This is a genomic window from Amycolatopsis sp. NPDC034160, from assembly GCF_055575355.1.
Map to the genome: position 1 here is coordinate 28,394 of NZ_JBVISU010000027.1, position 56,446 is coordinate 84,839.

Here is a 56,446-nt window from a genome sequence, read left to right on the forward strand (position 1 = left end):
GGTGGCCACAACCGACTGAGTGTGGGAGGGAGAAAACCGGGGGTGGGGGGGTGTTGGTAGGGGTGGTGGGGGGTGGCGATTCGGGTTAGAACCCGAATCGCCACCCACGACCACCTGTACCGAAGCCTCACCGGTCACGCAGCTCACGACCGGCGCCCCTGAGCTGGGAATGCCCGCCGGTCCTCGGTGCGTTGAGCCGAGAGTGATCACGCTTTCGGTATTGGACCGGTCCCCGACCCGTCGCGGCGGCGACGCGCCCCGCGCCCTTCGGGACACCGTCGCCTTCGCGCGCGAGATCGAAGCGCTGGGGTATCACCGGTTCTGGGTCTCCGAGCATCACAGCGTGCCCGGTGTCGCCGGTTCGGCGCCCACGGTGCTGGCGGCCGCGGTCGCTTCGGCGACCGAGCGGATCCGGGTCGGCACCGGTGGCGTGATGCTGCCGAACCACCGTCCCCTGGTGGTGGCGGAACAGTTCGGGGTGCTCGAATCGCTGTTCCCCGGCCGCATCGACATGGGGCTGGGCCGGTCGGTGGGCTTCACCGGCGGGGTCCGCCAGGCGCTCGGGCACGAGAAGGACGACGCCGACCGCTTCGGTGACCAGGTCCGGGAACTGCTGGGTTTCCTCGCGGGCGACCAGACGGCGTATCCGGGCGTGCACGCCGTTCCGGCGGAGGGCCTGCGCGTTCCCGCGTTCCTGCTGGCCACGGGCGCGGGGGCGCGGTTGGCCGCGGAACTGGGGTTGCCGCTGGTGATCGCGCCGGTGCGGGGTGAGGGGCCGCTGCTCGAAGCGATCGAGGGGTATCGCGCCGGCTTCCGGCCCTCCGCGCAGTCCTCGCGGCCGTATGTCGTGGTGTCCACGGCGATCGCGGTCGCCGAGACGGCCCAGCGGGCACGGCGGTTGCTGATCCCCGAAGCGTGGTCGACGGTCTACTCGCGGACGCACGGCGTCTTCCCGCCGCTGTCGCCGGCGGAGGAGATCCTCGCCGCGCCGCTGTCCGAACGCGATCGCGAGCGGCTCGACCGGGCGCTCGACGGTCAGATCGCCGGTACCCCGGACGAGGTGGGCGACCGGCTGGCCGACCTCGTCGCCAAGACCGGCGCCGACGAGATCCTCGCGACGACCAGCACCTTCGACCAGGCCGAGCGCCTGGATTCCTATCGCGCGCTCGCCGAGGTCGCCGACCATGCGTTTAGTCCTCTGAATGCGGTAGTTCAGGTCGCGAACTAGCGCGTTTAGAGGACGAAACGCGTTCTAGAGGCGCAGCAGAAGCTGGGCCAGGACGCGCTGCGCGGGGTCGGTCAGGTCGATCCCGGACACCTCGGCCGCGCGCCGCACCCGGTACCGGACGGTGTTCGGATGGATGTTCAGCTCGCGTGCCGCGCGCCGGACGTCGCCGAACGCGTCGAGGTAGGCGAGTACCGCGGGGACCAGGATGCCGCCGTGCTCGGCGTCGTGCGCGATGAGTTCCGTCAGCCTCGGGTCGCGGATTCTCGGTTGCTCGCCGAGGAAGGCGAGCACTTCCGACAGCAGGACCTCGGCACGGACGTCGGCCAGCGAGGCGACGTCCGCGGTCCCGTGGCCGCGGGCCATCGTCGCCAGCACGCGGTCCGCGTCGCCCCGCGAGGCCGCCGCGTCGGAGAGCCGGGGCACGACACCGCCCAGCGCGGCGCGCACGCGGACGTCGAGATGCCGTTGCGCGGTGCCGACGATTTCCTTGGCCAGCGCCAAGATCCGCGTCTCGGCGTGCTCGGGCAGATCGGGAAGGAGCGCGTAGACTCGGCCGCCGATCACGCTCACCAGCGCGCTCCGCCGGTACGCGGCGGTGTGCACGGTGATCAGGTGCACCAGTTCGGCGCGCCGCAGCTGCCGATCGCTCGCCGCCCGGTCGCGGGGGAGCGAGAAGGCCAGCACCATGGCCGGTTTCCCGGGATCCGCGCCGATGTCGTCGGCCACGGACTCGGCGTCGAGGCGGCCGTCGAGCAGCCCGGCCAGCAGGTCCTCACGCAGCCGGAGTTCCGGGCTGGGCAGCGTGCGATGCCGGATCAGCTGGGGTGCGAGCGCTCGGCTCGCGCCGAGCAGCGCGACCTCCGCGCTTTCGGTGAGCGGATGCGCCCCCTCCTGGACCCAGATCGTGCCCAGCGCCTGTGACCCGGCGTGGATGCCGGCCGCGATCCGCCGCCGGATGCCGAGATCGGGCCGCTCCTCGATGCGGACGATCCCTTCCCCGGCGCGAAGCCGCTGGTAGACACCCCATTCGCGCAGCATCGCGAGGTAGCGCTCCGGACCCTCGCGGCCGAGGATCGAGAGCCTGCGCAGCTCGTCCACCTCGTCGCCCGCGCGCGAGTAGGCCAGTACCCGGCTCGCGGTGTCCTCGATGCTGACCAGGCCGCCGGTCAGCGTCGCGATCGTCTGCGCGAGCGCGAACAGATCGCCCAGCACCTCGCCGCTGTCGGCCTCGCCACCCGCGCGGGCCGCGTCGACGACGCCTCTGGCCAGCGCCTCGACCTGCTCCCAGCGTGCCTCGTGGCCGACCTCGATCAGCGCGATCCCGGCGTCGGCCGCCACGTTCACCACCGCCGAGCCGTTCTTGACCGCCACGGCGGCCGCGCCGGAGCGGCTCGCCGCCCGGATCGCCCCCGCCGCCGACCGGCCACGCGCCCCGATCACCAGCACGAGGTCACCCGGATGGGCGTCCGGCGGGTCTTCCGGGTCGTGGATGACGACGTCCTCCACCGCGACGCCGAGGCCGCCCGGCGCCGCGAGCACCCTGACCAGCGGTTCTCCGAGCGTGGCCAGGATGTGCCGGAGCGAGGCGCCGGTGGTCGGTTGCGTAGTCGCTGTCATCACCGGTTAAGTCGATCGGACAAGACGGTCACCCTGATTCTAGCCAGTCGAACAAGCCGTTGCGGAGTCGTCCGGTCTACCGTTCGAGGAGAGACCTCTAACCGGCGAAGTGAAGTCAGGAGCAGTCAGTGGACGCCGTGACCCAGACCCCCGCCCCGAAGAACGAACCGGTGCTGAACTACGCACCGGGCAGCGCCGAGCGCGCTGAGCTCGAGGGCGCGCTCAAGTCGCTGGGCGGCGCCGACCCCATCGACATCACCGCCACCATCGGTGGTGAGCAGCGTAAGGGCGGCGGCGAGAAGATCGACGTCGTCCAGCCGCACAACCACCGCTCGGTGCTGGGCGTCATCCACAGCGCGACCGCGCAGGACACCCACGACGCGATCGCCGCCGCGAAGGCCGCCGCACCCGGGTGGCGCGCGCTGTCCTTCGACGACCGCGCCGCGGTCATCCTGCGTGCCGCCGATCTGCTGGCGGGCCCGTGGCGCGCCAAGCTGAACGCCGCCACCATGCTCGGCCAGTCGAAGACCGCCTTTCAGGCCGAGATCGACTCCGCCTGCGAGCTGATCGACTTCTGGCGCTTCAACGTCGCCTTCGGCCGTCAGATTCTCGCCGAGCAGCCGACCAGCTCGCCCGGGATCTGGAACCGCATGGAGCACCGCCCGCTCGAGGGCTTCGTGTACGCCATCACGCCGTTCAACTTCACCGCGATCTCCGGCAACCTGCCGACCGCGCCCGCGCTGATGGGCAACGTCGTGCTGTGGAAGCCTTCGCCGACGCAGAGCTACGCCGCGCACATGCTCATGCGGCTGCTCGAAGAGGCCGGGATGCCCCCGGGCGTCATCAACCTCCTTCCGGGTGACGGCAAGGCCGTCTCCGAGGTCGCCCTGACCCACCGTGACCTGGCCGGGATCCACTTCACCGGATCCACCGCGACCTTCCAGCACCTGTGGGGCACCGTCGGCGCCAACATCGGCGGCTACCGCACGTACCCGCGCCTGGTCGGCGAGACCGGCGGCAAGGACTTCGTGCTCGCGCACGCCTCCGCCGACGTCGACATCCTGCGCACCGCCCTGATCCGCGGCGCCTTCGAGTACCAGGGCCAGAAGTGTTCGGCCGCGTCCCGCGCCTACGTCCCGCGTTCGGTCTGGACGCGCCTGAAGGACGACCTGGTCTCCGAGACCGAGGCCATCACCTACGGCGACGTCAATGACTTCAGCAACTTCGGCGGTGCCGTGATCGACCGCCGCGCCTTCGACAAGCACGCCGCCGTGCTGGCCAGCGCCGCGGAAGACGCGGAGGTCGAGGTCATCGCCGGTGGCACCGCGGACGACAGCGTCGGCTACTTCGTTCGCCCGACGATCCTCGTCTCGGACAACCCGAACCACGAGATCTTCCGCACCGAGTACTTCGGCCCGATCCTCGCGATCCACGTCTACGACGACAGCACCGACGACGCGTTCGACACCGTGTTGAAGCTGGTCGACGAGACCGCCGACTACGCGCTCACCGGCGCGGTCATCGCCAACGACCGCACGGCCGTCGCGAAGGCGTCCGAGGCGCTGCGCTTCGCCGCCGGCAACTTCTACGTCAACGACAAGCCGACCGGCGCGGTCGTCGGCCAGCAGCCCTTCGGCGGCGGTCGCGCGTCCGGCACCAACGACAAGGCCGGTTCGGTGTTCAACCTGCTCCGCTGGACGAGCCCGCGCTCGATCAAGGAGACGTTCGTTCCGCCGACCAGCGTCCGCTACCCCCACCAGGGCTGAGATCTCCAGGAGTCCGTGATGTTGCGTGCCCCGCTGCTCGCCGCCGCCCGATCCCGGCGGATGCGGAAGCTGGTCGAGGTCGTCCCCGCCACCCGATCGGTGGTGAGCCGGTTCGTCGCCGGTGCCGGGACGTCCGACGCCGCCCGGGTGGTTCGCGAACTGGCCGATGACGGCCTTCGGGTGACCCTCGACCACCTCGGTGAGGACACCACCGATGCCGAACAGGCCGCGACGACCGTCCGCGCCTACGAAGAACTGCTGTCCGCGCTGGCGGCCGACGGCCTCGCGTTCGGTGCCGACGTCTCGGTGAAGCTGTCCGCGGTCGGCCAGTTCCTGCCCGCCGACGGCGAGAAGGTCGCGCTGGAGAACGCCCGCAAGATCTGCGCGGCGGCCGAAGCGGTTGGTGCCACGGTCACCCTCGACATGGAGGACCACACCACCACCGACTCGACGCTGGGCATCCTGCGGGAGCTGCGCGCCGAGTACCCGTGGGTGGGCGCGGTGCTGCAGGCCTACCTGCGGCGGACCGAACAGGACTGCCGCGACCTCGCCGGTGAAGGCTCCCGCGTCCGGCTGTGCAAGGGCGCGTACGCCGAACCCGAGGAGGTCGCGTTCCAGGACAAGTCCGAAGTGGACAAGTCCTACGTCCGCTGCTTGAAGGTCCTCATGCAGGGCAAGGGATATCCGATGGTCGCCTCGCACGACCCGCGGATGATCGCGATCGCCGAGAAGCTCGCCATGGACGCGGGCCGCCAGGCGGACGACCACGAATTCCAGATGCTGTACGGGATCCGTCCCGAGGAGCAGCGCCGGATCGCGGGCGAAGGCAAGACGATGCGCGTCTACGTCCCCTACGGCGACGAATGGTACGGCTATTTCATGCGCAGGCTGGCGGAACGCCCGGCGAACCTGGCGTTCTTCCTGCGCGGACTCGCCACCCGGGGCTGACCCGGCCCCCGGTGGCACTGTTCCGCTGAAAGACAAAGGCCCCTTTCCGGCGAAACCCGCCGGAAAGGGGCCCTTCTCCATGCTCGTCAGGCCTCTTGGGCCTCTTCCTTGAGCTTGTCCAGGTCGATGTCGCGTGCCTGCTGGATCAGGTCTTCGAGCGTCTTCTCCGGCAGCGCGCCGGGCTGCGAGTAGATGACCGTCTTGTCGCGGATCACCGCGAGGGTGGGGATCGAGCGCACGTCGAAGGCGGCGGCCAGCTGCTGCTCGGCTTCGGTGTCGACGCTGGCGAAGACGATGTCGTCGTGGTTGCCCGACACCTTCTCGTAGGTCGGCGCGAACTGGCGGCACGGCATGCACCAGCCCGCCCAGAAGTCGATGATCACGAAGTCGTTCTCGGACACGACCTGATCGAAGTTGGCGGCGGTCAGCTCCACTGTGCTCATGCCGGGCGTAACGAAACAGGCGTGGCGCACATTCCCGTGGTTGCGCGTAGCGTCTCGGATGGAGCAACCAGGTATCGCAGGAGGCGCAGATGGCCGACGGTGACATCCTCAACCGCATCGACGAGCTGGTCAGCGAGGAGCACGAACTCCGCGGGCGGGCGATCGGGACCGGGCTGAGCTCGGAGGACCGGGCCCGGCTCGCCGACGTCGAGCAGCAGCTGGACCAGTGCTGGGACCTGCTGCGGCAGCGGCGGGCGCGCGTCGAGTTCGACGAAGACCCGGATCAGGCCGCGGCGCGGCCGGTCTCCGAGGTGGAGTCCTACCGGCAGTAGCGGAGTTTCGCGCCGCCGGACACGTCACGCGCGCGCTATGAAAGGTCCTTTCCTTGCAAAATTTGCAAGGAAAGGACCTTTCATAGCGCGCGTAAGGACTGGGAACGTCGCGCTCCGTGGGGGCGAACCGGAGTGGTTCAGGCCGGGCAGAGCGTTCCGTCGACGGGGATCTTCCCGTCGATCAGGAAGGCACGCGTCGCATCGGTGACGCAGGGCGACAGCGGCAGTGCCCCGTGTCCGGCGCCCTGCCAGGTGATGGTCACCGCGCTCGGCATCTGGTCGGCGGCCCGGCCGGTGCCCTGCTCCGGGGTGACCGGGTCGGTCGCGGTGCCCGCCACGAGGATCGGCGGAGCGCCGGGTCCGCCGGCGGGCGGGAGCGGTTCGCGGCGGACGGGCCACGGGCTGCACCACGCCAGCTGCTGCGCGGCGAAGACGCCGAACTGCGGGTATTTGTCGCGCAGGGTCGTGGTCACGCGGGTGAGTTCTTCGGCCGAGAGCCGGGTCGCGCTGTCGTTGCATTTGGTCGCGAGCGTGCCGTCCAGCCGGGACGGCCGGGTCCGGGTGTCCTTCAGTACCGGTTCGGCGAACGCGGCCAGCGGAGTGATGTCGCCGGTCTGCGCGGTCTTGAGCGCCTCGGCGAGTTCCACCCAGCGCGAGCGCTGGGCGAGTCCGGCGTAGATGGCGTAGATCGCGATGCCGGGGGTGATCTCCACGCCGTCGGTGGTCGTCGCGGGAGCGCCGCGGAGCCGGTCCGCGACGGCGGTCACGGCTGAGCGGGCGTCGCCGATCGGGCAGCCCCTGGCGATGCAGTCGGCGCCGAAAGCGTCGAGGGTGGCCTGCGCGCTCGCGGCGACGGACTCCTGGACGGCGGCCGCGTCCGCGGCCGGGTCGGGCAGCCCGTCGAGCATGACGCGGCCGACCTGAGCCGGGAACCGCACGGCGTACTCGGCGAGGACCTTCGACCCGTCACCGCGTCCCAGCGCGTGCAGTTTGTCCAGCCCCAGCTGTTCCCGCAGTTCTTCGAGGTCGCCTGCCGCCCGCCAACTGTCCATCGCGACCTGCGAGTCGTCCATTTCGATCGCGCACTGCTGGCCCGCCTTGCGCGCCGCGTCGACCACCGGTTCGAGGTCACCGGCGATCGGATCGGCGCCGAGGAGGTCGGAGCGGATCTCTCCCGGGACGCACTTCACCGGCGTGGACGCGCCCGTCCCGCGCCGGTCGACGCCGATCAGGGAGAACTTCTGCAGGTACTCGGGTGGCAGCGTCGCGGCCAGCCGCGCGGCGTAGAGCGAGCCGGGTTCTCCGTCGACGTCGTTGACCACGACCAGCGGGATGGGCCCGTCCCCGGTCTTGACCACCGACAGCCGCGAGAGCCCGCGCCCCGGCAGGTCCGGCGCGTCGAGCGTGGTGGGCACCCTGGCGCAGGAGAACTTCAGCGTGTCCGGCACGGACGGCTGGCCCAGCCGCTGCCGGGTCGCCTCGTCACAGTCGTCCCATTTGATCGACGGCGACCGCGGTTCGGACAGCGGCGGCAGCGGCACCTGCTGCGGCGCCGTCGAGGAGCCGGGAGTGGTCTTGCCGTCGTTGTCGATCACGGCCGGGCGCACCGACGGCCCGGCCGTGCAGCCCGCGAGCACGGCCGCGACGGCCGTCATGAGGATCAGCCGTGGCCTGCGGCGGACGGTGCTGGCGGGGCGCACGGGCTGGTCCTCACTTTCCGGGCATGACAAAAGCTCGTAGGTGAGCTTCGCAGGTGGTGTGTCAGGCGCCGGTTAACGGGTGCGTTTGACCTCGCCGCGGAACACCGCGTCCAGGTCGTACCGGGCGACCTCGTCGAGCTGGGCGTAGGTGCAGGACCCGGGTTCGCGGTCGGGGCGCCAGCGTTTGAACTGCGCGGTGTGGCGGAACCGCGACGGGTAGCCGCCTTCCGTGTGCTCGTAGCCGACCTCGACCACCTTTTCCAGCCTCAGCGGCACCCAGGGAGCCTCCTTGGCCTTCCACCGGGTGACGCCGCCGGGGATCCGCTGCTTCTCCCGGACGTTGTCACCCAGCCAGGGGTGCTCGGCCCCGTCGGTGATGAGCGGCGCCAGTTCCTCGGCCAGTTCACGCCGCCGGGTGACCGGGAACGACCCGACGACGCCGGGGTGGTGCAGCACGCCGTCCTCGTCGTACAGCCCGAGCAGGAACGAGCCGACCATCTCGCCCGGTTCGCCGTCGACGTGCCAGCGCAGTCCCGCCAGCACGCAGTCGGCGGTACGCGAGTGCTTGTACTTCAGCAGCACCCGTTTGCCGGGGCTGTACGGCTCGTCGAGCGGTTTGCCGATGACGCCGTCGAGGCCCGCGCCTTCGAACAGCTCGAACCAGTGCCGCGCGATCGCCGGATCCGACGTCGCCGGGGTCAGGTGGACGCCGTCCGAGGCCAGTTTCTCCAGTCGTTCCCGCCGTTTCGACGTCGGATCGTCCAGATAGGACTCGTCGCCGAGCGCCAGCAGGTCGAACGCGACGAACTCCGCCGGCGTCTGGTCCGCCAGCAGCTTGATCCGGCTCTCGGCGGGATGGATCCGGTCGGTGAGCGCGTCGAAGTCCAGCTTCCCGTCCCGGCCGACCACCAGCTCGCCGTCGAGCACGATCCGTTCCGGCAGTGTCGCTTTCAGTCGCTCGACGACCTCGGGGAAGTACCGGTTGAGCGGCTTCTCCGACCGCGACTGCAGGGTCAGCTCGTCGCCGTCGCGGAACACCAGGCAGCGGTAGCCGTCCCACTTCGGCTCGAACAGCAGACCGCCGGAATCGGGGATGGCCTTCGCCGGTTTGGCGAGCATCGGTTTGAGCGGCGGCGTCAAGGGCAGCGACATGACGGCCATTCTTGCCGCATCGACGTGGTCAGCGCACCCGTTGCGGTGTTCCCGTGTCGAGTTCGAACCGGACGGCGGTGGGCAGCACGCCGACCCCGAGCGATTCCCGCGCGCGGGCCAGCACGGTGCGGTCGAGCTCCTCCCAGACCCGTTTCAGGTCGGTGCCCTCGTTCAGCCAGAGCGTGATCCGCAGCGCCGGGTTCTCGCTGTCGCCGACCGCGCGGACCCGGGCCCGCGCGACGCCGTCGACCGTTTCGGCGTCGGCGCGGACGGCTTCGGAGATGGCGGAGGAGATCACCACGAGGTCGTCGTCGAGTTCGAGGTCCGGACGGCCTTCCGAGCGCAGTGACCGGAAGAACCACCACAGTCCCAGCCACAGCAGGAGCACCCCGAGCACGATGGCGCCGATCCGGGAGGCGAGCGCGTGTCCCGACAGCCAGTCGAGCGCGATCGGATCCACGAGCGGACGGCGGGCGCGATACGTGCCGAGCCACCCCGCGCCGACCGCGATCACCGCCGCGCCGCCGAGCAGCGCGAGGAGTCCGATGAGGACGGTCAGGGTCCGTTCCGTGCCGGTGGACCGGCCGAGTGCCTTGGCGGAGACCGAACGGCTCATCGGCGGTCCTTCGGGGAGTCGACGACGACGGACACCTTCGGCCGCCGCACCAGTGGGACTTCGTCGAGCAGACCGGAAACCGTTTCCAACAGGCGCGGCCGCAGCTCGCCCTCGGTCTCCAGCCTGCTGGTCGCGCGGACGCGGATCTTCTTGGCGGTGGCGGTGACCTTCGCGCCGGCGACGTTGTCCTGCGCGCGCACGGTCAGCCCCACCAGCCTCGCGAGTGAACGCGGCGAGGTGGTCACGCTGACCTCGTTCGCCGGATCGGTCAGCCGGATGGCCCGCCGCCCGGCCGAAGCCGCCGCGATGATCAGCAGGAGCCCCACCACCGCGACGACGATCGCGGTGAGGCGCACCGGGGAACTGCCCCAGGACAGTTCCGCGAGCCGGTCGCGCCAGTCGTCCCACGGTACGAACAGCGGTCCCCGCCCCGGCCGCCACCAGCCCCAGCCGACCTCCAACGCCAGCAGGACCCCGGCGGCGGCCAGCGCCAGCCCGATCAGGGCGGACAGCAGCCGGACGAACAAACGCATGCCTTTGGCTCCTTCTAGCGGACGCGGGGCGCGATGTCGGGCAGGAGCGCGGAGACCGTCACGGAGATGTCGCGGACCCGGTACGAGGTGATCCGCTCGACCTCCTCGGAGACCCGGGCGCGCAGATCGCCGACGACGCGCCGCACCGGCGCCGGGTAGTTCAGCGCCACGTCGAGGACGAGATCGACGTCGTTGCCCTCACCGCCGACCTTGGCGCTCGCACCGTGCGTGCCCAGCCCGAGTCCGGCGATCCGCCGTTCCGCCCGCGTGGTCCCGTCGACCTGGTCCGCGGCGTGCTGCGCGATCTTGCGGACCACGGCGGGCGCGATGGTGAGGGTGCCGCGATCCTCGGGTTCGGCCGGGACGGTCATTTGTCGCGGCCCCGGCCGAAGAGATCGCCGAGGTCGAGTTCGCCGTCGAGGACGCGGCCGAGGACGAGGCCGATGACGCCGACGGCCAGTGTCACCAGGAACGCGGTGAAGCCCTGTGTCGCGGCGAGGCCGAGGATGAGCCCGGCGAGCAGGCCGGTCTGGGTGCCGTTCATCATTCGACCCGCGAGGTCTCGGTCTCGCCGCCGTTCTCGTCGGGCAGATGGATGTCGTTGACCGCGATGTTGACCTCGATCACCTCGAGGCCGGTGATCTGCTCGACCTGGCCGATCACGTTGCGGCGCACCGCCCGCGCCACGTCCACGATGCGCGCGCCGTACTCGACGACGACGTCGAGGTCGATCGCCGCCTGCTTCTCGCCGACCTCGACCGAGACACCGGAGGTGGTGACCGTGCCGGAGCCGGGGATGCGTTCGCGGATCGCGCCGAAGGCCCGCGAAACCCCGCCGCCCAGCGCGTGGATCCCGGTGACCTCGCGGGTGGCGAGTCCGGCCACCTTCTGGACCACCACCGACGAGATGGTGGTCTTGCCGGCGGCTCCTTCCTCGTTGAGGGACGACCCCGTGACCAGGGTGTCGGGCTTGCTCGCGCTCGGCTGCGCCATGGAAGTTCGCTCCTTCTCGCACCTGCGCCGTGCGACCTGCGCGCGCGGCGTTCCCTACGCTCTCACCGACCAGGACACGCGCGCATGCCGAGTCGTCCCGCGGTGTCACCCGGATGGGGTAATCAGAACCAGGGTTCGTCCGTCCGCGCCAGTACTCGCCGGAAGGTACGGCTCAGTCGGGATGCACGTCGACGACGTGGATGTTGACCGTGGGCGGAGCCGAGCCGAGCTGGCCGGTCAGCGCGTCGGTGACCCGGTGACGCAACAGATCCGCGGCCGCCGCTTCGACGCCGAACCGGACTGTCACCAGTACCTGGAGCACGTCGTCTTCGAGCGCGACGGCCGAGACGTGCACCCCGCCGAGGTCACGCCCGATCTCCGCGGCGAGTTTCCTGGTCAGCAGCACCAGTGCCCGCTCCGACACCTGGGTCTTCCCGCCCGCGGACGGCAGGTCGAGCGGCGGGGTGGTCCGGCCGCCGCGGACGCCGCCGACCGAGCGGAGCACCCGTTCGACGAGTCCTGGCGGCGTCGGCACCGGACGGCTCGCGACGGCGCGCACCTGCTCCCACCGGGGGTCGTCGCGCGGATCCTCGCTCATCACCGTTCCCCGGATCGGAAGTTGTCGCCGAGTTTCGCCAGCAGCGCCACCCTGGCGCGGTGCAAACGGGCGCGCAAGGCGGGCACGCCGACCTCGAGGACCTCGGCGACCTCCTCGTAGGTCAACCCCTCGAATTCTCGCAGAATCAGCGGGATCCGCTGACCGACGTCGAGTTCGGCGATCGCGCGCAGCACCGCGCCGACCTGTTCGACGCTCACCACATGACCCTCCGGGCCTGGTACGACACCCGCGTCGCCCTCGTCGAGCGGCACGGTCGGTTTCCGGCGCCGGACCTGGCCGAGCGCGCCGTTCGTGGTCACCCGGTAGAGCCAGGTGGACACCGCGGATTCGTGCCGGAAGCCGGGCAGCGCGCGCCACGCGGAAAGCCAGGCTTCCTGGACGACGTCTTCGGCCTCCGCCGAGCTGCCGGTGATCCGCAGCGCCACCCGGTACATCCTGGCCGTGTGCCGCCGCACCAAGGTGTCGAAGGCACCGTGGTCCCCGGCGGCGGCCCTGGCCGCCAGTTCCTTGTCCGGAACCGGCGCGGGCTCGCTCACCCGCCCTCCCGGCGGCGGTAACGCAGCATGGTGAAACCGTCCTCGAACAGCACCGACGCGAGGTCCATCCGGCGTGGTTCCGGGCTGGGCCCGCCGGCGGAGATCCGGCGCGCGCCCCCGCCCGTCAGCAGCGGAGCGACGGTGAGACACAACTGGTCGACGAGATCGGCCGCGATCAGATCGCCGAACAGCGCAGGCCCGCCTTCGCAGTCGACGCGGTGCAGCCCGCGTTCCCCGAGGAGTTCGAGCGCCCGGTGGAGGTCGACGTCCTCGACTCCCGCGACGAGCACCTCGGCCCCCGCCCGCTCCAGCGCGGCGCGCGGCGCCTTCTCGGTGGTGAGGACGATCGGCGGCACCTTCGTGTCGGTGAACAACGGGCCCTCGGGGTCGAGTTCACCGGAACGGGTCACCACCGCGATCGGCGGGACTTCGGACAGCCCGAGCGAAACCCGGCGGGCGGCCCGTTCGGCGTTGATCCGCGCGCCGCGGTAACCCTCGGCGCGCACCGTGCCCGCGCCGACCAGGATCACGTCGGAAAGCAGCCTCCCCAGCAGGAAGACGCGCTTGTCGGCGGGGTGCGAAAGCCCTTCGGACAGCTCGTCGACCGCGGCCGCGCCGTCGGCGGAGCTGACGAAGTTGACCTGGACCCAGGGACAGGTCAGGTTCTCGGGATACCCGTAGAGCCGCTCCAGGTCGGCGTCGGAGACGGGTCCCGCCGGTGTCGTTGGCCACAAAAGCTGCACACGGCTATCCCAACACGCGTTCCACGGCACCGCTGAGCGGGGGATACGCCCGTTCAGGGAGGGTGAACGGCCGCCGCCGGTGCCGTTACTCTCGGCGCATGCCCGCCCGTCTGATCGATCGCCGTCCGGAGCTGTCCGCCGACGAGCTGATCACCGCGCTCGTCCCCCCGCCGCGGTTCGACGCGGTCCGGTTCTCCACCTACGTGCCCAATCCGGACGAGCCGAGCCAGGCCGAGGCCGTCGTCACCTGTGGCGCGTTCGCGAAGCGCGTGGCGGAGGCCTCGAAGCGGAAGCCGAAGTCGAAGCTGCGCGCGTTGTTCGGCGGCGGGGACGAGGAGCCGTCCGGGCCGAGGGGGCTCTACCTCGACGGCGGCTTCGGTGTCGGCAAGACTCACCTGCTCGCCTCGACGTGGCACGAGACTCCGTCACCAAAAGCGTACGGGACCTTCGTGGAGCTGACTCACCTCGTCGGCGCCCTGGGGTTCGCCGAGGCGGTGCGACGGCTGTCCGAACACCGGTTCCTGGCGATCGACGAGTTCGAACTCGACGACCCGGGCGACACCATGCTCGTCACGCGGCTCTTGCAGGAGCTGATCTCGGCCGGCGTCTTCGTGGCGGCGACCTCGAACACGCTGCCGGACAAACTCGGCGAGGGCCGGTTCGCCGCGGCGGACTTCCTGCGCGAGATCCAGTCGCTGTCCGCCCGGTTCGGCGTCTGCCGGGTCGACGGCCCGGACTACCGCCATCGCGGACTGCCGGACGCGCCGCCGCCCGCGACCCCGGAGGAACTGGAGTCGTCCGCCGCCGCCCATCCCGAGTCCACTGTGGATGATTTCGACGCGCTGTGCGAACACCTCGCCGGGTTGCATCCTTCGCGGTACGGCAGGCTTCTCGACGGCGTGACCCGCGTGCACCTGCGCGGCATCCACCCGGTTCCCGACCAGAACGTCGGATTGCGGCTGGTCGCCTTCGCCGACCGGCTCTACGACCGCGCGATCCCGCTGGTCGTCTCGGGTGAACCGGTGCCGGACCTGTTCACCGAGGAGATGGTGAACGGCGGGTACCGCAAGAAGTACCTGCGCGCCGTCAGCCGTCTGACGGCACTGGCGCGCGACGCCGTGCAGCCCAGGTGAGCAGCACCCACGTCGCGCAGACGGTCGCGATGGCGAACAGCGTGCCGCCCACGACGTCGGTCAGGTAGTGGTAGCCGAGGCCGATCATGCCGATCGTGACCCCGCCGAGCACCACCGCGCCCATCATCGAGATGACGGCCGTCGCGACCCCTGGCCGGGCGAGCAGCACGAGCGCGGTCAGCACCGCGACCAGCGCGACGGTGTGCCCGCTGGGATAGGCGAGATAGGTGTTCTTCCACCGGTCGAAGAGCGGTTTGAGCACCCAGGTGTTGGCGGCGATGGCGACGAGGGGGCCCACGATGATCAGCGCCGCTTCGGGCTTGCGCCGTCCGAACAAACACAGGACGGCGGCGAGGAGCGCGACCGGGAGCAGGACGTAGGCCTCGGTCGGCAGCACGAGTAGCCGCAGAAGGCCGGTGTCGGCGCCGAAGGTGCGCTCCACCCACTTGACGGCGAGGTCGTCCGGACCGGAAAGGCCTTCGCCGGACACCAGGAAGCCGAGTACGGCCATGATCGCGGCGCAAGTCACCGCGATGAGCCCGTACGGCGCTCTTCCGCTCATCCGGCGAGATTACGTGACGGGCGATCAGTCACCATGCAGGGACGGCTCGCGAGACGAAGGGGGTTTCGATGCGGATCAGTGTGGTCGGCGGCGGCGTGATCGGGCTGAGCTGCGCGCACCGGCTGGCCGGGGCCGGGCACGACGTCACGGTGATCACCGACGCCGGACCGGGGGAGACGACGTCGGCGGTCGCCGGTGGTGTGCTTTTTCCGCCGCTGGCGGCGAACTCCGGCCGGGTCGATCGCTGGACCGTGGGGAGCGTGCGGGAATACCGCTCGCTCGGCGCCCCCGGTGTCCGCGCGATCCGGGGGACCTATTTCGTCCCGCGCGAGGCGCCGGTGCCGTCGTGGGCGTACTCCATGCCGGACCTCGACCACGAACCCGGACGGCTCACCTTCACGACCGCGGTGATCGACACCCCGGTGTACCTGGCCTGGCTCGCCGGACAGGTCGCCGCGCTGGGCGCGCGCACCGAATACCGCACCGTCTCGCGGCTCGACGACCTCGACGCGGACCTGGTGGTGAACGCGGCCGGGCTCGGCGGCGGGCGGCTGGCGGGGGACAGCACTGTGGTGCCGGTCGGCGGCCACGTCGTCCACCTCGCCGATCCGGGGTTGACCGAGTGGATCGTCGACAGCTCCTCTCCGGTGCTTCGGCACGTGATCCCGCACGGACGGCACGTCGTCTGCGGCGGCACGCAGGAACCCGGACGCGCCGACGTCACGCCGGATCCCGGGGTCACCGCGGACATCGTGCGGCGGTGCCGGGAACTCGTGCCCGAACTGGCGGACGCGCCGGTGCTGGGCGCGAAGGTGGGTTTGCGGCCGTTCCGGCCCGAGGTCCGGCTGGACCGCGAAGGCGACGTCATCCACTGCTACGGGCACGGGGGCGCCGGGATCACGCTGGCTTGGGGCTGCGCCGACGACGTCTTGGGCCTGGTGTGACCCGCATTGAGAGGACTAAACGCGCGGGGTGGTCGTGAGTGGCGATTCGGGTTAGAACCCGAATCGCCACTCACGACCACCCCGACCGACCACGGACCACGGACTGGGATGGGTGTCATGTCAGCGGGGTAGTGAGGGGCTCCTTCACTACCCTCAGGGTAGGAAAGGAGGCCTTCACGGCGAGGTGAGCTGGTGCGGGGAGATCACTGCGAACGCGGGACTCAGAGGGCGGCGAAGGCGGCGAAGTCCGCTTCGGTCTGATCCGCGTACCGCACCGCGTAAGCCCCGATCGCCTCGTCGAGGTCGTCGTCGTCCTCGAAGTACCCCGCCAGCAGTTGCGGATGCAGTGACCGCGCGTGCGCCCGGGCCAGCAACGCGCCCGCCAGCCGGCCGTAGTCGTCGAGGTGGTCCTTCTTCAACTCCGCGGGATCGATGTCGCCCTTGAGGTTACGGAACTGCCGCACGATGTACGGCACGCCGTCGATGGTCGTCCAGCCGAGCAGGATGTCGGTTTCGGCCTGCACGAGCCGCGCTCCCTCGACGATCCGGCGGCCCTCGTGGTCCGGTGAAGTCAGCCCGAGATAGGGCGACAGCGCCGACGGCTTGGCCTGTTTCACTTGCAGCACAAGGTCTTCACCGGAGTTTCCGTGCAGCAGCGCGACGTAGCTCCGCAACCCGACGCTACCGGTGCCGACCACCCGGAAGGCCACATCGGACACCCGATACCGCGAGATCAGCGTCCGCCGCGACTCACGCACGGTGTCCACATAGGACACCAATCCGGTGATCACGGCCTCCGCCGTCGCGTCGTCGACGTGCGTGAGGACCGGCGGGTCTTCGACGAACCGGTGCCGTTCGAGGCCGGTCCGGTGGTCGTCGATGCGCCGGGTCCACTTCGCGGTGACCTTCGCGCTGGTGTTCTTCCGTGCCTTCTCGGCCGCTTCTTCGAAGTCGTCGATCAGGTCGTGCGCCTTGACCGTGCTCAGCACCGACGCGTCCGGCAGCGCGTTCCACGATCGCAGGAACGGCAGTTCCGCGAGCCCTCGGATGGTGCGCCGGTAGGATTTCACCGCGTCCTCGGCGGCTTCGCGGCAGCCCGACTCGCCGATGCCGCCCTCGCGCCCGGCCAGCACGAGACTCGCGGCGAGCCGCTTGAGGTCCCATTCCCACGGGCCGGGCACGGACTCGTCGAAATCGTTGATGTCCATCACGATCTGGCCCTCGGGCGTGCCGTAGAGCCCGAAGTTCGCCGCGTGCGCGTCCCCGCAGAGCTGCGCCGTCAGTCCGGACGTGGGCGTTCCCGCCAGATCCGCGGCCATCAGCCCGGCCGCTCCCCGGTAGAAGGTGAACGGCGACGCGAGCATGCGCTCGCGCCGCAGTTCCACCAGTTCCGGCAGACGGCCTTCATTGCTCCGCGCGAAGAACTCCGCCACGTCGGGCCGGTCGGCGCTCGCCGCGGCGTGGTCGTGCGCGGACGTCGGCGCCTTGTCCCGCAGCGCCTTACCCCTCGCGAACCAGTCCTCCGGCGACACCGTCTCGGTGCCGACCAGCGGCCGCTCCACCCACTCCCGCTCGTCTCCCATGGACAGGCAACGTACAGCCCGTCCGAAAGGTTCACCGGGTCCCGACGACCTCCGTGATCGCGTCGATACCGCGGTCGAGTTCCTCGCGGGTGATCACCAGCGGCGGCGCGATCCGCAGCGTGTGGTCGTGCGTCTCCTTGCACAGCACGCCGCGTTCGGCCAGCGCCGTGGACGCCTCCCGGCCGGTCGGGCCGCCGGGCGCGATGTCGACGCCCGCCCACAGCCCGCGCCCGCGGACCTCGGCCAGCCCGTCGCCGACCAGTTCGCCGAGCCGCGCGTGCAGGTGGGCGCCCAGTTCCCGCGAGCGCTCCTGGAACTCGCCGGTCTTCAGCAGCCCGACCACGGCCCGCCCGATCGCGCAGGCGACCGGGTTCCCACCGAAGGTGGAGCCGTGCTCGCCCGGCCGCAGCACCCCCAGCACGTCCTTGCCGCCGACGACGGCCGACACCGGCATGATCCCGCCGCCGAGCGCCTTGCCGAGGGTGTAGACGTCGGCGCGCACGCCTTCGTGGTCGAGCGCGAGGACGGTGCCGGTGCGCGCGAGGCCGGACTGGATCTCGTCGGCGATCAGCAGGACGTCGTGCTCGTCGCAGAGCCGCCGCGCTTCGGCGAAGTAGCCGGCGGGTGGCACGATCACGCCCGCCTCACCCTGCACTGGCTCCAGCAGGATCGCGGCGGTGCGCTCGGTGATGGCGTCGCGCAGCGCGTTGGCGTCGCCGTACTTGACGGTGACGAAGCCCGGGGTGAACGGGCCGAAGTCGGCGCGCGCGGTCTCGTCGGTGGAGAAGGACACGATGGTCGTCGTGCGGCCGTGGAAGTTCGACCCGGCGACGATGATTTCGGCGGTCCCGTCGGGGACGCCCTTGACCCGGTAGGCCCACTTGCGGGCGATCTTCACCGCGGACTCGACGGCTTCCGCGCCGGAGTTCATCGGCAGCGTCATCTCGGTGCCGGTCAGCTCCGCGAGTTCCCGGCAGAAGAGCCCGAGCTGGTCGTGGTGGAAGGCGCGCGAGGTCAGCGTGACCCGGCCGAACTGCTCGATCGCGGCGGCGATGAGCCCGGGGTGGCGGTGGCCGAAGTTCAGCGCGGAGTAGCCGGAAAGGAAGTCGAGGTAGGTCTTCCCCTCGACGTCGGTGACCGAAGCGCCCTCGGCGGTGGCGATCACCACGGGCAGGGGGTGGTAGTTGTGCGTGCTCCACTGCTCGTCGAGCGCGATGAAGTCGGCGGTCGTCATGCGTTCAGGTTAGATGGCCATCCGTCCCCTTTCATCCGGGAAACGTTGCTTTGACCCGTTGTTCGTTGCGTATCGACTCCTTTCTGTGGCGAAATCGTGCGAGCGAGTACTCGATCATCGCAGGCGCGGGGTGCGAACCGCGGTTATCGTCGCCAGATGGCGAAAAAGGATCACGTCTCCGTCCGGGACGCGCTGAGGATCGGCAAGGGGACCGAGCGGCACGATCCGGGCTCGTTCCCGATCGGGCCGCACAAGAAGCCGAAGGCGCTGAAGGACCTCCTCGGCTCCGGCGACAAGCTCGCCAAACTGCAGGAGGCCCTTTACGCGGAGGGCGTCGGCGGAGGGAACCGCAGCGTCCTGCTGGTCCTGCAGGGGATGGACACCTCCGGCAAGGGCGGCACGGTGGGCCACGTCCTCGGCCTGGTCAACCCGATGGGCGTGCGGTACGTGAGCTTCAAGAAGCCGACCGCGACCGAGCGGCGCCACCCCTACCTGTGGCGGGTCCGCAAACAGCTCCCCGGGCCGGGGCAGGTCGGCGTCTTCGACCGCTCGCACTACGAGGACATCCTGGTCCCGCGCGTGCAGAAGCTGGTCCCCGCCGAGGAGTGGCGCAAGCGCTACGCCGAGATCAACGAGTTCGAGCGGGAACTGACCGACGCGGGCACGACGATCGTGAAGGTGTTCCTCGACATCTCTCCCGAGGAGCAGTTGCGGCGGCTCAAGGCGAGGCTGGAGAACCCGGCGAAGTGGTGGAAGTACAACTCCGCCGACCTCGACGCGCGCGCCCAGTGGAACGACTACCAGAAGGCCTACGCCGACATCTTCGCCAAGACCTCCACCCAGGCGGCGCCCTGGTACGCCGTCCCCGCCGACCACAAGTGGTACCGCAACTGGCTGGTCGCGCGGCTCCTGATCGAGACGATCGAGGAGATGGACCCGAAGTTCCCGCAGGCGGCTTTCGATCCCGAGACGGAACTGAAGAAGCTGGAAGGCGTTGGCGTACCGGGATGAGTGTCTGAGAGAGTGCGGACGTGACCGACACCAGCCTCGAAGATCTTCCGTTCCTCCGCCGCCAGGCCCGCACCCAGCGCTTCACCCTCGGCGCGCCGAAAGAGTTCAAGGTCGCCCCGGACGCTTCCCGCATCCTGTTCCTGCGGACCGAGTCCGGCACCGACCCGCGGCACAGCCTGTGGTCGTTCGACGTCGCTTCGGGCGAGGAGACGAAGCTGGTCGACGCGGCCGACTTGCTGCCCGGTGAAGAGGACCTGCCCGCCGAGGAGCGCGCCCGCCGCGAGCGCAGCCGGGAGACCGGCGGCGGCGTGGTCGGCTACGCGGTCGACGACGCCTTCACCGTCGCCGCGTTCTCCCTGTCGGGCAAGCTGCACACCCTCGACCTGACGACCGGCGCGGTGTCCGTGCTGGTGGAGGGTTCGGTCGTGGATCCGCGGCCCAGTCCGGACGGCAGCCGCGTGGCCTACGTCCGCGACCGGCGCCTGCGGGTGATCGACCGCGCCACCGGCGAGGACCGCCTGGTAGTCGAGGAAGAGGGCGAGGACATCGCCTGGGGGCTCGCGGAGTTCATCGCGGCCGAGGAGATGGGCCGCACCCGCGGCTATTGGTGGTCGCCGGACGGGAAGAGCCTGCTGGTGGAGCGGTCCGACCGGGCGGCCGTGCCGCGCTGGACGATCGCCGACCCGGCCAACCCGCAGTCGGCGGCCAACGTCGTCGCCTACCCGGCGGCGGGGACGAAGAACGCCGACGTGACGCTGGCGATCATCGGGCTCGACGGCTCGCGGGTCGACGTGGCGAAGACGGACTGGGAATACCTGGCGGCGGTGCACTGGTCGGCGGCGGGCAAGCCGCTGCTGTCGGTCCAGTCGCGAGACCAGCGCCGGCTCGAGATCCAGGCCGTCGACCCGGCGGACGGTTCGGTCGAGGTCCTGCACACCGAGACCGACGAGCACTGGGTCGAGCTCGTCGCTGGTGTCCCGGCGTGGACGACCGACGGCCGCCTGGTACGCGAGAGCGCCGCCGACGGTGACCACCGGCTGATCGTCGACGGGGTCGCCCTCACCCCACCGGGACTGCAGGTGCGCCAGATCCTGCACGTCGGCGACGAGGTGCTGTTCAGCGCATCCGAGGCCGATCCGACACAGATCCACGTTTTCCGCACCGAAGGCGGGGAACTCCGTTGTCTGTCCACTGAGGACGGCGTGCACGTCGGCGCCGGAACCGCTTCGCTGGCTGTGCTGTCCTCGTGGAGCCTGGAGCGCAGCGGGCCGGTGGTGACCGTCGTGTCCGGAGAGAAGACGGTGGCGCGGATCGGTTCCTACACCGTGGATCCCGATGTCGCGCCGAATCTGACCTGGCTGACGCTGGGAGAGCTGGGCCTGCGCGCCGCGCTGGTGCTGCCGACCGGATACGAGGAGAGCGAAGGCAAGCTGCCGGTGCTGCTCGACCCGTACGGCGGCCCGCACGCCCAGCGTGTCCTGCAGACCCGCAACGCCTTCCTGACCCCGCAATGGCTGGCGGACCAGGGCTTCGCGGTGCTGGTCGCCGACGGGCGGGGCACGCCCGGCCGGGGCGCGGCGTGGGAGAAGGAGATCGCGGGCAAACTCGCCGACGTCACCCTCGCCGACCAGGTCGACGCCCTGCGAGCGGCGGCCGCGCTCCATCCGGAACTGGACACCGAGCGGGTCGCGATCCGCGGCTGGTCCTACGGCGGCTACCTGTCCGCATTGGCCGTCCTGCGCCGCCCCGACGTCTTCCACGCCGGTGTCGCGGGCGCCCCGGTGACCGACTGGTCGCTGTACGACACGCACTACACCGAGCGCTACCTCGGGCTGCCGCAGGAGGAAACGGCGTCGTACGAGCACAACTCGCTGATCGCCGACGCCGGTGACCTGTCCAGGGCGCTGCTGATCGTGCACGGCCTCGCCGACGACAACGTTTTCGTCGCCCACTCGTTGCGCCTGTCGTCGGCACTGCTGGCCAAGGGACGCCCGCACGTGTTCCTGCCGCTGGCCGGGGCGACGCATATGACGCCGCAAGCCGAAGAGGTGGCGGAAAACCTGATGCGCACGCAGGTGGACTGGATCGTGCGCGAGCTGTCCGGTGACGCGGCGAAGAGCGAGGAGAACGCATGAAACGGTGGGGCATCACCATTCCGCTGACCGGGGTGCCGCTCGCGGCGCACAAGGAGCTGGTCGAGCAGCTGCCCGACCTCGGCTACACCGACGCGTGGTCGGCCGAGACAGCGGGCAACGACGCCTTCACCCCGCTGGTGCTGGCTTCGCAGTGGGCGCCCCAGCTGCGGCTCGGCACCGCGATCGTGCCGGTGTACACCCGAGGGCCCGGCCTGCTGGCGATGAGCGCGGCCACCGTCGCGGAACTGGCGCCCGGCCGGTTCGTCCTCGGTATCGGGGCTTCGTCGCCGGTGATCGTGAAGAACTGGAACGCCGCCGAGTTCGAGGCCCCGTTCGCGCGGTCGCGGGACACCCTGCGTTTCCTGCGGTCGGCACTGGCGGGGGAGAAGGTCACCGAGGAGTACGAGTCCTTCTCCGTCAGCAAGTTCCGGCTGGAGCGCCCCGCCGACCCGCCCCCGTCGATCATGCTCGCCGCGCTGCGGCCCGGCATGCTGCGGCTGGCCGCGCGGGAGGCCGACGGTGCCATCACCAACTGGCTCGCGGCCTCCGACGTGCCCAAGGTGCGCGAGGAGATCGGGCCGGACACCGAACTGGCCGCCCGGATCTTCGTCTGCCCCACCGAGGACAAGGCCGCCGCGCGCGGGCTCGGCCGGATGCTCATCTCGAGCTACCTGACCGTGCCGGTGTACGCGGCGTTCCACGACTGGCTCGGCCGGGGTGAGGCGCTCGCGCCGATGCACGAGGCGTGGGCCGCCGGCGACCGGCAGAAGGCCAACCAGGTCATCCCGGACGAGGTCGTCGACGACCTGATCGTCCACGGCAGCCTCGATTCCTGCCGCGAGCAGGTGCAGTCCTATGTGGACAACGGGCTGACGACGCCGATCATCGCGCTGCTGCCGACGGGTGAGGATCCGTTCGCGCAGGTGCGGGGTCTGGCGCCTCGGTCCTGACTTGGGTCCCGAACGCTATGAAAGGACCTTTCCTTGCAAATTTTGCAAGGAAAGGTCCTTTCATAGCGCGCGCGGGCACTCAGGTGACGTTGAAAAGCTCCTCGTACCGCGAAGCCATCATGTGCGAACCCTTGATCTCCGACGTCGTCGCCGCGTCCAGGATCCCCACCTCCTCCGCGTAGGTCGCGCCACCGGAAGGCCCCAGCGGCAGCGAGATCATCGGCCCGCCGGGCGTGTGGGTCCGCAGTTCGCCGCCCTCGATCAGGGCCCGGATGTTGGCGACGACGACCTCGGCGTGGTCACCGGCCACCTTCGCCAGTTTCCCTTCCGGCAGCGCGGTGATGTCCCCGAGCGCGAACACCCGTTCCTGCCCGGGAAGCCGCAGCTCGGCGGTCACGGCCACCTGTCCGTTCGGCTGCCGGGCGGCGGCGAGGTCACCGTCGAGGTACGCCGTGTGCGGGGCGCCTCCGAAGCACTGGAACCACAGGTCGGCGGTCACCTCACCGCCGGAGGTCAGTGCCGCGGTGAATGTCTTGGCCTGTCCCGGTTCCGAGACCGGTGACTCGGTCAGCGAAGTGCCCAGCAGGAGTTCGACGCCCAGTTCGTCGAGCTGACGGCGGATTTCGGCGCGGAAGTCGGCCGGGAAGCCCGGCAGGATTTCCTCCGCCGGGTCGACGATCGTCACGGCCTTCTCCGGCCACACTGCTTTGATCTCGCCGGCCAGTTCGAGGCCCACCGGGCCCGCGCCGAGCAGCAGGACCTTCTCCGCGCCCGCGAGTTCTTCCCGCGTGGCATGGATTTTCGCCTTCGCCGAAGCGCTGTCCCGGAAATCGATCTTCGCCGGGAACGGGTACGCCGAACCGGTCGCCAGCACGAGGTAGTCGGGGGTGAGCCGTTCGCCCGACGCGAGCGTGACGCCGTCCTGGTCCACGCTCGCCGCGCGGTCGCGCACCACCCGTCCGCGTTCGAGGAGCCGGTCGTAGGAGTAGAAAAGCCGGTCTGTCCACTCGGGATCGACGAGCCCACGCAACGCGGCGACGTGATGGACGAAGTCCTCGCGCGGCTCGACGAGGACGACGTCGGTGAACGAGTCCAGTTCCTTGGCGACGGTGGTTCCGCCGTATCCCCCGCCGATGACGGCCACGGTCGTGGTCATGAGATCCCCTAGTTCGTAGTACGGAATGTTGGTACTGCGAACTACAGTAGTTCGTACTCCGAACGATCGTCAAGTAGTCTTAGGTCATGACCACGGCCGAAGACCTCGGATTCGCGACAGCGCTGGTCCGCCTCTCGCATCTGGTGCAGCGGGCCTTCATCGACGTCGGCCGCTCGCACGACCTCACTCCGCAGCAGGCGCAGCTGCTCTGTGTGCTGGCGCAGCGGGAGACGGGCGTCGGGATGACCGAGCTAGGCCGGATGCTGAACCTGGAGAAGTCCAGCGTCACCGGCCTGGTGGACCGGGTGCAGCGGCGGGCCCTCGTCGAGCGGGTCGCGGACGCCGGCGACCGCCGCGCGCTGAAGATCAGGCTCACCGAGGAGGGCCTCCGGCTCGCGAACGCCGCGCACGAAGGCGTCGTCGAGAAGCTGGAGCAGATGGCTTCCGAACTGCCGGTCGAACAGCGGGAAGCGGTCGCCGCGGCCGCGTGGCGGATGGCGTCCGAAGACTGAATCAGTGCCAGAGAGCGGCGGCCAGCGCCAGCCCGGCCGTCGCGGCACCGATCCCGGCGACCACCGTGACGCCGACGTTCAGCACCGCGCGCAGCCGCGCCTTTTCGGTGAACAGGCGCAGTGTTTCGTACCCGAAGGTCGAAAAGGTGGTGAGCCCGCCGCAGAATCCGACGGCCAGTAGCGAGCGGACCGCGTCCGGCTGGCCGCCGTGCAGTGCCCAGCCGGTGAGGAAACCGAGGACCGCCGAGCCCGCGACGTTGACCGCGAGCGTGCCCCACGGGAACGCGCCGCCCAGCCACGCTCGCGTCCGCAGATCGGTCAGGTAACGCAGGATCGCGCCGGTGCCACCACCGAGCGCGACGAAAAGAACGGTCATTTCACCACCGCACGGGTGATCTCGTGCCCGGCGTAGACCACGATCAGTGCGGCGGCCACGGTGCCGAGCGCGTAGGCCAACCCGGTGAACGGATGCCCCGTCGTCACAAGATCGAGTGTCTCCGTCGCATAGGTCGAAAACGTGGTGTAACCGCCCAGGATCCCGACTCCGAGGAACGGGCGCAGCAACCGGTGCGGGTCGGTCTTCGCGGTCAGCAGTGCCATCAGGACGCCGATCAGCAGACAGCCGGAAACGTTGATGGCGAAGGTCGAAAGCGCGAAGTGACCCCGGGAATGGGGGAGTGCGACCGACAGGCCGTAGCGCGCCAGACTGCCCAGCGCGCCGCCCGCGCCGATGGCCGCGAGCACGTCCCAGCGCGGGCGCGGGACGGATGCCGGATCAGCCATGGATGGCAGCTTAGAACCGCTGTCCGGGTGAACCGGCGTCACGGTGTCGAAGATCGCTCACAAGGCCGTTTTTCCCTGCTGAGCGGTGATTTTTCGCTGGACGTGTCGTAGGCTGGGCGGCGCTCCAGGCCGATTTTCGGTCCGTCCGCTCGTCTAGGTGAAGGTGGCAGGATGGCACAGGAACAGTCAGGTACGCAGGCTCCCGACAGCGGTTTGCTGATCGAGGTGGAGAAGATCCCGACAGCGGTGGATCGCGGGAAGGCCAACGGCGCCGCCGCGGACAACGACGGTAACGACGGCTGAGTGCCCGAAACGCCGACGCTGGCTGACCTCGTGGCTCCGCTCGGGGTCAGCCAGTTCTTCCGCGAAGTCCAGGGCGAGACCTACCGCCGTTTCGAAGGCCGCGCGGGCCGGTTCGCCGACCTGCTGCCGTGGCCGGCGCTGAACGCGATCCTCCGGCAGCACCGCCTGGAGTTCCCGCGGCTGCGCCTGGCGCTCGACGGGACGCCGGTCCCCATGGAGAGCTACACCGATCTCGTCCCCACCCGCCGCAATGGCACCGTCCCCCGCCTGCGGGCCGCTCCGTTCACCGAGCATCTCCGCGGCGGCGCGACGATGGTGCTCGACGCCATCCAGGAACTCAGTGACCCGATCGGCGACTTCGCCAGGAGTCTCGAACACGACCTCCGCGAAAGCGTCCAGGTCAACCTGTACGCCGGCTGGGGCGTGACCCACGGCTTCGACGTGCACTGGGACGACCACGACGCGTTCATCATCCAGGTCGCCGGCCGCAAACGCTGGCGGATGCACGGTCCGACCAGGCCGGCCCCGTTGCATCGCGACGTCGAACAGCCGGAGCGGCCAGGCGAGCCGATCGACGACTTCATCCTCGAAGACGGCGACGTCCTCTATGTCCCGCGCGGGCACTGGCACGACGTCACCGCGGTGGGGGAGATGTCGCTGCATCTCACGCTCGGTTTCAATCCGGCCACCGGGATCGACCTGGTCTCCTGGCTCGCCGACAAACTGCGGGCGAGCACCGTGTTCCGCCAGGACCTCCCGAGGTTCGGGACGGCGGAGGACCGGGCCGCCCGCGCCGCCGCACTGCGCGAAGAGCTGGAAGCCGCGCTGACCGATGGCGTCGTCGACCGGTTCCTCGCCGATCGCGACGCGTCGGCCCCGGCGCATCCGCGGGTGGGGCTCCCCTGGGCGGCGACCACCGGCCTGCTGCCCGACGGCGACGAGACCGAGGTCCGGTTCCTCGTCCCGAGGGCGGTCCTCGAAGAAGGCGACGGCCGGGTGACGCTGCTGGCGGACGGTAAACGGTTCGTCTTCGCCCTCGCCGCCGCTCCGGTGCTGAAGGCCCTGCTCGACGGCACCCCCCAGGCGGTCAAACGACTCGCCGAACTGTCGGAACTCGATCGGGGGACCGTGCGGGCCCTCCTCGGCGAGCTGACGGCGCAGGGACTCCTCTCGGTCAGTTGAAAGTCACAAGGGACGAGAAGTGTGAAGGGAGAGTGGACGGGGTAAGCTAAGGCATGCCTAAGGTCAAGTCCGGAGGGGTCAGCCGATGACCGCTCAGCTCTCGGACACCGAAGCGCCGCCCGCCGCTTTGCCGGGCTGCGCGACCGTCGCGCGCATGCTCGGCGCGAATCCCGCCGGCACCGCCGCCGACATGCGCTGCTGGCTGCTGATCGAGCAGCCGGGCCCGTGGACGGCGGACGCGCTGGAAAATCTCCTCGACGAGGCATTTCCCACCGAGCGGCGTGAGCTGCTCGAGAACTTGAGACGTTCGCACGGCCTCCGTCCGCTGCTGATCCGCCGTCCCGGCAAGCATCGGCGCGATCCGGATCGCCCTCGTTCGGTGTACGTCGGCGGTGGCGAACCGGGCAACCGCTGGCTGGAGCGGCTGGAGATCCGCGACCTGAGCGAACTGGCCGAACTGGACCTCCAAGCGGTCGCGGACGGCGTCGGCGGCCTCGGCACGCGGGTGCGCGGGCCGCTGTTCCTGGTCTGCACGCACGGCACCAAGGACATGTGCTGCGCCGTGCTCGGCCGCCCGCTGGCCTCGACGCTCAACATCAATCACCCCGGCCGGGCCTGGGAGGTCAGCCACGTAGGCGGTGACCGCTGGGCGGGTAACCTGCTCGTGGTCCCCGACGGTTTCCTGCACGGCCAGCTCAATCCGGCCGAAGCGGCGCTGGTCGCCAAATCCGCGCTGCGCGGGCAGGTCGAACCGGAGCAGCTGCGCGGCCGGACGTCCGCGCCCACGGCGTGGTCGCAGTTCGCGGAGATCGCGATCCGGCGGCAGACGAATCTGTCCGGTTTGGACGACGTGATCGCCGTCCAGGAGGAGCCGCTGCTCGAAGCCGACGCGCGAGTGGTCACCGTGCGCGGCGGCGACGACTTCTACTCGGTGACGGTGCGCCGCCGGTCGGCGACACCGCGCGGCGAGAGCCGGTGTGCCGGGCTCATCCAGCCCGCCGGGTATGTCACGGAGAACATCGCGCAGCTCTGACCCCGCGTTTAGTCCTCTGAACGCGGTACTTGCACGCGCAACTACCGCGTTCAGAGGACCGGGACGACTAACCCTCATTAACACTCACGACCCCACGCGGAACCGGGCATAAAAGCACCAACCGTCCTTTGTGGACCCTGCCGCCACGTCGGCGTCCAGAAGCGGGCCTGTCTCGACTTCGCCGGGATCCTGGCCAAGCGGGAAAGATCACCCTCGCTCGAACACCTGTTTGACAGCTGTCTAGAACATGTGTTCGACTGGCCGGGTGCGATGGGATCGACAGCGGGCGGACGGCGGCGAGCCGGTCCTGCCCGGCATGGGCGGGCTGGGACGGCCGGTGCGCTCGCCCGAATTCGACGGCGTCACCTTTCACGAGGTGCACGCCAAATCCGTGCTGAACAAGGTGCCAGCGGGGTCGGGTGTCCCGTTCGGCTGGACGGTGAACCCGTACCGCGGCTGCTCTCACGCGTGCACGTACTGCCTTGAAGGCGGGACGCCGGTCCTGATGGCCGACGGCCGGGCGAAACCGCTGGCGGAGCTGGCGCCCGGTGACGAGATCTACGGAACACGCGGACGCGGCGCGGGGCGGCGGCTGGTGCCGACGACTGTCCTCGCGCACTGGTCGACGCTCAAACCGGCCTATCGCCTGACCCTCGACGACGGCACGTCCATCGTGGCCAGTGGCGACCACCGGTTCCTCACCGGACGCGGGTGGAAGCACGTCACGGGCACAAGGTGGGGCGCGGCGCAGCGACCGCATCTGATCGGGGGCACGGAACTGGTCGGGGTCGGAAAGCTCGCCCGCACCCCGGACGACACCATCGGATACCGCGCCGGGTATCTCTGCGGGATGCTGCGGTCCGGCGGTTTCTCGGCCGAAAAGGACGCCGCCGACCGCGCGCTCAAGTACCTGCCCGATTTCGGGGCGTCGGTCGGTTTCGTCCAGGTGCCGCCGTCGCCGGATTCCCATTGGCAGCGCGGATTTCTGGCCGGGCTGTTCGACCTCGCCGGCGGATACCGGCACGGCGCGCTGCGGGTCACCCACGATGAACAGGACATCGTCTCGACCTTCTGTGCCGCTCTCGGCAACTTCGGTTTCCGTTACGTGAAGACCGAAAACGTCAAGTTCAGTCCGTTGTGGACGGTTCAGCTGCTCGGCGGGCCGTCGGAGGAGATGCGTTTCTTCCACCTCACCGATCCCGCCGTCGGCTGGAAACGGTCGCTCGACGGCCTCGCGATCGGCCGGACCAGGCGGAAGGTGTCGTCCATCGAGGCGCTCGGCATCGAGCTGCCGCTGTTCGACATCACCACCGGCACCGGTGACTTCATCGCCGACGGCATGGTCACGCACAACTGCTTCGCCCGGAACACCCACACGTACCTGGATCTCGACGCCGGACGCGATTTCGACACCCAGGTGATCGTCAAGGTCAACGCGCCCGAAGTGCTGGCCGCGCAGCTACGGCGCCCGAGCTGGACACGCGAGCACGTCGCCATGGGCACCAACACCGATCCCTATCAGCGTGCCGAAGGCCGGTATCGGCTGATGCCGCGCATCATCACCGCCCTCGCGGATTCGGGCACGCCACTGTCCATCCTGACCAAGGGGACCGTGCTGGCCAGGGATCTGCCGTTGCTGGAATCGGTGTCGAAGGACGTGCCCACCGGGCTGGCGATCTCGCTCGCGCTGCTGGACGAGGAGCTGCAACACCGCCTCGAACCGGGGACACCGAGCCCGCGAGCGCGGCTCGACCTGATCCGCAAGGCGCGGGACGCCGGGCTCCCGTGTTCGGTGCTGGTCGCCCCCGTGCTGCCTTATCTGACCGACTCGGTGGAGGCGCTCGACGCCTTGTTCGCGCGGCTGGCCGACGCCGGCGCCACCCGGGTCAGCGTCCTCCCGTTGCATCTGCGGCCGGGCGCGCGGGAATGGTTCGCGCGCTGGCTGGGCCGGGAACATCCGGAGCTCGTGCCGAAATATCGCGAGCTGTACGCGCGCGGTGCTTACCTCCCGAAGTCCTATCTGGAGCGGCTGGGGACGCGGGTCGGCCCGTTGCTGCGCCGTCACGGCTTCGGTTCCCGCGTGGACGACGCCGCACGCGGTCCGGTGACGGTGCCCGTGCAGCGCGTCGAGGAGGCCGCCGTACCGGAGGCGGAGCAACTCAAACTCCTGTGAAAGGCAAAGGTGGCCTTCACGGACTTCCGTGCTTGAGGGTTTCGGTGAGGGGTGGGTCAAGTTGGTCGTGAGTGGCGATTCGGGTTCTCACCCGAATCGCCACTCACGACCACCCCGGCCGACATCCGACACGCAATGTGAAAATTCTTACGCAGCAACGGATTCGGCCGTTCGGCCCAGCCGCTTGGCGGAAAACCTTTTCGTGCTTAATCTCGGAGGGAGGAAGGCGAGGAGGTGTCTGTTGACCACCCGGACGGATCGCACCGCCGCTGTTCGCATCGCCTGGGCCGCGACCAAGCTGACCAGGGCGGGCAGGCACCCCATCGCCATCGGCAGACTCGCCGCGACCGTCGGCTTCGAGCCCGGTGAGGCGCACCGGCTGATGGAGCTGATGGGGTTCGACATCCGCGACGGCCTGGTCATCATGGACCGCGGCTCGCGTCCCGGTACGGCGGATCGCGCGGGTTCGGATCGCTACCGCGTCGACCTGTTCCTGCTGGCCACCGCGACGGGGGAACCCGTGCACGCGGACGCGACCTGCCCGGCGACGGGCGCGCGCGTGCGGGTCCACTTCACCCGGGACAGGGTGCTGAGCGTCGATCCACCGCATGCCGTCGTCGCCGCGTCGAGGCTGCCCGGAATCGATCTCACCCTCGGCCCGGACTATGTCGAGGCGCTGGTCTGCACCCAGTTCTTCGCCTCGAAGGAGGCTGCCGCGGGCTGGCTGCTGGAGAACATCGACGGCCGGGTCCTGTCCGTGCCCGACTACCTGGCGCATACGCGGCGGATGGTCGCCGCGCTGGAGGCCTGGCCGACGCTCTAGCGGGGACGCTTGTACCTGGTCGCGAGGCATCGGGGGCGATTCGTTAGCCTTTGACGTCGGCGAAAAGCCGTCGAATCGCAGAAACGTGATGCCGAAGGAGAGCACCCGCAGTGCTTCGCACCCACAAAGCCGGCACCTTGCGTGCCGAGCACGCCGGTCAGACGGTCACCCTCACCGGATGGGTGGCTCGGCGGCGCGATCACGGCGGCGTCATCTTCATCGATCTGCGTGACGCCAGCGGCGTGAGCCAGGTCGTCTTCCGCGAGGGCGAGATGGCCGAGCGCGCGCACCAGCTGCGCTCCGAGTACTGCGTCCGCATCACCGGCGAGGTGTCGAAGCGCCCCGAGGGCAACGCCAACACCGAAATCCCCACCGGGGAGATCGAGGTGCTGGCCACCGAGCTCGAGGTGCTGTCCGAGGCCGCCGTGCTGCCGTTCCCGATCGACGACCGGGTCGACGTCGGCGAGGAGGTGCGCCTCAAGCACCGCTACCTCGACCTGCGCCGCAGCGGCCCCGCCGCCGCCATGCGGCTGCGCAGCGAGGTCAACCGGGCCGCCCGCGAGGTGCTGCACGCGCAGGACTTCGTCGAGGTCGAGACCCCGACCATGACCCGCTCCACCCCCGAGGGCGCCCGCGACTTCCTGGTCCCGGCCCGGCTCAAGCCCGGCTCCTGGTACGCGCTCCCGCAGTCGCCGCAGCTGTTCAAGCAGCTGCTCATGGTCGGCGGGCTCGAGCGGTACTACCAGATCGCGCGCTGCTACCGGGACGAGGACTTCCGCGCCGACCGGCAGCCGGAGTTCACCCAGCTCGACATCGAGATGAGCTTCGTCGAGCAGGACGACGTCATCACGCTCGGCGAGGACATCGTGACAGCGCTGTGGAAGCTGGTCGGTGCCGAGATCCCTCGCCCGTTCCAGCGCATCACCTACGCCGAGGCGATGGAGAAGTACGGTTCGGACAAGCCGGACCTGCGCTTCGACCTCCAGCTCACCGACATGACGGCGTTCTTCGCCGACACCCCGTTCCGCGTGTTCCAGGCGCCGTACGTCGGTGCCGTCGTGATGGCGGGCGGGGCCGACCAGCCGCGCCGCACCCTCGACGCCTGGCAGGACTTCGCCAAGCAGCGCGGGCACCGCGGGCTCGCCTACATCCTCGTGAACGAGGACGGCACGCTCGGCGGACCGGTCGCGAAGAACCTGTCGGAGAAGGAGCGCGAGACCGTCGCCGAGGCCGCCGGCGCCAAGCCCGGCGACTGCGTCTTCTTCGCCGCAGGCAAGGCCGCCGACGCGCGTTCGTTGCTCGGCGCCACGCGCCTGGAGATCGGCAACCGCCTCGGCCTGATCGACGAGAACGCCTGGTCGTTCGTGTGGGTCGTCGATTTCCCGATGTTCATCTCCGCCGAGGAATCCGACGACGTCGCCGTCGGCAGCGGCAAGTGGAAGGCCCTGCACCACGCCTTCACCTCGCCGACCCCGGAGTGGATCGGCAAGCTCGCCGACGACCCCGGCGGCGCGCTGGCCTACGCCTACGACATCGTCTGCAACGGCAACGAGATCGGCGGCGGCTCGATCCGTATCCACCAGCAGGAACTGCAGAAGCAGGTCTTCGAGCTGATGGGCCTGACCGAGGAGGAGGCGCAGGAGAAGTTCGGCTTCCTGCTCGACGCCTTCGCCTTCGGCCCACCGCCGCACGGCGGTATCGCGTTCGGCTGGGACCGGATCGTCATGCTGCTGGCCAAGGCCGAATCGCTGCGTGAGGTGATCGCGTTCCCGAAGACCGGCGGCGGGTTCGACCCGCTGACCGCCGCACCGGCACCCATCACGCCGGAGCAGCGCAAGGAGGCGGGCATCGACGCCAAGCCCGCGCCGCCCGCGAAGAACTGATGCTCCATCTCAGGGCCGTGTGCCCGCCGGACCGGACCGAAGAAGCGATCCGGATCCTGCGGGCGCACACCGGGACCGCGCACCTCGTCGTGCATCACGGGGTGGCGGTCGCTCCCGAGGGTGACCTGATCGAGGCGGACATCGCCCGCGAGGCGACCGACGAGATCATCGAATCGCTGTGCGGGCTCGACCTCGACCACACCGGCGGGATCACGCTCGAAGCGCTGGACACCGCGGTGTCCGACGCCGCGGACCGGGCCGAGGAAGCCGCGCCGGGTGAGGCGGCGGACGCGGTGGTGTGGCAGGAACTCGTCGGCCGCACCGGCGAGGAGTCCCGGCTCACCTGGACCTTCCAGGCGTTCCTGACCATCGCGTGCCTGCTGGCCGCGGTGGGGGTGATCACCAACTCGTCGGTCACCATCGTCGGCGCCATGGTCGTGGGGCCGGAATTCGGCCCGCTCGCGGCGATCGCGGTCGGGCTGGTGCTGCGCCGGGCAGATCTGGTGAAACAGGGCGGGATCGCGTTGCTCGGTGGGTTCCCGATCGCCATGGCGGTCACGCTGGGCGTCGTCGTCGTCGGGAATCTGACCGGTGTGCTCGACGTGGACAAGCTCGCGAGCAACCACGAGGTGGATTTCGTTTACCAGGTGGGAATCGCGTCGCTCATCATCGCGCTGCTGGCGGGCGCGGCGGGGATGCTTTCCATGACGTCGGCCAAATCCGCCGCGCTGGTCGGCGTGTTCATCTCGGTGACCACCGTCCCGGCGGCCGGGTACGCGGTCGTCGCCGCGGTTGCCGGTCAGTGGGAACGGTGTCTTTATTCGGCCGGTCAACTGCTGGTCAATCTCATCGGAATCGTTGCAGCTGCGGCCATTGTGCTGACATTGCGCCGTCGAGGGCAACGCTCGAGGGTAACGGAACGTCCGCTTTCACGCGGATGAGTCCCAGATCGCGTCAATGCGCGCGATTGCCCGGATCTCAGTGGTCATGGTTGCTCAGTCACGAGTAGGGTCGGTGGCAATGACAGTCGATACCTCCTCTGCCGATGATTCGACAGTCGGAGCCGAAACTCTCGCCGTCGCGGCGGCGGTCGCCGCCGGCGAGTCGGTTCTTTCACGCCGGTTCGGCAGTGCGATCACCCTCGTCGCCCCGGAGGACCTCGCCGGCAGCGGTCCGGCGACGGTGGTGCGGGCGCGGGTGGCGACGTCACCGTTCGCGCTGCCGCGCACCTTGGTCATCAAGCACTACCCCGATCCGCCCGAACCCGGCCGTCCCGATCCGTTCGCGCAGGAGGCGGTCAGCTACCAGCTGTTCACCGCGCTCGCGCCGGAGGACCGGATGTGCCCGGAACTGCTGGCACACGACGGCCGCGATCGCGTGCTGGTGCTCGAAGATCTCGGCGGCCTCCCCACGCTGCACGACAGGCTTCACGCCCGTGACGCTCGCGCCGCCGAACGCGCGCTGCTGTCCTGGGCCCGGTCGCTGGGCAGGCTCCACGCGAGCACCGCGAGCCGTGAGGCCGATTTCAACGCGCTGCTGCGCCGTCTCGGCGGTCCGGCGAAGAACGAGGACGTGCCGCTGCCCGCGGTCTGCGCGCAACTGCCGGATCTGCTGGAGGAACTGCTCGACGTCGAGACACCGGAGCCGGTGCAGCGGCGGGTCATGGAGGTCGCCGAGCGGGCCGGTTCGCCGTCCTACCGCGCGTTCAGCCCGGTCGACCTCAGCCCGGACAACAACCTCGTGACCAGCGACGGGGTGCGTTTCCTCGATTTCGAACGCGGCCGGGTGCGCAGCACGCTGATGGACGCGGCGTACCTGCGGCTGCCGTTCGCGTCCTGCGCGGACGCGCTGGCGCTGCCGCCGGGCATGAGCGAGGCGATGATCGCCGCCTGGCGGTCCGAGGTCGTCGCGGTCTGGCCATCCCTCGCGGACGAGGACGCGCTGGCCGAGCACCTGATGGACGGTCAGCTGCTGCTGTTGTGGTTCGTCACCTGGGAGATCCTCCCGGAACTCGACCTGAGCAGGCACGCGACGCCGATCAGCCGGGAGGCCGCGCTGGTGACCTGGTGGCGGGAGCTGGCCAAGCATTCGCTGCGTGCCCGCCTGACGGACATCTCCGAGCACGCCACCCGGGTCGCCGCGGCGCTCGGGGCCCGGTTGGGGCCGCACGCGGACCTCGCCTTCTACCCGGCGTTCCGGTAACCGCCGCACGGACTTTTCGCTCGGCCGTCCTCGTCGCGTTACCCAGGCATCACCGCCGGTGAGTCTGCGTGGCCGATGGTGGCTACCGTGACCGTGATCAGTGTCGAAGTCACTCCGAGTCCCGAACCTCTCCTTCCTCCCGCACCGGCCGTCCCGCGGTCCGCTCGCAGGCTGGTCGTGCTCGGTGATTCCACCGCGGTGGGCCTGGGTGACCCGCTGCCGAACCGAGGTGGCTGGCGCGGGGTCGGCCCGCTCGTCGCCGAGGCGCTGGGCGTCGAACCGGACGGCTATCTGAACCCCTCCTTCACCGGAGCGCGCATGGGATGCGTGCTGACGAAGCAGCTTCCCCCGGCCGTGGCACATCGTCCGGACGTCGCGCTGGTGGTGGCGGGGATGAACGACACGCTGCGGCCCGATTTCAGCGCCGGGAAGATCGCCGCGGACCTCACCGAGGTGATCCGCACGCTGGCCGCCGTCGGCACCACCGTGGTCCCGGTGCGCTACCACGACCACGGCAAGGTGTTCCGGCTCCCGCGGTCACTGCGGCGGGCGCTGAGCGAGCGGGTGGCCGAACTGAACGCCGCCATCGCCGGTGTCGTCGAGCGCGAAGGGGTGCCCTGTCTCGACCTCGAACTCCTGCCCGGCGCCTACGATCTCGCCGCGTGGAGCGTCGACCGGCTGCACCCATCGGAACTCGGGCACCGGATGCTGGCGACCGGATTCACCGAACGGCTCGCCGATGCCGGGTTCGCGGTGCCGCGTCCGGTCAGCCTGACCTGCTCGGGAGGCGTGGAGCCGAGCACCGCCGGCCACGTCGGCTGGTTGGTGCTGAAGGGCGTGCCGTGGGTGTGGCGGCGGGGCCGCGAGTTCGTCCCGTACGCGGCCGTCATCATGTGGCATGCGTTCCGGGAGCGGCTGCGCTGACCTGTGCCGGACAATGTCGGTGGCAACGGCTACCGTCGACACCGTGGCACAGGACGAACTTTTCACCGTGAACCCCGACCTCGGGCCGCCTCCGGAGCAGGCCGAGCCGAGGGAGGTCATGGGGGGTGGGCCCCTCGGAGAGGGGGGCGGGAGAAACGCCGTACCGGCCAGTGCGCCGCTGGCCGTGCGGATGCGGCCGCGGTCGCTCGGTGAGGTCGTCGGCCAGCAGCACCTGCTGCGCGAAGGCGCGCCGCTGCGGCGGCTCGTCGAAGGCGCCGCTCCGGCTTCCGTGTTGCTCTACGGCCCGCCGGGAACCGGCAAGACCACGCTGGCGAACCTCGTGTCGGCGGCGACCGGGCGCCGGTTCGTGGCGATGTCGGCGCTCTCGGCGGGGGTGAAGGAGGTACGCGGGGTCATCGAAGAGGCCCGGCGCCGCCGGAACTACAACGCCGAGAACACCGTCTTGTTCATCGACGAGGTCCACCGGTTCTCCAAGACGCAGCAGGACGCCCTGCTCGGCGCCGTCGAAGACCGGACGGTGCTGCTGGTGGCGGCCACGACGGAGAACCCGTCGTTCTCGGTGGTTTCCCCGCTGCTCTCGCGATCGCTGGTCCTGCAGCTGCGGCCGCTGACCGAGGACGACATCATCGCGCTGATCGAGCGCGCGCTGGTCGACGAACGCGGCCTCGGCGGTGAGCTCACGCTGACCGAAGACGCGCGGGCGCATCTGGTGCGGCTGGCCTCCGGGGACGCGCGGCGCGCACTGACCGCGCTGGAGGCCGCCGCGGACGCGGCGAGCGCGACCGAGGCCAAGACGATCGACCTCGCCATCGTCGAGTCCACAGTGGACAAGGCGGCGGTGCGCTACGACCGCGACGGCGATCAGCACTACGACGTCATCAGCGCGTTCATCAAATCGATCCGCGGGTCCGATGTGGACGCCGCGTTGCACTACCTGGCGCGGATGATCGAAGCGGGGGAGGACCCGAGGTTCCTGGCCCGGCGGCTGGTGGTGCACGCGAGCGAGGACATCGGGATGGCCGATCCGACGGCACTGCAATCGGCCATCGCCGCGGCGCACGCGGTGCAGTTCATCGGGATGCCGGAAGGCCGTCTCGCGCTGGCGCAGGCGACCGTACACCTGGCGACGGCACCGAAGTCGAACGCGGTGATCACCGGGATCGACGCCGCGCTCAGCGACGTCCGGTCCGGGCGGATCGGGACGGTACCGCCGCATCTGCGCGACGGGCACTACGCGGGCGCGGAGAAACTCGGCAACGCGAAGGGCTACCGGCATCCGCAAAAAGTGCCGGAAGGCGTTCTCGCACAACAGTATCCGCCGGACGAACTGGTCGGGCGGGACTACTACGAACCGACACAGCGAGGCGCGGAACGGACCCTGTACGAGCGGGTGCCGAAGCTGCGGCGCACTGTCCGGGGTGAGCGCTGACCTCCCGGCCTCGTGAGTGGTAATGACGGTTAGAACCGTCATTACCACTCACGAGACCGAAACGGTAAAGGGCGCTTGGGGTCCCCTTGAGCGCGCCCTGGGCAACTCGACGGCCGCCGTTCGCTTCACCGTCGCGAGCCGGGCACATCCGTGCGCGAGTATCGCGCGCATGGAAACCCCCAGGGTCGGTGTCCCCGACGCGCTGGCCTCGCGGATGTCGATGGCCGAACAACATGAATACCTGAGCCGCCGCTCGATGCTCAAGGGCGCCGCCGCCGGTGGCGCGCTGCTCGCGACCGGTCCGCTTCTCCTGCAGGGCACCGCGTACGCCGACGGCGACAAGGTCGTCCCGGCGGGGCGGCATCTCGCGTTCGGCCGGAACCCGAGGACGTCGATGCGGATCGCGTGGCAGGTGCCGGCGCCGGTGCGGAAGCCGTTCCTGCGCATCGCCGACCGGCACGGCGGCTGGAGCCACCGGATCCCGGCCGAGGTCCGCGTGCTGCATTCCGAGGTCGCCGGCGTCATCGCGCCCTACGACCAGTACTACCTGCACGCCGAGGCCGATCACCTGTGGCCCGGCCGCACCTATCGGTACGCCGTCGGGCACGAGGGTTTCGACCCGGCTTCGGGGGACGGCGGGCCCGCCGCGATCTCGACCTTCACCACCGCGCCCGCCCGGGGTGTCCCGGCGGACAAGTTCACCTTCACCGCCTTCGGTGACCAGGGCGTGTCGACGACGGCGCTCGCGCAGGACGGCGCCGTCGCGCGCCAGAACCCGCGGTTCCACCTGCTGGCGGGCGACATCGCCTACGCCGACCCGAGCGGCGCGGGCAAACCGCCGGGGTCCGAACCGGACGCGGACCACGACCTGTTCGATCCGCAGGTCTGGGACGCCTACTACCGCCAGATCGAGGGCGTCGCGGCGTCGGTGCCTTGGATGGTCACCACCGGCAATCACGACATGGAGGCCCTCTACTCGCCGGACGGCTACGGCGGCCAGCTCAAGCGCTGGGACTTCCCCGGCGGCGGCCCGCACGACTGCCCAAGCGTGTATTCGTTCATCTACGGCAACGTCGGGGTGATCTCGCTCGACGCCAACGACGTCTCCTACGAGATCCCCGCGAATCTCGGCTACTCGCACGGATCCCAGACCGCATGGCTCAAGCGGCGCCTGCGCTACCTGCGTTCGCAGCCGGACGTCGACTTCGTCGTGGTGTTCTTCCACCACTGCGCCTACTCGACGACTAATCAGCACGCGTCCGAGGGCGGCGTCCGCGAGCAGTGGGTCCCGCTGTTCGACGAGTACCAGGTCGACCTCGTCATCAACGGGCACAACCACATCTACGAACGCACCGACGCGCTTCGCGGCGGCAAGGTGACTCGCGAGGTCAAGATCGGCGACACCGTCGAGCCGGACCGCGACGGCACGGTCTACGCGACCTGCGGCGGAGGCGGGAAGAGTCTCTACAGCTTCCCGGTACCCGACACCTACGCGGGGGAGTTCCAGTCGTACCACTGGGTCAAGGGCGGCGAGAAGGTGACCGAAACGGTGCCCTGGTCACGCGTGCGCTACACCGGCTACTCGTTCCTCGCGATCGACGTCGAGCCCGCCTGGTTCGGCAGGCGGACGACCTTGACCGTACGGACCCTGCGCAACGACGGCGCGGAGATCGACCGGTTCACCCTCCGCCGCACCGCCGGACTCCACCGCTCGCGGTACGCGGCCGCCTCGGCTCTCGGCGCCGATCCAGGTGATGCCTGACGTATAACGGCCTATACTTTTCCGCATGGTGGGAGTCCATGTCATATCGTGGACGCGAGCCTAGGGTTCGGACCCGGCGGAGAAGAGGGAGTGCGATGACCCTGCTGACGGTGTGGCCGGACGACCGGCCCGGTGAGATCGCGCTCAGGACCGAGGACACGGCCGTGATCGTCGCGGAACTCGGTCGCCTCGGCGTCCGGTTCGAGCGGTGGGAGCTCGTCGAGGACCTGCCGCGTGACGTGACCCCGGAGCAGGTGCTGGCCGCCTACGAGGAGCCGATCGCCAAGATCTCGGCGGCCGCGGGGTACACGTTCGTCGACGCCGTCCGCATGACGCCGTCCGACGACCCCGGCTGGGCCGCCGAAGCCGCCGAGGCCCGGCAGAAGGTCCTCGCCGAGCACACCCACGACGATGACGAGGACCGCTTCTTCGCGCGCGGGTCCGCCGTGTTCTATCTGCACGTCGGCGGGCGGGTGTACGCCGTGCTCTGCGAGGCGGGGGACCTGCTGAGCGTGCCCGCCGGCACGACGCACTGGTTCGACATGGGGACGCGGCCCGACTACGTGTCGATCCGGTTCTTCCAGGACGACGGCGGCTGGGCGGGCACCTTCACCGGCGCCACGCCCGCGAAGGACTTCCCGGACTTCGACGCCCTGACCGCCGGCCGCCGCTGACTCGTGCGTGACAACGACCTCGTGAGTGGTAATGACGGTTAGAACCGTCATTACCACTCACGACCGCGCTGTCGGGGTCTGTCAGGCCGGTGCCCAGAGCGCGGGCACGTTCGGCGGTTCCCAGCCGGGCAGGGACCGGTGGCCCTGGCGGCAGACGTAGGACGCGCCGTTGTGGGTCACCTTGGCGCCGGTGGCGTAATCGACGTTCGGTGCCCAAGCACCCGACGGGACCGAGGTGGTCGTCGTCGGGGTGGTGGTGGTCGTTCGTGTCGTCGTGGTCGGACTGGTCGTCGTCGTGGGTGTCGTGGTGGTGGTGCCGGTGGTGGGTGTCGTGGTCGTCGTCGGCGGAGCGCCGCCGCCACGCGGGTGGTCCGACGTGATGGCGTACGTCGTCCCGCCGAAGGTGAAGGTGAAGTTCGACGGCGACGCGATCGGCATGTAGTAGTTCAGCCGGATCTCGACCGTGGCGCCCGGCGCGATGGTCTGCCAGCTCGGCACGGTCACCGCGACATGCTGGAAGTCCCCTTTCAGGCCGCCGACGTTGGGCCCGCTGTGGCCCTTGCTCGTGACGGCGAGGCCGAAGCCGGATTGGTCGGACATGCTGCCGGGCGCGCTCGTGCCGTAATCGAACTCGATCTTCGTGCCACCGGGGATGGTGGTGGTCGAATTGTTGGTCACGCGCATCCGTGGGGTGATCGGGTAGTTCGCGTCGCCCAGTGCGAACCCGGTCAGGTTGACGTTCACGTCGAGCACCGACGACGGAGCCGGGCGCGAGGACTTGCTGTTGCCGTAGGGAGCCGCACCGCGCAGGCCGTCGTTGATCTTCGTGATCAGCGTGTCGCCCATGAAGTACTGACCCTTGGCGTTGTCGAAGGCGTAGTCGCCGGCCAGTTCCCAGATCATGATGCCGCCGATGCCCTTGTCGGCGACGTACTTGGCCTTCGTGGCGAGCGAGGCTTCGTCCTCAGTGGACAGGAACACCTTCTTGTCGTTGTTCCACAGCCATGGCGTCACCATCGTGTTGTCATAGAACCTGTTGTAGGAGCCCGAGATCCGGTCGGTCGGGTCGGTCTTGGGAGTGAGCCCGTACGCCTCCAGGTAGTCCGGGGTGATCTCGTTCTCGAGGTTCTTGGCGTGCCACATGGGGTTCGCGCCCGCCGGTACCTCGCCACCCGCCAGGCCGAGGTCGTGCCAGAGGTTGTCGATGCCGACCGCGCCGTTTCCGCACGGAACTGTCGAGCCGACCTGGGATCCGGTGCCCGGTGGACATTGTTTCTGATCCGGCAGTGGTGCCTTGCCCCACAAGCCGTTCGTCCCGCCGGACACGCCTTGCCAGCCACGGGTGTAGAACCCGACCCCGATGTTGATCCGGCCCGCTTGCATCGCGCCCCGGAAATAGTGATACGCCCAGTCGGTGTTGAGATACCCCTGTCCGTCGTACTGCGGTGTGGTGTACACCTGCCAGTGCGCGAGTTCGGCGTCGTTCCCCGCGTCGTAGAGCGCGGCGTTCGGCCCGGCGAACTGGTTCCACGCGCCGTGCAGGTCGTAGCTCATCATGTTGGCGTAGTCGAGATACCGCGTGACGCCGTAGACCTCCTGGCCGCGCAGCAGCCAGCCGGACGCGGGCACGGCCGCGGTCAGCAGGTAGTGCTTGCCGTCGGCGGCACTGGCCCTGTCGAGCTTCTCGCGCAGCGTGCGCATCAGGTTTTCGTATCCGGCCCACAGGGTCCCGCGGTTGGACTGCGCGATCCAGTAGTCGTCGGGGTTTCCGGCGTAACTCGCCGAGGTCGCGTACTCGTAGTCGATGTCGGCGCCGTTGAATCCGTACGTGCGCAGGAACTGCACGACGGAATCCGCGAAGACGTCGATGCCCGCTTGGGTCTGCGTCATCTTGTAGAACCCGCCCGAGGCGTTGCGTGTGCCGTCCGGGTTCAGGAAGCCGCCGGTCTCGGCCCAGCCGCCGATCGAGATCAGCGTCTTCACGTTCGGGTTCTGCTTCTTGTACTTGTTCAGCAGATTGAAATGTCCCTTGTAGGGCAGCGACGGATCCATCTCCGCGCCGGGGACGCCCGGCCATTCCATGCCGATGGACTCGTTGGCGGGGCTCGGGGCACCGACCGAGACCTTGTTCTGCGCGTCGACGTGGGCGAACGCGTAGTTGAGGTGGGTGACCTTCGACCACGGGATGTTGTTCACCAAATAGGACGGCGAGCCGTTCTTTCCGGTGCGCCAGCTGGTGAAGTAGCCGATCACGCGACGGGAATGCCCGTCTCCCAGCGATTCCCGGCCGGTCGTGTCGTAGACGGTGCAGTAGGGGGTGTCGACGCCGGGCGTCCGGTAGAGCCCGTCGGGACGGCAGTCCTCGTGACCTGCCGCGCTCGACGTGGACGGGGTGATGACGACGATCATGAGTCCGGCCAGCGCGATGAGCGACGCCAGCAGGGGGAGTAGTTTCCTGGTTCTCCTTGGCACGCCGAACCTCCGACAGTGGAAGATGGCCCTCGGTCACAGCAGCTTGAGCCGCTGACCAGGCGCGCGTCAATAGGTGTAGACCAATTTCCATCTGGTGCCGTACGGCCGGACGTACCTGCGCCGCGTCAGGTCCTGCGGTCGAGGGTGGCCATACCCTCGACCGCATCCGATCCGTGTTATGCCGCCGTTTCCCGCACTACGACAGAAAACTCGTTCCCGTCGGGATCCGTCATCTCCACCTGACCGCCCTCGCCGGTGCCGAGCCGGGTCGCGCCGAGCGCGATGAGCCGCCCGACTTCCGAAACGGGGCCTTGCACGACGAAATGGAGCCTGTTCTTCCCGGTTTTCGGCGTGAACGGCGGTCCGCCCCAGGTGATCTTCGGTCCGCCGTGCGGAGACCGGATCGCGGTCTCCTGGTTCTGATCCCAGACCAGCGGCCAGCCGAGCGCCTTGCTCCAGAAGTAGCCGACCTCCTGCGAACCGTCGCTCGCCACCGCGCCGACGAAACCGCATTCGGCGAGGAAATCGTTGCCCGGCTCGATGACGCAGAACTCGTTGCCCTCGGGGTCGGCGAGCACCACGTGCTCTTCCTCGGGAAGCTGGCCGATGTCGATGTGCCTGCCGCCGAGTTCGAGCGCCTTCGCCACCGTCCGCCGCTGATCCTCGAGGGATTCGCTCGTCAGGTCGAAATGCATCGGGTTCTGGCGGGTCTTCGGTTCTTCCGTCGGCAGGAAGCGGAGCCGGAAACCGGTGTCGTCGTTCGGGACCAGGGTGTCATCCTCGTTTTTCCAACCAAGGAGACCCGCCCAGAAGCGCGCCAGACGGTGCGGGTCGTGCGCGGCGAAACAGAGTGCTTGCAAGGTGACGGTCATAAGTGACGCTAGAAACGATGGCGGCCCGCGCGCAACCGATTTAGGTCCGTGAAGGCCTTCAGGACATGCAACGCCGCCGACCTCATGCGTGGTGACGACGGCTCTTTCTGATGGCTAAGGAAATGTGGCGTAGCCGGGTCGCTGTGGTCGTGAGTGGCGATTCGGGTTATTGCGGGTAAGGCAAACGTGGCGTGTTGCGGGCGGGCCTGTTCGCGCGGCGGCCGGATGCCGCAAATGTGGCATTGGGGAAGCTGACCGTCTCCAATGCCACAGTGGAGACATGCCCGCCTCCCGATTCCCCGCTCACGCCGCCAGGGGTGACCAGCTTCCCCCAGCCCTCCGCGGTGCGCGTTTTCGCGAAGGCGACACCTTCGGCACGCCACTGCCCCATGCCGAAGCCTGATGTCCAACCTCTCACAGGCCCCCCGACCACGACACCTTTGCCTTACCCCTCAAGAGAACCCGAATCACCACTCACGACCAACCCAGACCGCGCAGGAAGGAGGCCTGCACGCCGACGATCAGCAGGAGACGCCGGTCCGTCCGTTCTCCACCCGCGCGGTCAGTGTCCGCAGGAATGACGGATCCCCGTCCGCGGTGACCTTCACGTCGTACCAGCCGTGCGAAACCGGCCAGTCCACCGTGACCGAACGTCCGGCGCCGACCCGGACCACCCGCGTGAGCCGCGAGGACGAAAGCCGCAGCGTCAGCGCCGAAGCACCCGAGTTGGACAGCTTGAACTCGACACCCGAACGCCACGTCAGAAACCGCGTCCGCACGTCGACACCCGCCGCCGCGCCCTTGCGGTTCCCGCGCAGTTCCCACCACGATCGGTTCGGTCCCTGGACGACCACGCGGTACTCGTCACCCGCCAGACGCACGACTTCCGGCGCCTCGCCGCGGACGTCGCGATGCGCGGGCTCGGCGAATTCCCCCTGGTACGGGTACAGCGCGAAATGCGCCGAAGAGGAGCCGCTGTTGGCCAGCGAAAGCGCCAGATTCCCCGACTTGTCCACCGAGCCGGACACCGACACCTGGTACGGCAGCGGACGGGACGGCCGGTTGCCGGGCTCGGCCACCGGCAGGCTCTGCTCCGCCGGGGCGGACGGTCGCCATCGGCTGACCGGCGCGGGCACCGGGCCAGGCCGGTTCACCCGCGGCTGACGTCCGGCGCGCGAGAAGTCGAAGGCGCCGGTGAGGTCGCCCGCGACGGTCCGCCGCCACTTGCTGATGTTCGGCTCGGCGATCCCGGTCCAGCGCTCGAGGAACCGCAGCACCGAGGTGTGGTCGTAGACGGTGGAGTCGACGTTGCCGCCGATCGACCACGGCGAGACGACCGTCATCGGCACGCGCGGCCCGAAGCCGAGCGGCTGGCCGTTGAAATGGTCCGCGTCGTTGGCCGCGTTGCCGGGCGGCATCGGCGGCGGGACGTGGTCGAAGTAGCCGTCGTTCTCGTCGAAGTTGATCAGCAGCACCGTCTTGGCCCACGTTTCGCGGTCGGACGCCAGCGCGTCGAGTACGCGGTAGATCAGGTTCGCGCTGCCGACCGGGGTGGACGCGCCGGGGTGCTCCGAGTCCTTCGCGGACGGCACCAGCCAGCTGACCGCGGGCAGCCGCCGCGCCTGGATGTCCGCCTTCAACCGGGTCACCAGTGTCTCCGGTTCGCTGCGGTACATGGCCTTCTTGAACAGGTTCCGCTCGGCGGGCGTCAGCTTCGCGACCCCGGCGTCGAACTGCGCCAGCAGTTTTACGCGCTCCTCGGGGGTCTTCTTCGGCAGCGCGTCGTAGAACTCCTCGGTGGTGCGGAACCTCTCCTCGACCGAAGCGAGGATCTTCGTACCGACCTTCTTGAACGGCAAGAAGTATTCGACCGCGTTATCGGTGAAGTTGTCCCACTCCTGGTAGATCTGCCACGGCACCCCGGCGGCCTCGAGGCGCTCCGGGTAGGTCGTCCAGTCGTAGCCCTGGTGGTCGTAGGAGTACGCCGCGTTCGTCACCGCGCGGTTCGTCGTGCTGCCCGGTTCGAAACCCGTGGTCCCGGTCCAGAGGAAATTCCGGTTCGGGTTGGTCGAGCCGAAGATCGAGCAATGGTAGGCGTCGCAGATGGTGAAGGTGTCCGCGAGCTCGTACTGCAGTGCGATGTCACGGCGTTGGTAGTAAGTCATGGTGGCGGGCGTCTTGGCCGCGATCCAGCCGTTGTTCCAGCCGCGTGCCCACGCCTTGCCGCTGCCGTTCCAGCTGTGGTCGAGGTCGCCGAGGTACTGGATGTCGCCCGCGTTCCGGCCCGCGAGTTCGGCCGCTTCGCGCACCGAGAACGGCAGCACCGTGCCGCCGGCGGGATTCGGCTGCTCGAACACCGATTTCCCCGACGGCAGTTCGAGCGGGTGGGTGTCGGAGAAGCCCCGGACGCCGCGCAGGCTGCCGTAGTAGTGGTCGAACGACCGGTTCTCCTGCATCAGCACGATGACGTGCTCGATCGCGTCGAGCCCGCCGCGCCGCATGGGTTCGGCCATGGCGGCGTGCACGGACGGCGGGAGCAGGGTGGTGGCGGCCGCGGCGCCGGTGGCGCCCAGCAACGTACGGCGTGACAGTTCAGGCATGCCGGAACCTTGACCCAGTAACATGAACGTCACAAGAACCGAACCGGTCGACTCGGAGTCGGTAGCCGGATGGCCATGTTTCCTGAGCGGTACGACGAATACGACGGTGGGGAGACCTCGTGAGCCCGGTGTTCGCCGACCCCAGTGGCCGTCGTCGCGTCTTGGCCCGCCGGATGGCGGTCGGTGTCGGCGGCGCCGCCTGTTACGGCGTTCTTCTCCTCGTCGCGCTCTCCAGCGTGCCGGATCTGCCCACCGCGCTGGTCCCCAGGCCGGTACCCGCGCCGCGGGTGACGTCCCAGCCACCCACACCACCGCCCACGACACCACCGCCCACGACACCGCCGGCCACGACACCGCCGGCCACGGCACCGCCGGCCACGGCACCGCCGGGCGGCCCTCGAACGGCTTCGCCGCCGGAATCGCGGGGAGCTTTCGAGCCGGGTCGCGAAACCTCGCCCTCGAGCCCCAGGCCCGCGCCGGTCCCCGCCATCCGCTCGTCCGGCCCGCCGGACACCCGGGCCCCCGCCGCCTCCTCACCACCGGCCGGTGACCGCCGCAACAGTCGCCCTTCCGAAGACCCGCCCCGGCAGGCGAGGACCACCCCGCCCAAGAGCGAGCGCTGACGACCGGTCTCCCCGATTCGTCGTGAGGTCACTGCGCTGAGTGACGGTCCGGCGGGGTGACACCGCCGAACGGCTGGAGGGGCGGTAACCTCACGGGCACCAAAGACCGCAGACCCTTGAGGAGGGCCCGTGTCGGCAGGGCAGATCGCCGCATTGATCGCCGCAGGAGCATTCGTCGTACTCGTCGTGCTGCTGGCGATCGTGCTGTTCAAGCTCGGCCGGACACTGGACGAGGCCACGATCGCGATCCGCAAGGCGCATGAGAACACCGACCCGCTGCTGATCGGCGCGAACGAGACGATCACGCACGTCAACACGCAGCTGGAGCGGGTCGACGGCATCACCGCGAACGCGCAGGCCGTGTCCGGCAACGTGTCCGCGCTGACGTCGGTGTTCACCGCGACCCTCGGCGGGCCGCTGGTGAAGACGGCCGCGTTGTCGTACGGCCTCAGCAAGGCCATCAAGGCCCGCCGCAAGAAGGCGGAGGCGAAGGCGGCACGCCCGGCCCGGAAGCGGGGCCGCAAGTGAAGCGCCTGTTCTGGCTCGGCGTCGGCGTGGTCGCCGGCGTAGCCCTGTCACGCAAAGCGACCGAAACCGCTCGCCAGGCCACGCCCGCGGGGTTAGCCTCGAACCTGGGCGACGCCGTGCGGGAACTCGCGGGCGCCGTCGGTTCGTTCGGCGCGGAGGTCCGCGCCGGGATGAGCGAACGGGAACAGGAGCTGCACGAGATGGTGTCCGAACGCACCGGTTTGAGCACGGCCGCCGACGGCCCTGCGGGCAGGCACGCGGCGTCGCCGCGGCGCCCGGCCCGTCGAGCTCGCCGGGCGGAGGGCTGATCGGGTCGCGTCCGCGCCCAGCCCCCTCCGCCGCTCCCGACCGCCCTCGCTCACCGCGTCTTCGCGCGCGCCCGCATTCAAGGACGAACCCGTGGAAACACACGAAATCACCCAGCGTTTTCTGCACCATTTCGAGAACAAGGGACATACCCGTGTCCCGAGTGCCCCGCTGATCCTCGACGACCCGAACCTGCTGTTCGTCAACGCGGGCATGGTCCAGTTCAAGCCGTACTTCCTCGGCGAGGTCCCGCCGCCGTACCCGCGCGCGACCAGTGTCCAGAAGTGCGTCCGCACCCCGGACATCGACGAGGTCGGCAAGACCACCCGGCACAACACGTTCTTCCAGATGGCCGGGAACTTCTCCTTCGGCGACTACTTCAAGGAAGGCGCCATCGAGGCGGCCTGGGAGCTGATCACCAAGCCCCAGAGCGACGGCGGCTACGGTCTCGACCCGTCGCGGATCTGGGCGACCGTCTACGAGGACGACGCCGAGGCGGCCGGTCTGTGGAAGAAGCTCACCGGCCTGCCCGGCGAGCGCATCCAGTCGCGCGACGGCAAGGACAACTACTGGGACATGGGCGTGCCCGGTCCCGGCGGCCCCTGCTCGGAGATCTACTACGACCGCGGCCCGGATTACGGCCGCGAGGGTGGCCCGATCGCCGACGAGGACCGCTACATCGAGATCTGGAACCTCGTCTTCATGCAGGACGTGCGGGGCGACAAGAGCCCGAAGCACGGCCACAAGCCGATCGGTGAGCTGCCGAAGAAGAACATCGACACCGGGATGGGCGTCGAGCGCGTGGCGACGATCCTGCAGGGTGTCGAGAACGTCTACGAGACCGACCTCGTCCGCCCGGTGATCGGCCGCGCCGAGGAGTTCTCCGGCCGCCGCTACGGCGCCGACCACACCGACGACGTCCGCTTCCGCGTCATCGCCGACCACGCCCGCACCGGCGTCCTGCTCATCGGCGACGGCGTCACCCCCGGCAACGACGGCCGCGGCTACGTGCTGCGCCGCCTGCTGCGCCGCATCATCCGCTCCGCGCGCCTGCTCGGCGTGCACGAGCCGGTCCTGCCCGCCTTCGCCGCGGTCGTCCGCGACACCATGGGCCCGACCTACCCCGAGCTGCTCTCCGGCTTCGACCGGATCGAGGACGTCGTGCGCGTCGAAGAGGAGGCCTTCCTCGCCACGCTCACCAGCGGTTCGCGCATCTTCGACCTCGCGGCCGAGGAGACCAAGCGCTCCGGTGGCTCGCTGGTGGCGGGCGACAAGGCGTTCCAGCTGCACGACACTTACGGCTTCCCGATCGACCTGACCCTGGAGATGGCGTCCGAACAGGGACTGACCGTCGACGAAGAGGGCTTCCGCACGCTCATGAACGAGCAGCGGCAGCGGGCGAAGGCCGACGCGGCGTCGCGCAAGACCGGCCACGGCGACCTGTCCGAGTACCGCAAGGTGCTCGAACAGCACGGCGAGACCCAGTTCCTCGGCTACACCGACCTGCAGGCCGAGGCGAAGGTCGTCGCGCTGCTCGAAGACGGCGTGCCCGTCCGCAGCGTCGGCACGGGCAAGAAGGCGGAGCTGGTACTGGACCGCACGCCGTTCTACGCCGAGAGCGGTGGCCAGGTCGCCGACACCGGCGTGCTGCTCGGTGAGGGCGTCGAGCTCAAGGTCCACGACGTGCAGAAGATCGTGCCCGGCCTGTTCGTGCACCGCGTCGAGGTGCTCGACGGCGAGGTCGGCATCGGCAGCGCGCTGACCGGTTCGGTCGACCAGCACCGTCGTCTGTCGATCGAACGGTCCCACTCCGCGACGCACCTGGTCCACGCGGCCGTGCGCGGCGCGTACGGCAAGCGCGCGGCGCAGGCCGGTTCGCTCAACTCGCCGGGCCGGATGCGGTTCGACTTCACCACCTCCGGTTCGGTCTCGGCCGACGTGCTGACCGAGGTCGAGGAAGAGGTCAACGACTACCTCCAGACCAACGTCGAGGTGAACACCTTCGTCACCACGAAGGACAAGGCCCTCGAACTGGGCGCGGTCGCGCTGTTCGGCGAGAAGTACGGCAACGACGTCCGCGTCGTCGACATGGGCGAGTACTCGCGCGAGCTGTGCGGTGGCACCCACGTCGACCGCATCGGCCAGCTCGGCCTGGTGAAGCTGGTCGGCGACTCGTCCATCGGCTCCGGCGTGCACCGCGTCGAGGCGCTGGTCGGCTCGGACGCGCTCAAGTACGTCCGCAAGGAACAGCTGCTGGTCTCGCAGCTCGCGAGCACCTTCAAGGTGCCGTCGGACCAGTTGCCTTCGCGGATCGACGACGTGCTCACCCGGCTGAAGAACGCGGAGAAGGAGATCGAGCAGCTGCGCACGCAGCAGGTGCTCGGCTCGGCCGGTTCGCTCGCGGACAAGGCCGAGGACATCGGCGGTATCGCGGTCGTCGCGGAGAAGCTCGGCGAGGGCGTCGACTCGAACGGCCTGCGCGCGCTGGCCTCCGACATCCGCGGCAGGCTCGGCGCCCGCCCCGGCATCGTCGCGCTCTTCGCGCCGCAGGGCGAGAAGATCGCGTTCGTCGTCGCGACCACCAAGGCGGCCCAGGAGAAGGGCGTCGCGGCAGGCAAGCTCGTCCCGTCGTTCGCCGAGGCGATCGGCGGCCGTGGTGGTGGCAAGCCGGACATGGCCCAGGGCGGTGGCACCAACCCCGCCGGGGCCGAGCAGGCCATCGCCTCCCTGCGCGCGGCGGTCGCCCAAGTTGGCTGACGACGCCGTCGGGCCGCGCCTGGATCGGCCCGGAGAGTCCGATCCAGGGCGCGGCAGGCGACTTGGCGTGGATGTCGGATCCGTCCGGGTCGGGATCGCGCTCAGCGATCCCGACCCCATCCTCGCGAGTCCGCTCGTTACCCTCACTCGCGACGCGACTGGCGACAAGGACGTCGACCAGCTCGTCGAACTCGTCACGGAACACGACGTGGTCGAAGTCGTCGTCGGCTTGCCGAGGACGCTCAAAGACCGGCACGGCCCGGCTGCCCAGGCTGCGCTCGAGTACGCCGATAAGGTCGCCGCGAGGATCGCTCCGGTGCCGGTGCGGCTGGCCGACGAGCGGTTGACCACGGTGACGGCATCCAGGATGCTGTCGCAGCGTGGGGTGAAGGGACGTAAGCAGCGTGCCGTCGTCGATCAGGCGGCCGCGGTCGAGATCCTGCAGGCGTGGATCGACGCGGTAGCGGCACATCGCGCACGGAAGGGCGATACATGACCGAGCCCCACGGCCGGCCCGAGCGCCGTCAGGGCGGTAGACGACGGTTGCGGGAGCCTGAGGAGGCCATCCAGCCACCGGCCCCGCCCCGTCGAAGGCCCGAACCCCAGCCACCCGTCCGGACCGGGCACGTGCGCCGCGATGCCCCTGAGGCCCCGCCCGCGCCGCCGCGTGGCCGCCGTGCCGCCGAGGAGCCGCCACCGCGGGTCCGCCGCGCCGCCGCCGAGGAGCCGCCCGCGCCCCGCGTACCGCGTCCGGTCCCGCCGAGGCGGGCCCCGGAACAGGCGGTACCCCCGCCGCCGCCTCCCGCACCGCCCCGGCGGTCCCCCCAGCCGGGTGACCGCGGTCTCGGCCTGCCCGCCCATGCCCAGGAGGAACCGCGTCCCGGCCGCCGCAGGCGCCGCGAGGACGACGGCCCGTACCCGGACGAGCGGCCGACCGACATCCTTCCCGCCGTGCAGGAGACGCCGCTGGCCCGGCGTCCCGGAGCGGCGCCTCCTCCGCCCCAGGGCAGCGAGGAGGAGTACGACGAGATCTTCGGCGATGACGCGTACGACGAGTACGAGGACTACGACGAGTACGACGACTACGAAGACGACCAGAACTTCGAGGACGAAGATCGCGCCGAGCCCGAACGCATCGAGGACGAGCGCCCGGAACGCCAGGGACCGCCGCCCAAGAAGCGCAAGAAGAAGCGCGCGCTGAGCTGGATCGCCGCGCTGGCCGTGCTCATCCTGCTCGCCGGTGGTGCCTACTACGGCTTCACCGCGATCTTCGGCTACGACGACTACGAAGGCGCCGGCGAGAGCGATGTCCTCGTCCAGGTGGAGAAGGGCGACTCGACGTCGGCGATCGGTAACCGGCTCCAAGCGGCCGGAGTGGTCGCCAGCGGCAAGGCGTTCGTGAAGGCGGGCGAGGACAACACCGCCGTCTCGCGGCTGCAGCAGGGTTACTACGTCATGAAGACGAAGATGTCCGGCGCCAGCGCGGTCGAGAAGATGATCGCGCCCGGTACGAAGGTCGGCCAGGTCGAAATCCGGCCCTACACCCAGTTCCACGACATCACCCAGCCGGACGGCAAGCTGACGCCGGGGGTGTACTCGTTGCTGTCCAAGGCTTCCTGCGCCGATTTGAACGGCAAGAGCACCTGCATCCCGGTCGAAGAACTGCGCAAGACGATCGAGACCGCGGATCTGGCGCAGCTGGGCGTCCCGCCCTGGGCCGTCGAGGCCGCCACGAAGGCCGAGCACAAGGACCGGCGGCTCGAAGGGCTGATCGCCCCGGGCATCTTCAACGTCAAACCCGGTTGGACGGCCGAGGAACTGCTCACCGACGTCGTGAAGACCTCGACGGAGCGCATCCTCAACGCCGGGCTGAGCGAGCAGTCCAAGGGCGAAGGCCTGACGCCGTACGAGACGCTCATCGTCGCGTCGATCATCGAACGAGAGGCGGTGAAGGCCGACTTCGGGAAGATCTCGCGGGTCGTCTACAACCGGCTCGACAAGAAGATGCGGCTCGAGATGGACTCGACGGTCAACTACGTCCTCGACCGGCCGACCCTGCTCACGAAACCCGAGGAACGGGAAAAAGCGGGCGCGTACAACACCTACAAGTCCGTCGGCCTGCCCCCGACGCCGATCGCGGTACCCAGCGCGGAAGCGATCCAGGCCGCGCTCAAACCGGTCGCGGGAGACTGGATCTTCTTCGTCAAGTGCGAGAAGAACGGGCTCTCCTGCTTCGCGGTGACGAACGACGAGCACAACAAGAACAAGCTGGACGCACAGAGGCGTGGTGTCTACTAACCGCAAAGCCGCGATCCTGGGCAAGCCGGTCGAGCACTCGCTCTCGCCCGTGCTGCACGGCGCCGCCTTCCGGGCGCTGGGGCTCGAGGGCTGGACATACGAACGCGTCGAAATGGACGCTCCCGGGCTGCGCGCCTTCGTCGACGGTCTCGGTCCGGAGTGGACCGGCCTCTCGGTGACCATGCCGGGGAAACGGGCCGCACTGGAGTTCGCCGACGAGGTGACGCCGCGCGCGGCGGCGGTCGGCGCGGCGAACACCCTGGTACGCCGGGAAACCGGCTGGCTGGCCGACTGCACCGACGTCGACGGGGTCACCGAGGCGTTGCGAATCGCCGGTGGCTACTCGCCGGGCCCGGACGACGAGGCCGTCGTCCTCGGCGCGGGCGGCACGGCCGCGGCGGCCGTCGTCGGCCTGGCGGCGCTCGGCGTGCGGACCGTCCGGCTCGTCGTGCGTGATCCCGCGCGGGCGACGGAAACGGTCGACGCGGCGAAGCGGGCCGGTCTGGACGTCGAGGTCCTTCGCTGGGCCGACGCCGACTTCGGGAAGATCGCGGCGTCCTCGGCGGTACTGGTGAGCACCGTGCCCCCGGACGCCGTCCGGCCGCGGCTGGCGGAGCTGACCGGGATCGACTGCGTCCTCGACGTCATCTACCACCCCTGGCCGACAGCGCTCGCCGATGCGGTCGCCGACCGGGGCGGCCGGCTGGCCACCGGACTGGACATGTTGCTGCATCAGGCTTTCGGGCAAGTCGAGTACTTCACCGGGCAGCCCGCGCCCCGCGAGGCGATGCGGGACGCGTTGCGCGAGGCGACCGGCGGGATCCTTCCCCTGCCGATTCGTTGACAGGTCCGTGAAGGACTGGTCGGCACCACTGCCGAGGGATGACCAACCCGGCCCCAGGGTGAAGGCCCCGTTTCGCGGAAACGCCTGACAAGATCGTCCCGGTTCGATAATCTGGCCGACTGCCTTGAGGAAGGAACAAGGGGTCAATGCCTAAACCCGATCGTGACGACTACACCGAAGAAGACATCACCAACGCGTGGGTCGATCAGGCTCCGGTACTGAATTCCACCGTCACCCTGGCCGAATACGACCCGGAGTGGCCTGAACTGTTCGAACGGGAAGCCAACCGCATCAGGGGGACTCTGGGGGAGCGGGCGCTGATCGTGGAGCACGTCGGCTCCACGTCGGTGCCCGGGCTCTGCGCGAAGCCGATCATCGACATCATGCTCATCGTCCCCGATTCGGACGACGAGGACAGCTACGTGCCGCAGCTGGAGGCGGAGGGCTACAAACTCGTCATCCGCGAGCCGGACTGGGAGAAGCACCGCTGCTTCAAGGGCCCGGACACGAACGTCAACCTGCACGTCTACTCGCCGGACAACGGCCAGACCGAGCGTTACCGGCTTTTCCGCGACCGGCTGACCGCGCACGAAGACGAGCGGAAACACTACGAGGCCAAGAAACGCGAACTGGCCGCGCGCACCTGGAAGTACATCCAGCACTACGCCGACGCCAAGACCGAGGTGATCGACGAGATCATCGAGCGGGCGCGTGCCGCCCAATACGACGGCTTCGCCCGGCTCTACGCCGCGCACGCCGAAACCAGTAGCACCAACGCCCACTACGACCGCCCCGCCATCGTCGAGCTGGCCGGTGACGTGGCGGGCAAGCGGGTGCTCGACGTCGGCTGCGCGGCGGGTCATCTCAGCGCGCTGCTCGCCGCCAAGGGCGCCGATGTCCTCGGCGTCGACGCCAGCGAGGGCATGGTGGCCGTCGCCCGGGAGAAATTCGGGGACGTCGCCACTTTCGAGACGGCTGATGTCACGCGGCCGTTGACGTTCCTGGAGGACGGCTCGATCGACGTCATCACGGCGTCGTTGGTGCTGCACTATCTGAAGGAGTGGGCGCCGGCACTGGCCGAATTCCGGCGGGTGCTGAAGCCGGGTGGGCTTCTGGTGTTCTCGGTGCATCACCCCGGCGAGGACTGGCGCTGGTTCGGCAAGCAGAACTATTTCCAGCTCGAACTGCTCGAAGACGAGTTCCCGCAGGGGCAGAAGGTCCGGTTCTACCGGCGTCCGCTGAGCTGGACCTTCGGCGCGGTGCGGGACGCCGGGTTCGCCGTCGACAGGCTGGTGGAGCCGATGCCGGAGGAGTCGATCGCCGAGTCGGACCCGCGCTGGTACGCGAATTTGCGGACCAAGCCGCGGTTCCTGTACTTCCGGGCCGTGAACTAGCGAGGGGCAAATCAAAAGTGCCTGTCCCGTGAAGGGCTTTCTTCGCTGACTTCAAGACAGGACGAGAGCCGAACGTCCTGCTGATGCCTCTATATACGGTTTCGGCGGGCGTCGTGAGTGGCGATTCGGGTTAGAACCCGAATCGCCACTCACGACCACCTCGGCCCACCCTTCACCGGAAGCGTCAGGCCAGAAAAGTCCGTGAAGGCCTCCTTTCCTACCTTGAGAGTAGGGAAGGAGGTCTTCACGGACACGCCGCCTTACTAGAGCCCCGCTGAACGCGTTTAGTCCTCTAAATGCGAGACACCCCAAAGAGCATTTAGAGGACTAAACGCGTTCTCACGCGGCGTCGTCGCGCTTCGAGAGGTCCCGGATCAGTGACACGATCTCCCGGCTGACCGGCCGCAGCACCCGCAGCCGCGACAGCCCCACGAGCCGGGCGATCAGCGGCACCGTCCGCTCCACCAGCACCCGGCTGCGCTTCTGGCCCGTGGACCGGTCGTGGACCCAGAACAGCACGACCCCCATCTGGTACAGCCACAGCAGATCGGGCAGGTCGTCGCGCAGGTCCGGGTCGAGTTTGGCGTCGGAGCCGTCGATGACGTCGCGCATCAGCCCGATGGAGGCGTCCCGCGCGGGCGTCGACTCCTCGCTGAACGGGCTCAGCGGCGAGTCCGGGTCGGCGGCGTTGACGAAGAACTGGGTGCCGAAGCGGTGGTACGGCTCCGCGACGTCGAGCCAGGTGAGCAGGACCGTCTTGAGCCGTGCGCTGAAGTCCCGCTCACCTTCGATCGCCTGGCGCGCCGTCGTGAGGTGCACCTTGGCGATCTCATCGTAAAAGCCTTGGATCAGCTGGTCTTTCGAGGCGAAGTAGTAGTACGCGTTCCCGACCGAGACACCGGCTTCGGCGGCGATGGCCCGCATGGTCGTGCGGGCGTAGCCGTTCTCGGCGAACAGCCGCAACGCGGTCGCCACGATCAGTGACCTGGTTTCCTCACTCTTCGCCACCAGTGCACGTTATCCGGTCAGGGCGCCGGATGCGGAGCGGGCGCCGGGTAACCGGGGTAGGCGGGGGGCGCCGGCGCGGGCCGCGTGGTGCCGTGGTTGAGGTGGCGACGCCGGATCCCGTTGAACACCAGCACGTTCCCGACGTGCATCACGCCGAGTACGAGTGCGACGGTGCCGACCTTCACCGACAGCATTTCGAAGACGTCACGCGCGTCGAGGACGGTGTCGTTGCTGGTCAGGAACAGGGTGACGAAGCCGAGGCTGACCAGGTAGAAGCCGACGACCAGCAGCTGGTTGACCGAATGGGCCAGGGCTTGCTTGTCCTGGAGGACGTCTTCCAGGAACGTCTTGCCGTGCTTGCTCAGCGTGCGGGCGACCAGCACGGTCAGTGGGACGGTGATGACCAGGTAGAGCGCATAGGCCAGGACGACAGGTTGCATGGGGACCTCCGTTTTGAACGTGTTCAAGACGAACGGTAGCCGATATTTTGAACGCGTTCAAGAGGTGCTGTTCACCGGAAGCTCACCCAGGGGACCGCGTCGGCTGCGTAAGGTCTGGCCAGAACTGGTCGTCAAAGCAAAGCGGGAGTACAGACCGTGAAACGCATCGCCGCCGTGCTCACATCGGGCACCCTGCTGGCCGGGACGCTGCTGGCCGCCACCCCGGCGGAAGCCACCGTCGGCCAGAACGTCCGCTTCGCGACGTACAACGCTTCGCTCAACAGGGGAGCCGCAGGACAGCTGGTGACCGACCTGTCGCAGCCGGGCAACGCGCAGGCGAACGAGGTCGCCGAGGTGATCCAGCGCAACCGGCCGGACGTGCTGCTGATCAACGAGTTCGACTACGTGCCGGAAAACCGCGCCGCGGACCTGTTCCGCGAGAACTACCTGAAGCGCGGCCAGAACGGCGCCTCCCCGATCGACTATCCGTACGCCTTCACCGCCCCGTCCAACACCGGTGTCGCGACCGGCTTCGACCTCGACCGCGACGGCCGGGTCGGCGGCGGCAACGACGCGCACGGCTTCGGCCTCTTCGAGGGCCAGTACGGGATGCTCGTGCTGTCGAAATACCCGATCGACACCAAGAACGCGCGGACCTTCCAGAAG

Annotated in this window: 54 protein-coding genes (1 of these 54 only partly in view); 30 read left to right on the forward strand and 24 right to left on the reverse strand. The window is 69.4% G+C overall.

Annotated elements, in window-relative coordinates; translation table 11 throughout:
- Window positions 1–169: 169 nt before the first annotated feature.
- Window positions 170–1,228, forward strand: coding sequence for an LLM class flavin-dependent oxidoreductase (locus tag ACZ54P_RS35270; protein WP_465465944.1), 1,059 nt, complete (start codon window positions 170–172; stop codon window positions 1,226–1,228).
- A gap of 24 nt (window positions 1,229–1,252) precedes the next feature.
- Here ACZ54P_RS35270 and ACZ54P_RS35275 read toward each other — a convergent pair whose 3' ends face one another.
- Complete coding sequence (locus ACZ54P_RS35275) at window positions 1,253–2,845, reverse strand: PucR family transcriptional regulator (RefSeq protein ID WP_465466013.1); 1,593 nt, start codon at window positions 2,843–2,845, stop codon at window positions 1,253–1,255.
- A gap of 128 nt (window positions 2,846–2,973) precedes the next feature.
- Between ACZ54P_RS35275 and pruA the strand changes: the two genes are divergently transcribed.
- Window positions 2,974–4,611 carry an L-glutamate gamma-semialdehyde dehydrogenase gene (pruA, locus tag ACZ54P_RS35280; protein WP_465465945.1) on the forward strand — a complete coding sequence of 546 codons (1,638 nt, stop codon included), beginning with the start codon at window positions 2,974–2,976 and terminating at the stop codon, window positions 4,609–4,611.
- 18 nt (window positions 4,612–4,629) lie between these two features.
- Complete coding sequence (locus ACZ54P_RS35285) at window positions 4,630–5,559, forward strand: proline dehydrogenase family protein (RefSeq protein WP_465465946.1); 930 nt, start codon at window positions 4,630–4,632, stop codon at window positions 5,557–5,559.
- 86 nt (window positions 5,560–5,645) lie between these two features.
- On the opposite strand, the gene ACZ54P_RS35290 is transcribed toward ACZ54P_RS35285, so the two are convergent.
- On the reverse strand, window positions 5,646–6,002 hold the full coding sequence (locus ACZ54P_RS35290) for a thioredoxin family protein (RefSeq protein ID WP_465465947.1): 357 nt from the start codon (window positions 6,000–6,002) through the stop codon (window positions 5,646–5,648).
- 89 nt (window positions 6,003–6,091) lie between these two features.
- On the opposite strand from ACZ54P_RS35290, the gene ACZ54P_RS35295 reads away from it, so the two are divergent.
- Window positions 6,092–6,334 carry a DUF2630 family protein gene (locus tag ACZ54P_RS35295; protein WP_465465948.1) on the forward strand — a complete coding sequence of 81 codons (243 nt, stop codon included), beginning with the start codon at window positions 6,092–6,094 and terminating at the stop codon, window positions 6,332–6,334.
- A gap of 137 nt (window positions 6,335–6,471) precedes the next feature.
- On the opposite strand, the gene ACZ54P_RS35300 is transcribed toward ACZ54P_RS35295, so the two are convergent.
- From ACZ54P_RS35300 to ACZ54P_RS35345, 10 genes are all read right to left on the reverse strand, one after another.
- The gene (locus tag ACZ54P_RS35300) at window positions 6,472–8,034 is read right to left on the reverse strand and encodes an alpha/beta hydrolase (protein WP_465465949.1); all 1,563 of its coding nucleotides are present in this window, start codon (window positions 8,032–8,034) and stop codon (window positions 6,472–6,474) included.
- A 72-nt stretch (window positions 8,035–8,106) separates the two neighbouring features.
- Window positions 8,107–9,186 (reverse strand): ATP-dependent DNA ligase, encoded by a 1,080-nt coding sequence (locus tag ACZ54P_RS35305; protein ID WP_465465950.1) that lies wholly within the window; start codon window positions 9,184–9,186, stop codon window positions 8,107–8,109.
- A gap of 28 nt (window positions 9,187–9,214) precedes the next feature.
- Window positions 9,215–9,802 (reverse strand): alkaline shock response membrane anchor protein AmaP, encoded by a 588-nt coding sequence (locus ACZ54P_RS35310; RefSeq protein ID WP_465465951.1) that lies wholly within the window; start codon window positions 9,800–9,802, stop codon window positions 9,215–9,217.
- Window positions 9,799–10,335, reverse strand: a complete 537-nt coding sequence (locus ACZ54P_RS35315; RefSeq protein WP_465465952.1) for a DUF6286 domain-containing protein — start codon at window positions 10,333–10,335, stop codon at window positions 9,799–9,801. The genes ACZ54P_RS35310 and ACZ54P_RS35315 overlap by 4 nt, the downstream gene beginning before the upstream one ends.
- A 14-nt stretch (window positions 10,336–10,349) precedes the next feature.
- Window positions 10,350–10,706 (reverse strand): Asp23/Gls24 family envelope stress response protein, encoded by a 357-nt coding sequence (locus tag ACZ54P_RS35320; protein WP_465465953.1) that lies wholly within the window; start codon window positions 10,704–10,706, stop codon window positions 10,350–10,352.
- On the reverse strand, window positions 10,703–10,879 hold the full coding sequence (locus tag ACZ54P_RS35325; RefSeq protein WP_005157087.1) for a hypothetical protein: 177 nt from the start codon (window positions 10,877–10,879) through the stop codon (window positions 10,703–10,705). The genes ACZ54P_RS35320 and ACZ54P_RS35325 overlap by 4 nt, the downstream gene beginning before the upstream one ends.
- Window positions 10,879–11,328, reverse strand: a complete 450-nt coding sequence (locus ACZ54P_RS35330; RefSeq protein WP_125780378.1) for an Asp23/Gls24 family envelope stress response protein — start codon at window positions 11,326–11,328, stop codon at window positions 10,879–10,881. The genes ACZ54P_RS35325 and ACZ54P_RS35330 overlap by 1 nt, the downstream gene beginning before the upstream one ends.
- A gap of 172 nt (window positions 11,329–11,500) precedes the next feature.
- The gene (locus ACZ54P_RS35335; protein WP_465465954.1) at window positions 11,501–11,926 is read right to left on the reverse strand and encodes a hypothetical protein; all 426 of its coding nucleotides are present in this window, start codon (window positions 11,924–11,926) and stop codon (window positions 11,501–11,503) included.
- Entirely contained in the window at window positions 11,926–12,483 is a 558-nt protein-coding gene (locus ACZ54P_RS35340; RefSeq protein ID WP_465465955.1) for an RNA polymerase sigma factor, read from the reverse strand. Before ACZ54P_RS35340 ends, ACZ54P_RS35335 begins: the two co-directional genes overlap by 1 nt.
- Window positions 12,480–13,226: a pyrimidine reductase family protein gene (locus ACZ54P_RS35345; protein WP_465465956.1), complete on the reverse strand. Its 747-nt coding sequence runs from the start codon at window positions 13,224–13,226 to the stop codon at window positions 12,480–12,482. Before ACZ54P_RS35345 ends, ACZ54P_RS35340 begins: the two co-directional genes overlap by 4 nt.
- Window positions 13,227–13,324: 98 nt before the next feature.
- Here ACZ54P_RS35345 and zapE point away from each other — a divergent pair, with 98 nt between their 5' ends.
- Window positions 13,325–14,359, forward strand: coding sequence for a cell division protein ZapE (gene zapE, locus ACZ54P_RS35350; RefSeq protein ID WP_465465957.1), 1,035 nt, complete (start codon window positions 13,325–13,327; stop codon window positions 14,357–14,359).
- On the opposite strand, the gene ACZ54P_RS35355 is transcribed toward zapE, so the two are convergent.
- Window positions 14,313–14,921 carry a phosphatase PAP2 family protein gene (locus tag ACZ54P_RS35355; RefSeq protein ID WP_465465958.1) on the reverse strand — a complete coding sequence of 203 codons (609 nt, stop codon included), beginning with the start codon at window positions 14,919–14,921 and terminating at the stop codon, window positions 14,313–14,315. The genes zapE and ACZ54P_RS35355 overlap by 47 nt on opposite strands.
- A 68-nt stretch (window positions 14,922–14,989) precedes the next feature.
- On the opposite strand from ACZ54P_RS35355, the gene ACZ54P_RS35360 reads away from it, so the two are divergent.
- Window positions 14,990–15,865, forward strand: a complete 876-nt coding sequence (locus tag ACZ54P_RS35360; RefSeq protein ID WP_465465959.1) for an FAD-dependent oxidoreductase — start codon at window positions 14,990–14,992, stop codon at window positions 15,863–15,865.
- A 221-nt stretch (window positions 15,866–16,086) separates the two neighbouring features.
- Here the strand turns inward: ACZ54P_RS35360 and ACZ54P_RS35365 are convergent, their stop codons facing one another.
- Together ACZ54P_RS35365 and rocD are read right to left on the reverse strand one after the other, a co-directional pair.
- A complete protein-coding gene (locus ACZ54P_RS35365; protein ID WP_465465960.1) occupies window positions 16,087–17,448 on the reverse strand; it encodes a DUF2252 domain-containing protein in 1,362 nt (453 codons plus the stop codon).
- A gap of 31 nt (window positions 17,449–17,479) precedes the next feature.
- Entirely contained in the window at window positions 17,480–18,682 is a 1,203-nt protein-coding gene (rocD, locus tag ACZ54P_RS35370; protein WP_465465961.1) for an ornithine--oxo-acid transaminase, read from the reverse strand.
- Between the two features lie 156 nt (window positions 18,683–18,838).
- On the opposite strand from rocD, the gene ACZ54P_RS35375 reads away from it, so the two are divergent.
- The 3 genes from ACZ54P_RS35375 to ACZ54P_RS35385 are packed head-to-tail and all read left to right on the forward strand — an operon-like array spanning window position 18,839 to window position 22,778.
- A complete protein-coding gene (locus ACZ54P_RS35375; RefSeq protein WP_465465962.1) occupies window positions 18,839–19,693 on the forward strand; it encodes a PPK2 family polyphosphate kinase in 855 nt (284 codons plus the stop codon).
- Window positions 19,694–19,713: 20 nt separating this feature from the next.
- On the forward strand, window positions 19,714–21,828 hold the full coding sequence (locus ACZ54P_RS35380; RefSeq protein WP_465465963.1) for a S9 family peptidase: 2,115 nt from the start codon (window positions 19,714–19,716) through the stop codon (window positions 21,826–21,828).
- Complete coding sequence (locus tag ACZ54P_RS35385) at window positions 21,825–22,778, forward strand: LLM class F420-dependent oxidoreductase (RefSeq protein ID WP_465465964.1); 954 nt, start codon at window positions 21,825–21,827, stop codon at window positions 22,776–22,778. The genes ACZ54P_RS35380 and ACZ54P_RS35385 overlap by 4 nt, the downstream gene beginning before the upstream one ends.
- 79 nt (window positions 22,779–22,857) lie before the next feature.
- On the opposite strand, the gene ACZ54P_RS35390 is transcribed toward ACZ54P_RS35385, so the two are convergent.
- Entirely contained in the window at window positions 22,858–23,934 is a 1,077-nt protein-coding gene (locus ACZ54P_RS35390; protein ID WP_465465965.1) for an NAD(P)/FAD-dependent oxidoreductase, read from the reverse strand.
- 86 nt (window positions 23,935–24,020) lie between these two features.
- On the opposite strand from ACZ54P_RS35390, the gene ACZ54P_RS35395 reads away from it, so the two are divergent.
- On the forward strand, window positions 24,021–24,446 hold the full coding sequence (locus ACZ54P_RS35395; RefSeq protein ID WP_465465966.1) for a MarR family winged helix-turn-helix transcriptional regulator: 426 nt from the start codon (window positions 24,021–24,023) through the stop codon (window positions 24,444–24,446).
- Between the two features lies 1 nt (window position 24,447).
- On the opposite strand, the gene crcB (ACZ54P_RS35400) is transcribed toward ACZ54P_RS35395, so the two are convergent.
- Window positions 24,448–24,822: a fluoride efflux transporter CrcB gene (crcB, locus tag ACZ54P_RS35400; RefSeq protein ID WP_465465967.1), complete on the reverse strand. Its 375-nt coding sequence runs from the start codon at window positions 24,820–24,822 to the stop codon at window positions 24,448–24,450.
- Complete coding sequence (gene crcB / locus ACZ54P_RS35405) at window positions 24,819–25,229, reverse strand: fluoride efflux transporter CrcB (protein WP_465465968.1); 411 nt, start codon at window positions 25,227–25,229, stop codon at window positions 24,819–24,821. Before crcB (ACZ54P_RS35405) ends, crcB (ACZ54P_RS35400) begins: the two co-directional genes overlap by 4 nt.
- Window positions 25,230–25,400: 171 nt before the next feature.
- On the opposite strand from crcB (ACZ54P_RS35405), the gene ACZ54P_RS35410 reads away from it, so the two are divergent.
- The 12 genes from ACZ54P_RS35410 (at window position 25,401) to ACZ54P_RS35465 (ending at window position 39,638) form a co-directional block, all read left to right on the forward strand.
- On the forward strand, window positions 25,401–25,532 hold the full coding sequence (locus tag ACZ54P_RS35410) for a hypothetical protein (RefSeq protein WP_465465969.1): 132 nt from the start codon (window positions 25,401–25,403) through the stop codon (window positions 25,530–25,532).
- A complete protein-coding gene (locus tag ACZ54P_RS35415; RefSeq protein ID WP_465465970.1) occupies window positions 25,533–26,714 on the forward strand; it encodes a cupin domain-containing protein in 1,182 nt (393 codons plus the stop codon).
- 85 nt (window positions 26,715–26,799) lie between these two features.
- The gene (locus ACZ54P_RS35420; RefSeq protein WP_465465971.1) at window positions 26,800–27,747 is read left to right on the forward strand and encodes a sucrase ferredoxin; all 948 of its coding nucleotides are present in this window, start codon (window positions 26,800–26,802) and stop codon (window positions 27,745–27,747) included.
- A 265-nt stretch (window positions 27,748–28,012) separates the two neighbouring features.
- On the forward strand, window positions 28,013–29,920 hold the full coding sequence (locus ACZ54P_RS35425; protein WP_465465972.1) for an intein-containing Rv2578c family radical SAM protein: 1,908 nt from the start codon (window positions 28,013–28,015) through the stop codon (window positions 29,918–29,920).
- A 241-nt stretch (window positions 29,921–30,161) separates the two neighbouring features.
- Complete coding sequence (gene merB / locus ACZ54P_RS35430) at window positions 30,162–30,743, forward strand: organomercurial lyase (RefSeq protein WP_465465973.1); 582 nt, start codon at window positions 30,162–30,164, stop codon at window positions 30,741–30,743.
- A 110-nt stretch (window positions 30,744–30,853) separates the two neighbouring features.
- Entirely contained in the window at window positions 30,854–32,626 is a 1,773-nt protein-coding gene (aspS, locus tag ACZ54P_RS35435) for an aspartate--tRNA ligase (RefSeq protein WP_465465974.1), read from the forward strand.
- The gene (locus ACZ54P_RS35440; RefSeq protein ID WP_465465975.1) at window positions 32,626–33,567 is read left to right on the forward strand and encodes a DUF389 domain-containing protein; all 942 of its coding nucleotides are present in this window, start codon (window positions 32,626–32,628) and stop codon (window positions 33,565–33,567) included. The genes aspS and ACZ54P_RS35440 overlap by 1 nt, the downstream gene beginning before the upstream one ends.
- 79 nt (window positions 33,568–33,646) lie before the next feature.
- Window positions 33,647–34,828 carry a phosphotransferase gene (locus tag ACZ54P_RS35445; RefSeq protein ID WP_465465976.1) on the forward strand — a complete coding sequence of 394 codons (1,182 nt, stop codon included), beginning with the start codon at window positions 33,647–33,649 and terminating at the stop codon, window positions 34,826–34,828.
- 75 nt (window positions 34,829–34,903) lie between these two features.
- On the forward strand, window positions 34,904–35,752 hold the full coding sequence (locus ACZ54P_RS35450) for an SGNH/GDSL hydrolase family protein (protein ID WP_465465977.1): 849 nt from the start codon (window positions 34,904–34,906) through the stop codon (window positions 35,750–35,752).
- 43 nt (window positions 35,753–35,795) lie between these two features.
- Window positions 35,796–37,202: a replication-associated recombination protein A gene (locus ACZ54P_RS35455; protein ID WP_465465978.1), complete on the forward strand. Its 1,407-nt coding sequence runs from the start codon at window positions 35,796–35,798 to the stop codon at window positions 37,200–37,202.
- A 169-nt stretch (window positions 37,203–37,371) separates the two neighbouring features.
- Complete coding sequence (locus tag ACZ54P_RS35460; RefSeq protein ID WP_465465979.1) at window positions 37,372–38,964, forward strand: purple acid phosphatase family protein; 1,593 nt, start codon at window positions 37,372–37,374, stop codon at window positions 38,962–38,964.
- A 95-nt stretch (window positions 38,965–39,059) separates the two neighbouring features.
- Entirely contained in the window at window positions 39,060–39,638 is a 579-nt protein-coding gene (locus ACZ54P_RS35465) for a 1,2-dihydroxy-3-keto-5-methylthiopentene dioxygenase (protein WP_465465980.1), read from the forward strand.
- Between the two features lie 81 nt (window positions 39,639–39,719).
- On the opposite strand, the gene ACZ54P_RS35470 is transcribed toward ACZ54P_RS35465, so the two are convergent.
- The 4 genes from ACZ54P_RS35470 to ACZ54P_RS35485 form a co-directional block, all read right to left on the reverse strand.
- Window positions 39,720–42,110 (reverse strand): chitinase C-terminal domain-containing protein, encoded by a 2,391-nt coding sequence (locus ACZ54P_RS35470; protein ID WP_465465981.1) that lies wholly within the window; start codon window positions 42,108–42,110, stop codon window positions 39,720–39,722.
- A gap of 176 nt (window positions 42,111–42,286) precedes the next feature.
- On the reverse strand, window positions 42,287–42,982 hold the full coding sequence (locus ACZ54P_RS35475) for a VOC family protein (RefSeq protein WP_465465982.1): 696 nt from the start codon (window positions 42,980–42,982) through the stop codon (window positions 42,287–42,289).
- 521 nt (window positions 42,983–43,503) lie between these two features.
- Window positions 43,504–45,582, reverse strand: a complete 2,079-nt coding sequence (locus ACZ54P_RS35480; protein ID WP_465465983.1) for a phosphocholine-specific phospholipase C — start codon at window positions 45,580–45,582, stop codon at window positions 43,504–43,506.
- Window positions 45,583–45,784: 202 nt separating this feature from the next.
- Window positions 45,785–46,237, reverse strand: coding sequence for a hypothetical protein (locus ACZ54P_RS35485; RefSeq protein WP_465465984.1), 453 nt, complete (start codon window positions 46,235–46,237; stop codon window positions 45,785–45,787).
- A 97-nt stretch (window positions 46,238–46,334) separates the two neighbouring features.
- Between ACZ54P_RS35485 and ACZ54P_RS35490 the strand changes: the two genes are divergently transcribed.
- The 7 genes from ACZ54P_RS35490 (at window position 46,335) to ACZ54P_RS35520 (ending at window position 54,332) form a co-directional block, all read left to right on the forward strand.
- Window positions 46,335–46,733: a DUF948 domain-containing protein gene (locus tag ACZ54P_RS35490; protein WP_061990036.1), complete on the forward strand. Its 399-nt coding sequence runs from the start codon at window positions 46,335–46,337 to the stop codon at window positions 46,731–46,733.
- Window positions 46,730–47,041 carry a hypothetical protein gene (locus ACZ54P_RS35495; RefSeq protein WP_465465985.1) on the forward strand — a complete coding sequence of 104 codons (312 nt, stop codon included), beginning with the start codon at window positions 46,730–46,732 and terminating at the stop codon, window positions 47,039–47,041. Before ACZ54P_RS35490 ends, ACZ54P_RS35495 begins: the two co-directional genes overlap by 4 nt.
- 91 nt (window positions 47,042–47,132) lie before the next feature.
- Window positions 47,133–49,796, forward strand: a complete 2,664-nt coding sequence (alaS, locus tag ACZ54P_RS35500) for an alanine--tRNA ligase (protein WP_465465986.1) — start codon at window positions 47,133–47,135, stop codon at window positions 49,794–49,796.
- Window positions 49,797–49,863: 67 nt separating this feature from the next.
- Window positions 49,864–50,292 (forward strand): Holliday junction resolvase RuvX, encoded by a 429-nt coding sequence (gene ruvX / locus ACZ54P_RS35505; protein ID WP_465465987.1) that lies wholly within the window; start codon window positions 49,864–49,866, stop codon window positions 50,290–50,292.
- Window positions 50,293–50,645: 353 nt separating this feature from the next.
- Window positions 50,646–52,094, forward strand: a complete 1,449-nt coding sequence (mltG, locus tag ACZ54P_RS35510) for an endolytic transglycosylase MltG (RefSeq protein WP_465466014.1) — start codon at window positions 50,646–50,648, stop codon at window positions 52,092–52,094.
- Window positions 52,081–52,938, forward strand: a complete 858-nt coding sequence (locus tag ACZ54P_RS35515; protein WP_465465988.1) for a shikimate dehydrogenase — start codon at window positions 52,081–52,083, stop codon at window positions 52,936–52,938. The genes mltG and ACZ54P_RS35515 overlap by 14 nt, the downstream gene beginning before the upstream one ends.
- A gap of 146 nt (window positions 52,939–53,084) precedes the next feature.
- Window positions 53,085–54,332 (forward strand): GrpB family protein, encoded by a 1,248-nt coding sequence (locus ACZ54P_RS35520; RefSeq protein WP_465465989.1) that lies wholly within the window; start codon window positions 53,085–53,087, stop codon window positions 54,330–54,332.
- Window positions 54,333–54,671: 339 nt separating this feature from the next.
- On the opposite strand, the gene ACZ54P_RS35525 is transcribed toward ACZ54P_RS35520, so the two are convergent.
- Both ACZ54P_RS35525 and ACZ54P_RS35530 read right to left on the reverse strand, forming a co-directional pair.
- Window positions 54,672–55,340 (reverse strand): TetR/AcrR family transcriptional regulator, encoded by a 669-nt coding sequence (locus tag ACZ54P_RS35525; protein ID WP_465465990.1) that lies wholly within the window; start codon window positions 55,338–55,340, stop codon window positions 54,672–54,674.
- A gap of 17 nt (window positions 55,341–55,357) precedes the next feature.
- Complete coding sequence (locus ACZ54P_RS35530) at window positions 55,358–55,780, reverse strand: hypothetical protein (protein ID WP_465465991.1); 423 nt, start codon at window positions 55,778–55,780, stop codon at window positions 55,358–55,360.
- Window positions 55,781–55,936: 156 nt separating this feature from the next.
- On the opposite strand from ACZ54P_RS35530, the gene ACZ54P_RS35535 reads away from it, so the two are divergent.
- Window positions 55,937–56,446 carry the start of an endonuclease/exonuclease/phosphatase family protein gene (locus ACZ54P_RS35535; protein ID WP_465465992.1) on the forward strand. It continues 690 nt past the right edge of the window, so 510 of the gene's 1,200 nt are visible here — the first part of the coding sequence; it begins with the start codon at window positions 55,937–55,939; its stop codon lies beyond the right edge, outside the window.

What these genes read in the sequence shown, in the direction of transcription:
- ACZ54P_RS35270 (WP_465465944.1), top strand. Translation starts at nt 170, where the DNA reads ATGCCCGCCGGTCCTCGGTGCGTTGAGCCGAGAGTGATCACGCTTTCG.
- ACZ54P_RS35275 (WP_465466013.1), bottom strand. Translation starts at nt 2,845, where the DNA reads ATGACAGCGACTACGCAACCGACCACCGGCGCCTCGCTCCGGCACATC.
- ACZ54P_RS35285 (WP_465465946.1), top strand. Translation starts at nt 4,630, where the DNA reads ATGTTGCGTGCCCCGCTGCTCGCCGCCGCCCGATCCCGGCGGATGCGG.
- ACZ54P_RS35290 (WP_465465947.1), bottom strand. Translation starts at nt 6,002, where the DNA reads ATGAGCACAGTGGAGCTGACCGCCGCCAACTTCGATCAGGTCGTGTCC.
- ACZ54P_RS35295 (WP_465465948.1), top strand. Translation starts at nt 6,092, where the DNA reads ATGGCCGACGGTGACATCCTCAACCGCATCGACGAGCTGGTCAGCGAG.
- ACZ54P_RS35305 (WP_465465950.1), bottom strand. Translation starts at nt 9,186, where the DNA reads ATGTCGCTGCCCTTGACGCCGCCGCTCAAACCGATGCTCGCCAAACCG.
- ACZ54P_RS35310 (WP_465465951.1), bottom strand. Translation starts at nt 9,802, where the DNA reads ATGAGCCGTTCGGTCTCCGCCAAGGCACTCGGCCGGTCCACCGGCACG.
- ACZ54P_RS35315 (WP_465465952.1), bottom strand. Translation starts at nt 10,335, where the DNA reads ATGCGTTTGTTCGTCCGGCTGCTGTCCGCCCTGATCGGGCTGGCGCTG.
- ACZ54P_RS35320 (WP_465465953.1), bottom strand. Translation starts at nt 10,706, where the DNA reads ATGACCGTCCCGGCCGAACCCGAGGATCGCGGCACCCTCACCATCGCG.
- ACZ54P_RS35325 (WP_005157087.1), bottom strand. Translation starts at nt 10,879, where the DNA reads ATGAACGGCACCCAGACCGGCCTGCTCGCCGGGCTCATCCTCGGCCTC.
- ACZ54P_RS35330 (WP_125780378.1), bottom strand. Translation starts at nt 11,328, where the DNA reads ATGGCGCAGCCGAGCGCGAGCAAGCCCGACACCCTGGTCACGGGGTCG.
- ACZ54P_RS35335 (WP_465465954.1), bottom strand. Translation starts at nt 11,926, where the DNA reads ATGAGCGAGGATCCGCGCGACGACCCCCGGTGGGAGCAGGTGCGCGCC.
- zapE (WP_465465957.1), top strand. Translation starts at nt 13,325, where the DNA reads ATGCCCGCCCGTCTGATCGATCGCCGTCCGGAGCTGTCCGCCGACGAG.
- ACZ54P_RS35355 (WP_465465958.1), bottom strand. Translation starts at nt 14,921, where the DNA reads ATGAGCGGAAGAGCGCCGTACGGGCTCATCGCGGTGACTTGCGCCGCG.
- ACZ54P_RS35360 (WP_465465959.1), top strand. Translation starts at nt 14,990, where the DNA reads ATGCGGATCAGTGTGGTCGGCGGCGGCGTGATCGGGCTGAGCTGCGCG.
- ACZ54P_RS35365 (WP_465465960.1), bottom strand. Translation starts at nt 17,448, where the DNA reads ATGGGAGACGAGCGGGAGTGGGTGGAGCGGCCGCTGGTCGGCACCGAG.
- rocD (WP_465465961.1), bottom strand. Translation starts at nt 18,682, where the DNA reads ATGACGACCGCCGACTTCATCGCGCTCGACGAGCAGTGGAGCACGCAC.
- ACZ54P_RS35375 (WP_465465962.1), top strand. Translation starts at nt 18,839, where the DNA reads ATGGCGAAAAAGGATCACGTCTCCGTCCGGGACGCGCTGAGGATCGGC.
- ACZ54P_RS35385 (WP_465465964.1), top strand. Translation starts at nt 21,825, where the DNA reads ATGAAACGGTGGGGCATCACCATTCCGCTGACCGGGGTGCCGCTCGCG.
- ACZ54P_RS35390 (WP_465465965.1), bottom strand. Translation starts at nt 23,934, where the DNA reads ATGACCACGACCGTGGCCGTCATCGGCGGGGGATACGGCGGAACCACC.
- ACZ54P_RS35395 (WP_465465966.1), top strand. Translation starts at nt 24,021, where the DNA reads ATGACCACGGCCGAAGACCTCGGATTCGCGACAGCGCTGGTCCGCCTC.
- crcB (WP_465465967.1), bottom strand. Translation starts at nt 24,822, where the DNA reads ATGACCGTTCTTTTCGTCGCGCTCGGTGGTGGCACCGGCGCGATCCTG.
- crcB (WP_465465968.1), bottom strand. Translation starts at nt 25,229, where the DNA reads ATGGCTGATCCGGCATCCGTCCCGCGCCCGCGCTGGGACGTGCTCGCG.
- ACZ54P_RS35410 (WP_465465969.1), top strand. Translation starts at nt 25,401, where the DNA reads ATGGCACAGGAACAGTCAGGTACGCAGGCTCCCGACAGCGGTTTGCTG.
- ACZ54P_RS35420 (WP_465465971.1), top strand. Translation starts at nt 26,800, where the DNA reads ATGACCGCTCAGCTCTCGGACACCGAAGCGCCGCCCGCCGCTTTGCCG.
- ACZ54P_RS35440 (WP_465465975.1), top strand. Translation starts at nt 32,626, where the DNA reads ATGCTCCATCTCAGGGCCGTGTGCCCGCCGGACCGGACCGAAGAAGCG.
- ACZ54P_RS35445 (WP_465465976.1), top strand. Translation starts at nt 33,647, where the DNA reads ATGACAGTCGATACCTCCTCTGCCGATGATTCGACAGTCGGAGCCGAA.
- ACZ54P_RS35450 (WP_465465977.1), top strand. Translation starts at nt 34,904, where the DNA reads ATGGTGGCTACCGTGACCGTGATCAGTGTCGAAGTCACTCCGAGTCCC.
- ACZ54P_RS35460 (WP_465465979.1), top strand. Translation starts at nt 37,372, where the DNA reads ATGGAAACCCCCAGGGTCGGTGTCCCCGACGCGCTGGCCTCGCGGATG.
- ACZ54P_RS35465 (WP_465465980.1), top strand. Translation starts at nt 39,060, where the DNA reads ATGACCCTGCTGACGGTGTGGCCGGACGACCGGCCCGGTGAGATCGCG.
- ACZ54P_RS35475 (WP_465465982.1), bottom strand. Translation starts at nt 42,982, where the DNA reads ATGACCGTCACCTTGCAAGCACTCTGTTTCGCCGCGCACGACCCGCAC.
- ACZ54P_RS35480 (WP_465465983.1), bottom strand. Translation starts at nt 45,582, where the DNA reads ATGCCTGAACTGTCACGCCGTACGTTGCTGGGCGCCACCGGCGCCGCG.
- ACZ54P_RS35520 (WP_465465989.1), top strand. Translation starts at nt 53,085, where the DNA reads ATGCCTAAACCCGATCGTGACGACTACACCGAAGAAGACATCACCAAC.
- ACZ54P_RS35530 (WP_465465991.1), bottom strand. Translation starts at nt 55,780, where the DNA reads ATGCAACCTGTCGTCCTGGCCTATGCGCTCTACCTGGTCATCACCGTC.